Annotated in this window: 47 protein-coding genes (2 of these 47 cut by a window edge); 22 read left to right on the forward strand and 25 right to left on the reverse strand. The window is 50.9% G+C overall.

From position 1 onward, the window contains the following. Positions 1-1264 carry the 5' portion of a S46 family peptidase gene (locus JNJ77_07900; GenBank protein MBL8822493.1) on the reverse strand. It extends 815 nt beyond the left edge of the window, so 1264 of the gene's 2079 nt are visible here — the first part of the coding sequence; the start codon lies at positions 1262-1264; the stop codon falls past the left edge of the window. Between the two features lie 127 nt (positions 1265-1391). Between JNJ77_07900 and JNJ77_07905 the strand changes: the two genes are divergently transcribed. Continuing rightward, positions 1392-2582 carry a class I SAM-dependent rRNA methyltransferase gene (locus JNJ77_07905; GenBank protein ID MBL8822494.1) on the forward strand — a complete coding sequence of 397 codons (1191 nt, stop codon included), beginning with the start codon at positions 1392-1394 and terminating at the stop codon, positions 2580-2582. Position 2583: 1 nt separating this feature from the next. On the opposite strand, the gene JNJ77_07910 is transcribed toward JNJ77_07905, so the two are convergent. Further along, entirely contained in the window at positions 2584-3234 is a 651-nt protein-coding gene (locus tag JNJ77_07910; protein MBL8822495.1) for an MBL fold metallo-hydrolase, read from the reverse strand. Positions 3235-3316: 82 nt separating this feature from the next. Between JNJ77_07910 and JNJ77_07915 the strand changes: the two genes are divergently transcribed. Next, complete coding sequence (locus JNJ77_07915; protein ID MBL8822496.1) at positions 3317-4135, forward strand: DUF1571 domain-containing protein; 819 nt, start codon at positions 3317-3319, stop codon at positions 4133-4135. A 73-nt stretch (positions 4136-4208) separates the two neighbouring features. Here the strand turns inward: JNJ77_07915 and ndk are convergent, their stop codons facing one another. Then, positions 4209-4661 (reverse strand): nucleoside-diphosphate kinase, encoded by a 453-nt coding sequence (ndk, locus tag JNJ77_07920; GenBank protein MBL8822497.1) that lies wholly within the window; start codon positions 4659-4661, stop codon positions 4209-4211. Between the two features lie 159 nt (positions 4662-4820). Between ndk and JNJ77_07925 the strand changes: the two genes are divergently transcribed. The 4 genes from JNJ77_07925 (at position 4821) to JNJ77_07940 (ending at position 9784) form a co-directional block, all read left to right on the forward strand. Further along, a complete protein-coding gene (locus JNJ77_07925; protein MBL8822498.1) occupies positions 4821-5693 on the forward strand; it encodes a PDZ domain-containing protein in 873 nt (290 codons plus the stop codon). Between the two features lie 47 nt (positions 5694-5740). After that, on the forward strand, positions 5741-6541 hold the full coding sequence (locus JNJ77_07930; GenBank protein ID MBL8822499.1) for an aspartyl protease family protein: 801 nt from the start codon (positions 5741-5743) through the stop codon (positions 6539-6541). Between the two features lie 69 nt (positions 6542-6610). Continuing rightward, the gene (locus JNJ77_07935; GenBank protein ID MBL8822500.1) at positions 6611-9409 is read left to right on the forward strand and encodes a leucine--tRNA ligase; all 2799 of its coding nucleotides are present in this window, start codon (positions 6611-6613) and stop codon (positions 9407-9409) included. A 12-nt stretch (positions 9410-9421) separates the two neighbouring features. Then, positions 9422-9784 (forward strand): 4a-hydroxytetrahydrobiopterin dehydratase, encoded by a 363-nt coding sequence (locus JNJ77_07940; GenBank protein ID MBL8822501.1) that lies wholly within the window; start codon positions 9422-9424, stop codon positions 9782-9784. On the opposite strand, the gene JNJ77_07945 is transcribed toward JNJ77_07940, so the two are convergent. Further along, entirely contained in the window at positions 9785-10567 is a 783-nt protein-coding gene (locus tag JNJ77_07945; GenBank protein MBL8822502.1) for a hypothetical protein, read from the reverse strand. A 110-nt stretch (positions 10568-10677) separates the two neighbouring features. Between JNJ77_07945 and nagB the strand changes: the two genes are divergently transcribed. Continuing rightward, positions 10678-12612, forward strand: coding sequence for a glucosamine-6-phosphate deaminase (gene nagB / locus JNJ77_07950; GenBank protein ID MBL8822503.1), 1935 nt, complete (start codon positions 10678-10680; stop codon positions 12610-12612). 89 nt (positions 12613-12701) lie between these two features. Here nagB and JNJ77_07955 read toward each other — a convergent pair whose 3' ends face one another. Further along, a complete protein-coding gene (locus JNJ77_07955) occupies positions 12702-13634 on the reverse strand; it encodes an SDR family oxidoreductase (GenBank protein ID MBL8822504.1) in 933 nt (310 codons plus the stop codon). Positions 13635-13816: 182 nt separating this feature from the next. Between JNJ77_07955 and JNJ77_07960 the strand changes: the two genes are divergently transcribed. The 3 genes from JNJ77_07960 to JNJ77_07970 all read left to right on the forward strand — a co-directional run bounded on the left by JNJ77_07960 (position 13817) and on the right by JNJ77_07970 (position 15774). Beyond that, entirely contained in the window at positions 13817-14791 is a 975-nt protein-coding gene (locus JNJ77_07960) for a DUF1559 domain-containing protein (protein MBL8822505.1), read from the forward strand. A gap of 95 nt (positions 14792-14886) precedes the next feature. Further along, positions 14887-15345, forward strand: coding sequence for a hypothetical protein (locus JNJ77_07965; protein MBL8822506.1), 459 nt, complete (start codon positions 14887-14889; stop codon positions 15343-15345). A gap of 78 nt (positions 15346-15423) precedes the next feature. Beyond that, positions 15424-15774, forward strand: coding sequence for an ATP-dependent Clp protease adaptor ClpS (locus tag JNJ77_07970; GenBank protein ID MBL8822507.1), 351 nt, complete (start codon positions 15424-15426; stop codon positions 15772-15774). A 1-nt stretch (position 15775) separates the two neighbouring features. Here JNJ77_07970 and JNJ77_07975 read toward each other — a convergent pair whose 3' ends face one another. The 3 genes from JNJ77_07975 to JNJ77_07985 all read right to left on the reverse strand — a co-directional run bounded on the left by JNJ77_07975 (position 15776) and on the right by JNJ77_07985 (position 19863). Continuing rightward, positions 15776-16531 (reverse strand): methyltransferase domain-containing protein, encoded by a 756-nt coding sequence (locus tag JNJ77_07975; protein MBL8822508.1) that lies wholly within the window; start codon positions 16529-16531, stop codon positions 15776-15778. Positions 16532-16618: 87 nt separating this feature from the next. Continuing rightward, positions 16619-18739: a DPP IV N-terminal domain-containing protein gene (locus JNJ77_07980; protein ID MBL8822509.1), complete on the reverse strand. Its 2121-nt coding sequence runs from the start codon at positions 18737-18739 to the stop codon at positions 16619-16621. 53 nt (positions 18740-18792) lie between these two features. Beyond that, positions 18793-19863: a DUF5009 domain-containing protein gene (locus JNJ77_07985; GenBank protein ID MBL8822510.1), complete on the reverse strand. Its 1071-nt coding sequence runs from the start codon at positions 19861-19863 to the stop codon at positions 18793-18795. Between the two features lie 208 nt (positions 19864-20071). On the opposite strand from JNJ77_07985, the gene JNJ77_07990 reads away from it, so the two are divergent. The 3 genes from JNJ77_07990 to JNJ77_08000 are packed head-to-tail and all read left to right on the forward strand — an operon-like array spanning position 20072 to position 24065. Next, positions 20072-22537 (forward strand): beta-propeller fold lactonase family protein, encoded by a 2466-nt coding sequence (locus JNJ77_07990; protein MBL8822511.1) that lies wholly within the window; start codon positions 20072-20074, stop codon positions 22535-22537. A 20-nt stretch (positions 22538-22557) separates the two neighbouring features. Beyond that, complete coding sequence (lipA, locus tag JNJ77_07995) at positions 22558-23532, forward strand: lipoyl synthase (GenBank protein MBL8822512.1); 975 nt, start codon at positions 22558-22560, stop codon at positions 23530-23532. A 14-nt stretch (positions 23533-23546) separates the two neighbouring features. Next, positions 23547-24065, forward strand: a complete 519-nt coding sequence (locus JNJ77_08000; GenBank protein MBL8822513.1) for a hypothetical protein — start codon at positions 23547-23549, stop codon at positions 24063-24065. On the opposite strand, the gene JNJ77_08005 is transcribed toward JNJ77_08000, so the two are convergent. From JNJ77_08005 to JNJ77_08035, 7 genes are all read right to left on the reverse strand, one after another. Next, positions 24028-25899 (reverse strand): DUF1559 domain-containing protein, encoded by a 1872-nt coding sequence (locus JNJ77_08005; GenBank protein MBL8822514.1) that lies wholly within the window; start codon positions 25897-25899, stop codon positions 24028-24030. The genes JNJ77_08000 and JNJ77_08005 overlap by 38 nt on opposite strands. 115 nt (positions 25900-26014) lie before the next feature. Then, complete coding sequence (locus JNJ77_08010; GenBank protein MBL8822515.1) at positions 26015-27502, reverse strand: KamA family radical SAM protein; 1488 nt, start codon at positions 27500-27502, stop codon at positions 26015-26017. A 326-nt stretch (positions 27503-27828) separates the two neighbouring features. Next, on the reverse strand, positions 27829-28965 hold the full coding sequence (locus tag JNJ77_08015; GenBank protein MBL8822516.1) for a VWA domain-containing protein: 1137 nt from the start codon (positions 28963-28965) through the stop codon (positions 27829-27831). An 86-nt stretch (positions 28966-29051) separates the two neighbouring features. Next, the gene (gene smc / locus JNJ77_08020) at positions 29052-32627 is read right to left on the reverse strand and encodes a chromosome segregation protein SMC (protein MBL8822517.1); all 3576 of its coding nucleotides are present in this window, start codon (positions 32625-32627) and stop codon (positions 29052-29054) included. 9 nt (positions 32628-32636) lie between these two features. Beyond that, positions 32637-34313: a flagellar basal body P-ring protein FlgI gene (locus JNJ77_08025; GenBank protein MBL8822518.1), complete on the reverse strand. Its 1677-nt coding sequence runs from the start codon at positions 34311-34313 to the stop codon at positions 32637-32639. A 152-nt stretch (positions 34314-34465) separates the two neighbouring features. Continuing rightward, positions 34466-35650, reverse strand: coding sequence for an MFS transporter (locus tag JNJ77_08030; GenBank protein ID MBL8822519.1), 1185 nt, complete (start codon positions 35648-35650; stop codon positions 34466-34468). Further along, the gene (locus JNJ77_08035; protein ID MBL8822520.1) at positions 35643-36635 is read right to left on the reverse strand and encodes a D-alanine--D-alanine ligase; all 993 of its coding nucleotides are present in this window, start codon (positions 36633-36635) and stop codon (positions 35643-35645) included. The genes JNJ77_08030 and JNJ77_08035 overlap by 8 nt, the downstream gene beginning before the upstream one ends. Before the next feature lie 82 nt (positions 36636-36717). On the opposite strand from JNJ77_08035, the gene JNJ77_08040 reads away from it, so the two are divergent. Next, positions 36718-38058 (forward strand): ATP-dependent 6-phosphofructokinase, encoded by a 1341-nt coding sequence (locus JNJ77_08040; GenBank protein MBL8822521.1) that lies wholly within the window; start codon positions 36718-36720, stop codon positions 38056-38058. A 53-nt stretch (positions 38059-38111) separates the two neighbouring features. Here the strand turns inward: JNJ77_08040 and JNJ77_08045 are convergent, their stop codons facing one another. From JNJ77_08045 to JNJ77_08060, 4 genes are read right to left on the reverse strand one after another with little or no spacing between them, the layout of a single operon-like run. Continuing rightward, positions 38112-39026, reverse strand: a complete 915-nt coding sequence (locus tag JNJ77_08045) for a hypothetical protein (protein ID MBL8822522.1) — start codon at positions 39024-39026, stop codon at positions 38112-38114. Then, positions 39023-39619 carry a DUF447 family protein gene (locus JNJ77_08050; protein ID MBL8822523.1) on the reverse strand — a complete coding sequence of 199 codons (597 nt, stop codon included), beginning with the start codon at positions 39617-39619 and terminating at the stop codon, positions 39023-39025. Before JNJ77_08050 ends, JNJ77_08045 begins: the two co-directional genes overlap by 4 nt. A 4-nt stretch (positions 39620-39623) precedes the next feature. Beyond that, positions 39624-41060, reverse strand: a complete 1437-nt coding sequence (gene pabB, locus JNJ77_08055) for an aminodeoxychorismate synthase component I (protein MBL8822524.1) — start codon at positions 41058-41060, stop codon at positions 39624-39626. Continuing rightward, positions 41047-42441 (reverse strand): dihydropteroate synthase, encoded by a 1395-nt coding sequence (locus JNJ77_08060; GenBank protein MBL8822525.1) that lies wholly within the window; start codon positions 42439-42441, stop codon positions 41047-41049. Before JNJ77_08060 ends, pabB begins: the two co-directional genes overlap by 14 nt. A 73-nt stretch (positions 42442-42514) precedes the next feature. On the opposite strand from JNJ77_08060, the gene JNJ77_08065 reads away from it, so the two are divergent. The 3 genes from JNJ77_08065 to JNJ77_08075 all read left to right on the forward strand — a co-directional run bounded on the left by JNJ77_08065 (position 42515) and on the right by JNJ77_08075 (position 45283). After that, complete coding sequence (locus JNJ77_08065) at positions 42515-43468, forward strand: hypothetical protein (protein MBL8822526.1); 954 nt, start codon at positions 42515-42517, stop codon at positions 43466-43468. A gap of 79 nt (positions 43469-43547) precedes the next feature. Continuing rightward, a complete protein-coding gene (locus JNJ77_08070) occupies positions 43548-44015 on the forward strand; it encodes a GNAT family N-acetyltransferase (GenBank protein ID MBL8822527.1) in 468 nt (155 codons plus the stop codon). Between the two features lie 23 nt (positions 44016-44038). Beyond that, complete coding sequence (locus JNJ77_08075; protein MBL8822528.1) at positions 44039-45283, forward strand: anion transporter; 1245 nt, start codon at positions 44039-44041, stop codon at positions 45281-45283. On the opposite strand, the gene JNJ77_08080 is transcribed toward JNJ77_08075, so the two are convergent. The 3 genes from JNJ77_08080 to lpxK form a co-directional block, all read right to left on the reverse strand. Continuing rightward, a complete protein-coding gene (locus tag JNJ77_08080; protein MBL8822529.1) occupies positions 45280-46209 on the reverse strand; it encodes an ABC transporter ATP-binding protein in 930 nt (309 codons plus the stop codon). The genes JNJ77_08075 and JNJ77_08080 overlap by 4 nt on opposite strands. A gap of 78 nt (positions 46210-46287) precedes the next feature. Next, the gene (locus JNJ77_08085) at positions 46288-47241 is read right to left on the reverse strand and encodes a hypothetical protein (GenBank protein ID MBL8822530.1); all 954 of its coding nucleotides are present in this window, start codon (positions 47239-47241) and stop codon (positions 46288-46290) included. 1 nt (position 47242) lies between these two features. Further along, positions 47243-48409 carry a tetraacyldisaccharide 4'-kinase gene (lpxK, locus tag JNJ77_08090; GenBank protein ID MBL8822531.1) on the reverse strand — a complete coding sequence of 389 codons (1167 nt, stop codon included), beginning with the start codon at positions 48407-48409 and terminating at the stop codon, positions 47243-47245. Between the two features lie 181 nt (positions 48410-48590). Here lpxK and JNJ77_08095 point away from each other — a divergent pair, with 181 nt between their 5' ends. Then, the gene (locus JNJ77_08095; protein ID MBL8822532.1) at positions 48591-50339 is read left to right on the forward strand and encodes a hypothetical protein; all 1749 of its coding nucleotides are present in this window, start codon (positions 48591-48593) and stop codon (positions 50337-50339) included. Here the strand turns inward: JNJ77_08095 and JNJ77_08100 are convergent. Beyond that, positions 50306-50974, reverse strand: coding sequence for a Tm-1-like ATP-binding domain-containing protein (locus JNJ77_08100; GenBank protein ID MBL8822533.1), 669 nt, complete (start codon positions 50972-50974; stop codon positions 50306-50308). The two genes, JNJ77_08095 and JNJ77_08100, sit on opposite strands and share 34 nt — an antisense overlap. A 138-nt stretch (positions 50975-51112) precedes the next feature. On the opposite strand from JNJ77_08100, the gene JNJ77_08105 reads away from it, so the two are divergent. Further along, a complete protein-coding gene (locus tag JNJ77_08105; protein MBL8822534.1) occupies positions 51113-52747 on the forward strand; it encodes a terpene cyclase/mutase family protein in 1635 nt (544 codons plus the stop codon). A 59-nt stretch (positions 52748-52806) separates the two neighbouring features. Continuing rightward, positions 52807-53574 (forward strand): hypothetical protein, encoded by a 768-nt coding sequence (locus tag JNJ77_08110; GenBank protein MBL8822535.1) that lies wholly within the window; start codon positions 52807-52809, stop codon positions 53572-53574. A gap of 5 nt (positions 53575-53579) precedes the next feature. Here the strand turns inward: JNJ77_08110 and JNJ77_08115 are convergent, their stop codons facing one another. After that, positions 53580-54314 (reverse strand): hypothetical protein, encoded by a 735-nt coding sequence (locus JNJ77_08115; protein ID MBL8822536.1) that lies wholly within the window; start codon positions 54312-54314, stop codon positions 53580-53582. A gap of 168 nt (positions 54315-54482) precedes the next feature. Beyond that, entirely contained in the window at positions 54483-54980 is a 498-nt protein-coding gene (locus JNJ77_08120; protein ID MBL8822537.1) for a TIGR03000 domain-containing protein, read from the reverse strand. A gap of 162 nt (positions 54981-55142) precedes the next feature. Between JNJ77_08120 and JNJ77_08125 the strand changes: the two genes are divergently transcribed. Both JNJ77_08125 and JNJ77_08130 read left to right on the forward strand, forming a co-directional pair. After that, positions 55143-56909 (forward strand): hypothetical protein, encoded by a 1767-nt coding sequence (locus tag JNJ77_08125; protein ID MBL8822538.1) that lies wholly within the window; start codon positions 55143-55145, stop codon positions 56907-56909. A gap of 8 nt (positions 56910-56917) precedes the next feature. Further along, positions 56918-57671 carry the 5' portion of a DUF1800 domain-containing protein gene (locus tag JNJ77_08130; GenBank protein ID MBL8822539.1) on the forward strand. 665 nt of this gene lie beyond the right edge of the window, so 754 of the gene's 1419 nt are visible here — the first part of the coding sequence; it begins with the start codon at positions 56918-56920; the stop codon falls past the right edge of the window.

Below are 57671 nucleotides of genomic sequence, written 5' to 3' on the forward strand. Positions count from 1 at the left end.
ATTCCAGGGAAGAAAGTGCCGAATCGCGATACTCCCTCAGCCTCTCTCCATTAGGTTTCGCTTTTTCAGTATTCAGGCGAACCAGGTCGCGGGCGATTTTGAACAATACGGAATCAAAAGCATCGCCTGTTTCCAGCATAGACCAGCCGTGATAAAACCCTCGCAATGCTGACTGCGATTGACGAATCGTTTCAATGGCTTTCTGCACTTGCGCAACATCATGATTCTGGTTCGATGCTGAGAGTGATTTCAGCAACTCCTCTTCCTGCTTCCGCTTCGTTTCTAGAATGGTCGCGTCCAGAAGCCCCTGATACTGCCCGCTGAATGCCTTGCGTGCATTGGCCGTGCTGTAGAAGTCTTTCTGGACCCACTTCCGATGCTCCGGACTGCGTTCACCAAACTGTATCAGGTTCGCTTCACGATTTCGAAGTCGTGTCAACGTGTATGGCAACAGAACATCGCGTCGAAATCGCAGCCGCTCATACGTTTCCAGCCGTTGCGTCGTTCCCGGATGGCCGCTAACAAAAACCAGTTCATCGGGCTGTGGTCCATTGGCTGACCACTTCAAGTATTCCTTCGATTCGTAAGGCTTGCCATTCTCGTACACGCGGAAGAAACAGATATCCAGATTGAATCGCGGATATTCAAAGTTATCAACATCGCCGCCAAAGCTCGCAATGTCCTTCTCCGGCGCGAAGACCAACCGCACATCGGTAAACTTCTTGTAACGATAGAGGTGATACTGCCCGCCTTGATAAAGGGTAACCACATCGCTTCGCAAGCCTGTCTTATCAAGTGATTCCTTCTCGATTGCAGCCATAGCGGCCCGCCGTGCTGCATTCGACTGCCCGGCATTCATGTCAGGCTTCACCGCTGCGTTAACCTTGGCCGTCACGTCCTCCATTTCAATCAGAACATTCACTTCCAGGTCAGGACATTTCAGTTCTTCCTGTGGCGAACGAGCCGTGTACCCGTTGGAATAGTAATCCTGGTTAGGCGGACTCAGTTTCTGCAATGCGTCAGCCCCAACATGATGGTTGGTCAACAGCAAACCATGGGGAGATACAAAGCTGCCTGAACCACCGTTGTTCAGCCTGACAGAAGCCAGTTGAAGGTGTCGCAACCATTCGTCCGACAAAGTAACCTGGTATTTATCCTGCAGTATTTTTCGCGGAGGATGACTGAAAAGCCACATCCCTTCATCGCCGACACTGGTCATGACCATTCCCCCGCAAATCAAGAAAGCCAGCAGTATGCGAAACATGTCGGAATCCCAATGGAAGTCTGCACCTTTAGGTTGAGTTTTAGTTTACAACTTGCATGGTAAATGGAATGCAATCTCATCTGCGAGGTCATAAAACACTCTTCCCAGCTTGTGATGAGGATGCTTCATGCCTGCACGCATTGTACTCTCGCCGCGCAAGGCTAAACCCTTTTACGCCCGGCATCCATGGGTCTTTCCAGGCGCCATCGCCGAGACAGAAGGCACTCCGCAGGATGGTGAAGCAGTCGAAGTCTATTCCCACGGCGGCGCCTTTATCGCCCATGGATTGTTTAACAGTAAAAGCAGGCTCCGAGTCAGACTGTATTCGTGGAATTATGAACAGCCTATAGATGAAGCGTTTTTCCATAAACAACTCAACAAAGCGATCTCGTTCCGTCGCGACACCCTCAAACTGACTGGGCCCGGCCTGGCCGCACGGCTGGTTTTTTCAGAAAGCGATGGTCTCAGTGGCCTGACGGTTGATCAGTATGATCGCTTTCTGGTGGTGCAATTCACCAGTCTAGGACTGGTTCAGCGTAAACAGTTAATTTTTGATCAGCTCCAGCAACTGGTTCAACCTGAAGGTATCTATCTTCGCACCGAACGAGGCATGGGCGAGCAGGAAGGCATCGAACTGCAGGACGAGTTGATTTCCGGCAAGTTGCCCGATACACCACTAACCATCAGAGAAGGCGAGGTGCTGTTCGAAATCAACCTGCAGGAAGGACAGAAGACCGGCTTCTACCTTGATCAGCGTGATAACCATCAGCGTGTCGCAAAGTACACTCCAGGCCGCACGATGCTCGATGCCTTCAGCTACAGTGGTGGCTTTGGACTGCATGCCGCCCGTGCAGGTGCCACCCAGGTAACTTGCGTGGATGGTTCAGAAAATGCACTCGAACTCGGCAAGCGCAACGCAGAACTCAATCAGGTGAGCCATCTGATGCAGTTTTTCCGTTCCGATGTTTTCAAATATCTGGAACAACAGGTACAGGCTAACGCCAGATACGATGTCATCTCCCTTGACCCACCCAAGTTTGCACGATCTCAAGCTGCAGTGGAAACTGCCCTGAAGGGTTACCGCCGATTGCTGGCCTTATCTTTGCAATTGATTAACGATCAGGGTATTCTGGTTCTTTGCTGCTGCTCAGGGCTCATCAAGATGCATGAACTGGAAGAAATTTCAGCCCAGGTTGCTACGGAAGCTAAGAAGCCTCTTCAGATTCTTGAACGGCATGGCCAACCGCCTGACCATCCTGTTTCACTGGCGTGTCCCGAAACTTCGTACCTCAAATGCCTCATTTTCAAAGTTGCATGATTTAAATCAGAAATGGATTCGATACCATCTCTTCACCCGTCGTCGTTTCATCGCCATGCCCCGGATAAACGATGGTGTCCTCCGGCAAACTGAACAGCTTCTTTTTTATCCCCGTAATCAATTGCTGATGATTGCCGTTGGGAAAATCCGTTCTGCCTATGCTGCCTTGAAACAGTGTGTCACCACCAAACACGATATGTGGTTGGCGGTCAGTCAGGACAAAAACGATATGCCCTGGGGAATGGCCTGGTATTTCCCTGATATTCATATCAATGCCTGCAAGGCTAATGGAATCACCCTCATTCAACAATTGATCCGCAGGCGGGCTGATGATATCCATTCCAAAAGGCCGGCTCAGATTCAGCACCGGATCAGTCAGCATGGGTGCATCACCTTCACCAATATAAAGCGTCGCCTGCGGAAAATGCTTTTTCATGGAAGCGTTGCCTGCAATGTGATCAGCATGGCCATGCGTGTTCAGGATGGCAACCAGGTGCAGCTGGTGCTTTTTGAGCTTTGCCAGTATTAACTGAGGCTCCAGTCCAGGATCAATCACTACAGCATCATCCCGGCCTTCCAGATAAACGATGTAGCTGTTCTCGGCAAAAGGCATGGACAAAACCGGTATGACTTGTAATGCTGTTTGCTTCATGGAAGTAACATCCAGGGTAGACATCATTCACTATTCATGTTATGGCTTTAGCAGGTAACAGAAGAGGCACACGGAGGTCATCATGCGTAGCAAAATCTGGCTGATTATTCTTGCCTCTCTTCTGATCGTGGCAGTTGGCGGTCTGGGCTTCGCCTGGAGTTACGGACTGTTCGACACTTCGGTGAAGAACGCAGGCTCCCACATCGAGAATAGTTCCAACACCTCCTTTGGCGATTTGACCGAGGCGTTGGCGCTGGCACGAAAAGCCCAGGAAGTGTTGAACCAGATGCCTGGCTACAAATGTGTCTATCTTCGCGATGAACTCATTGGCCTGGAAATGCAGCAAAACTATCTGAATCTGACCATTCAGCATAAACCGTTCAGCGTGTGCATGGAGTGGATTGAACCCAAGTCCAAGAAAGGTCGCAAGGCTATCTTCGTAGAAGGCAAAAACGACAATAAAATGTTGGTGAAGCAACTCGTTCTGAAACTGACTCTTGATCCAGTCGAGTCAATCAAACGCAAGGAGAGCAGGCATACCATACGCGAAGCAGGTTTAAAGAATATGGTAGATCGATTCGTAGCAGCCTGGGAAAAGGAAATCCACCTGAGCGAAACAGCAACCAGATATTCTGATGCGGATGTCAAGGTGATGGTCAGCGGAAAGGAAGTGGTGTACCCATGCCGATGTGTGGAAACAGTACATCCCATGGAAACCAAAGGAAAATACACGTTCCAGCGAACTCTGGTTTTCTTCGATAAAACCAATCACTGGCCTGTGCGCATGGAAGGCTACGATTGGCCTACTTCCAACAGTGGCGAAGGCCGTCTGGCTGAAAAGTATATCTACATCAATGTCCAACCACTTCCGAATCCAAAGCCCGACGATTTCAGCCTGTAACTCTTTCTTTCCAAAATAGAAACAGCGATGGCATGTGCCATCGCTGTTTGAGTATGAATGTAGTGGCTGATAACTAGCCACCAATAACCCATTGGGCATCAACGGGTGTCCAGTTTACCAGTTCTTCTGCCTTAAACCAAAGCGCTATTTCTGCTGCAGCGTTTTCCGGGCTGTCGGAACCATGCACCAGATTGTTCTGAATACTGGCAGCATAGTCGCCACGAATGGTGCCGGGCATGGCTTTGGCGCCATCGGTTGGGCCAATGATATTGCGGCAGACGGTTACAGCTTCCCGGCCTTCCCAAACCATGGCAACTGTTGGCCCGCTGGTGATGAAACTCACCAGTGATTCATAGAACGGCTTCCCTTGGTGTACCGCATAATGTTTCTCAGCCAGTGCACGGCCTGCTGACACCAGCTTCAATGCCACCAGGCACAAACCCTTGCGTTCAAATCGGCCTGTCAGTTCACCCACCAGATGACGCTGCACTGCATCCGGCTTCAGCAAAATCAAAGTTCGTTGCATGTTTCGTATGGTCCCAAACAGAATGGTTATCAAACTTCCAATGACATCTTATCAACTACTCATTTGAAGCAAGACTTGGCTAAGCGCGGTCTTCTGTTTCGTTCGCTTCGGGCAGGCAACTTTGTATGTTATCCTTACCCGATAACACAGGTAATTATCATGCCGATCATGTTACTTTTTGCAGCTTTTCTGCTTTTCACCGTGCCGCCGACAAAGGTTGCACAAGATGACGAGAAGCCTGCCCCAGCTTCAAAACTCCTTGAATCGTACAACATCCCCTATCGCCTGAGCGATGTAAAACACGTGGTAGTTCGCATCAAGGTCAACGGCAAAGGGCCATTTAACTGTGTGGTCGATACCGGAGCACCGGCGGTTTACTTCGGCGATGAAATGGCCAAACAACTCGGATTGACTCCCAAAGAAGCAGGTTTCTTCCACACCTTCGAATCGATAGAAGTGGAAGGCGGACTAAAACTCAAGAATGTCAAAGCCCGTGTTGAAGAACCTTTCCAACTTATCGGAATGAACAAGATCAATGCACCAGGGATGCGTTATCACGGCATTCTGGGATACTCAGTGCTTTCCCAGTTTCAGATCGAGTATGATTTCACCAAACATCATCTGGTCTGGTCCCGCATCGACTGGACGCCACCGCCTCCCATAGCTCTGGGCAGCCTGAGCGAAGGAGCCACCAAGAACATGAAAGCTATGGTCGGCCTGAGCATGTTCGCTACCAACCTGATGCCCAAGAAAGCTGATCCCAAGTTTGTTGCCCGTGGCCAGTTCGGCTGCGAACTCAGGGAAGAAGCAAAACATGTTGTGATTACTCGTGTTCTTGAAAAATCTGCAGCCTCAACAGCAGGCCTCAAGGTAAACGACAAAATACTCAGCTTGAACGATATGGAAGTTATTTCGCTGAAAGACCTGCAGAAAATCATCTCATCGGTGGAGCCGGAAAAGGAAATCGACTTCGCTGTTCAGCGTGGACAGGACAAGGTCACCGGAAAAATTACACCCGTCCGCGGGTTCTAGTCAATCATCTTAATCGGAAGCATTACACTCAGACAACCGAGACACACATGTTCGCATTGCTGATAGCATTGACTCTTACAACTCCACAAAGCCCAGGCACTGATGCTCCTGCCGTCGTTCCCTTTGAGATCATCGGCTCCAAGCACATGGCAGTGAAGATCAAGATCAACGGCAAGGGACCTTACCGGGTCATCTTCGATACCGGTGCCCCGATTTCACTGATTTCCAACAAGGTTGCACAGGAATCAGGCCTTATCAAGCAAAAGGCAGGGTCAAAGACATTCATGGGCATGAATGGCATGATCAAGATTCCTGATCTGCAAGTCGGTGAGGTCAAAGCCAAAGACATCCAGGTCATCGTCATGGATCACCCCACGGTCAACGCTATCGGCGAAGTCGTTGGCCCAGTGGAGGGTATCATCGGCTATCCGTTTTTCGCCAAGTTTCGCACTACGGTCAATTATCAGAATAAAACGCTTACCATGCAGCCTTCCGGGTTTGATCCGGGTGATGTCATGGCATCGCTGATGACCACCATGATGGCAGGCAACAGGGAAAGAAAAATACCACTGTCACCCACCACCATCTGGGGTTTATCGGTAGGCAAGGAAACCAGCGATGAAGAAAACGGTGTTGAAGTGGTGCATGTGCTGGAGAACGGAGCCGGCCAGGAAGCAGGCATCAAAGTCGGTGACCGCATTCTGGTGGTCGATGGCATGTGGACCGACACCGTAACCGATTGCCAACGTGCTTTCAGCCAGATAAAGACAGGCCAGAAGGTTGCCTTGAAAATCCGCCGTGATGGCAAAGATGTCGATGTCAAGGTGACAGCGCGAACCGGCTTCTAAATTGAAGTATGCGAACTTATTCGCAACGTAATTCCTCTTTCCGATGTAGAATCCAGGCTTGAGTTGAATATGCCCGCATACTATCCAGCATCTATCGAACCGAAATGGCAGAGTTACTGGGAACAACACGCCACGTTCAGAACACCAGACCCTGATGAACTTAAACAGGCAAAGCCCAAGTATTTCATTCTCGACATGTTCCCCTACCCCAGCGGGGCGGGGCTGCACGTCGGACACCCGGAAGGTTATACCGCTACCGATATCCTCGCCCGCTACAAGCGCATGCGTGGCTTCAACGTACTCCATCCCATGGGTTGGGATGCCTTCGGCTTGCCCGCTGAGCAATACGCTATTGAAACGGGTACTCATCCCAGGGAAACCACACAGAAGAATATCACTACCTTTCGCAGGCAGATCAAATCGCTGGGGTTCAGTTACGATTGGGGTCGCGAAGTAGACACGACTGATCCCCATTATTTCAAATGGACACAGTGGATATTCCTGACCCTTTACAATACCTGGTTTGATGACCAGGCCAATAAAGGCAGGCCTATCGAAGAACTTCCAGTCCCTGATGATATTGTCAAGCAGGGTGAGAAGGCTATCGCACGTTTCCGCGATCAGCATCGCCTGGTGTATGAAACCAATGCACCAGTAAACTGGTGCCCTGCCCTGGGTACCGTATTAGCCAATGAAGAAGTGATCGATGGCAAATCGGAACGTGGAGGCCATCCAGTTGTCCGGTTGCCGTTGCGTCAATGGATGATGCGCATCACTGCCTATGCAGGTCGCTTGCTCGATGACCTGGAAACGCTCGACTGGTCACATGCTCTCAAGGAGATGCAGCGAAACTGGATTGGTCGCAGTGAAGGTGCAGAAATTGACTTCGCAGTAACTGCTCATGGTAAAGACTCGCCAAAAATTCAAGTGTTCACCACTCGTCCCGATACGTTGTTCGGCGCTACCTATATGGTGCTCGCACCTGAACATCCTTTGCTAAGTAGGATCACCACTCCTGAACAAACCGAAGCAGTAAAGACATACCAGCAGCAAGCATCCTTCAAAAGCGACCTGGAACGCACCGAACTCGCGAAAACCAAAACAGGCGTTTTCACTGGCGCCTACGCGATCAACCCCGCTACCAACAAGCAGATTCCCATCTGGATTGCAGACTATGTGTTAAGCTCCTATGGCACCGGAGCCATTATGGCAGTACCAGGCCAGGATGAACGAGACTGGGAATTTGCAGAAAAATACCAGTTGCCCATCATCCGCACGGTTCAGACACCTGCAGACTTTACGGGCAAGGCTTTCACCGAAGATGGGCCTGCCATCAACAGTGATTTCCTCAACGGGCTGCATGTTACTGATGCCAAGCAGAAAATGCTTGCCTGGCTCGAAGAGAAACAGATTGGCACGCGACGCATCAACTACAAACTCCGAGACTGGCTCTTCAGCAGGCAGCGCTATTGGGGCGAGCCCTTCCCCCTTCTGCACAGACTGGGTGCGGATGGCGAACCGGATGGTATTATTGAGCCACTCAACCCTGAGGATTTGCCTGTCACGCTTCCTGAAATGACAGACTACAAGCCCTCAGGCAAACCGGAACCACCACTGGGTAAAGCCACCGAGTGGCTCACCGTTCAAAAGAACGGCCACACCTATCGCCGTGAACTGAACACCATGCCGCAGTGGGCAGGTTCCTGCTGGTATTACCTTCGCTACATCGATCCACGTAACGATAAAGCCTTTGTTGATCCAGCGAAAGAACGCTACTGGATGCCTGTCGATCTTTACGTTGGCGGCGCGGAACATGCTGTTCTCCATCTGCTCTATGCCCGGTTCTGGCACAAGGTGCTGTTTGATCGTGGCTACCTCTCAACCAGCGAACCATTCCAAAAGCTGATCAACCAGGGCATGATTCTGGGAGAAATGGAGTTCCATATCACTCCAGAACTGTATACCGAAAACACGACTGTGCTTGAAGCAAAGAACCTGCTCGCAGTGCACATCAAGAATGATGAAGAAGATTTCTACGTCATCAAAAACCCGCCTATCTCAGCAGGGAGTGTGCCAAGCAACCTCAGCGAAGATCAAACGGAAAAACGCAAAGGGATGTTCTTCCTCAAAGGCACGCAACTGCCTTTGCTGGGCCGTTCGGAGAAAATGTCCAAGAGCCGAGGCAATGTCATCAATCCCGATGATATTGTCAAAGCTTACGGAGCAGATTCGCTGCGGCTTTATGAAATGTTCATGGGGCCTCTCGAAGCTACCAAACCCTGGAATACCCAGGGCGTTGAAGGAGTGTTCCGATTCCTTTCCCGATGCTGGCGGCTGATCGTTGATGAATCCAGTGAGCAAGTTTGCTTGTCCCCCACTGTCACCGATGATGCTCCAGATGAGGAAACACTTCGCAAACTCCATCAGACCATCAAGAAGGTAACCGATGATTTAGAAGGAATGCGGTTCAATACTTCCATCTCAGCCTTGATGGAATTGAGTAATCATCTCGCCAGGTTGGAGAAGAAACCACGATGGGCGATGAAAACACTGGTTCTATTGCTGGCCCCCTTTGCTCCACACCTGGCTGAAGAACTGTGGCAGGTGCTGGGCCACTCCTCCACGCTGGCATATGAAGCCTGGCCTGCTTTTGATCCAGTGTTAACAGTCTCTTCCGTCATGGAAATACCAGTCCAAATAAATGGCAAACTGCGTAGCAAAGTCACTGTTCCCACCGGCTCAACGGAAGAAATCTGCAAACAGGCAGCTTTGGATGATGATCGCATCAAGGAACTCCTGGCTGGCAAAATCATCAAAAAAGCTATTGTGGTGCCTGGGAAACTGATAAACTTTGTTATCAGCAACTAAGGAGTACTTCACATGGCATCCGACATTGCCTGCAGCCTGACTCAGAAAAAATGCAAGCCCTGCGAAGGTGGCGTACCTCCACTGGCTCCAGATGCTGTTCAGAACTATCTATCCGGGTTGCCAGGCTGGCAGTTGACCGAAAACAAAAAAGGTATCTTTCGCACATGGAAGTTCAAGGACTTCCTGTCTGCGATGGATTTTTTGAACCACATTGCCCACGTAGCTGAAGATAATGATCATCACCCCGATTTCCACCTGACGGGATATCGCAACGTTAAAATCGAAATGACAACGCACGCCATTGATGGCTTGTCAGAAAACGATTTCATTCTCGCTGCCAAAATTGATGAAGTACCAACGGCGCTGAAGAAGTAACTACTTCTTCTTACGCTCAATCCCAGACAAACTGATTTGAATTTCCTTCGTATCAGCCGCCTTCACCAGCTTGGCTGACAGCTTGTCAATGAGCTTTCTCTCAATCGATGGTTTCAACTGATTCATCGCATCCACCGACCAGTCACCTATCCATTTCGCTGCTGATCCACCAACACCAGCAACATGCTTAACTTTCAGATCGTCATATGAAGCCTTCGCTCGCTCAGTCTTCAATCGATACTTCAGGGCAGGTAATCCTTTTGTATCAGTACCGAGTTCAAGGCGTGAAGTGCATAACAACTTGATCTGCATGACCGCCTGCCCACAAACCGTTCCGTGAAACAGACGTATTCCGTGATTCCAGTTTTCCTGGGTCACTTCAAAGGTCACATCGGCATCGAGATACAACACGAACGACATCTGATTGTTGCCGGTTATTTTGACATCATCCAAGCGAAGCCGCAAATGTTCATCGTGTGGTGTCCGGAGTTGCACCTCGTACTTTCTCCAGGTACCGTGATTACGATCCTGATAACTGAATTCCGGTTCGCCTGACCATTTCAAGCCAGAGACAGTTCGTTCCTGGTTTCCCCATTTGTCTTTGCCTTGCACCATAGGGTCTGGCATGGCTAATAGCATCGTTTTTTTGAGTGCAGTCTGCAGCGCCGCCATTTTCTCGGCTGGAATCGTTTTGCCTGTATCATCGCCAGGCAGAAGCAGGCAAGTCAGCAAAAAGAGCAGTCCTGGCTGATATGCGCATGTCATTGTTGCTACAGTTGTCATGATGATACTTTCCATAACGCATCATGAGGATGCTGGCAGCCTGCGACTGTCGACAGTCAATCACCAACACTATATCCTACACTTTAGGTTTCATACCAGCCGAGTTGCACATGCTGAATAATATCACGACCGAAGAATCTTCCCGTTACCTGCGTGGAACGCGTGTTCCCACCCTCCTGTTCCGAAACAGCAGTGATGCATCCCGACATGTTGCTCTGATGATTGAAAGCCTGATCAGGCAGAACAATTCAGCAGGCCGATCAACGGTTCTGGGCCTGGCTACTGGCTCAACGCCTGTCGGCCTGTATCGCGAACTCATCAAGCGGCATCGCGAAAGCCAGCTTGATTTCAGCCGTGTGGTTACGTTCAATCTCGATGAATACTATCCGATGGAACCGGAGGACACGCACAGCTACCATGCCTGGATGCACGCCAATTTCTTTCAACATGTCAACATTCGCCCTGAGAATATTCATATCCCCGATGGCACCATCCCTCCAGACAAAGTGGATGAGTACTGTGATCGCTACGAAGGCATGATCAAGCGGGCCGGCGGAATCGACATTCAGATTCTGGGCATTGGCCGTTCAGGGCATATTGGGTTCAACGAACCAGGCTCGACCGATACCAGCCGCACTCGACTGATTTCGCTCGATACCGTAACCCGCCGTGATGCCGCCAGCGGATTCTTCGGCATCGAAAACGTTCCGCACCAGGCCATCACGATGGGGGTGGGCACCATTCTGGAAGCTCGGCAGATTGTTTTGCTGGCGTTCGGCGAACACAAAGCTCCCATCCTCAAGCCCGCTGTAGAAATGCCACCTACCCCTGCGGTCACCGCCAGCTTTCTGCAGGAACACAATGATGTCACGTTCTGCCTGGATGAGGCAGCAGCCAATGAACTCACCGCGGTTCGCACTCCCTGGGTCGTTGGCCAGGTGCAATGGTCGCCACAAAATATCCGCCGTGCTGTGGTCTGGCTGTCGCTGGAGTCAAAGAAACCCTTACTGCTTCTGACGGATGAAGACTTCCGTAATCATGAACTCTATAGTCTGCTTCGTGATCATGGACCTGGCCAGAAGCTGGCCCGCCGCGTCTTCGAAGAGATGGCTACCACCATCTGCTATGACCCCGGCACAAGCCTGAAATGCAGCACCAGCGAAATTACACCAGCCCCCAGCACCACGAAAAAGAAGGTCCTTTGCTTCAGCCCTCACCCGGATGATGATGTCATCAGTATGGGTGGCACTCTGATTCACCTGGTCGGGCATGGCCACGAAGTGCATGTTGCCTACATGACCAGTGGCAACATTGCCGTGTTTGATCATGATGCCCTGCGCTTTGCTGACTTTATCGCAGAGTTCAACAAGCATGCCGGTATCGATCCAGGCAAGTCCAAGCAGGTGACCGATCGCATCAGCGAACTTCTAACTACCAAGAAACCAGGCCAACGCGACAGTGCAGAAGTGCTCTTCATCAAAGGCCTGATCCGTTCGACCGAGGCTCGTGCAGCAGCCTTGACTGTAGGTATTCCACCTGAACGGCTCCATTTCATGGACATGCCTTTCTATCGCACCGGCACTATTGCCAAGATGCCCATCGGCCCGGAAGACGTCAAAGTCACCGCCGATTTGATTCGATCCATCAATCCGGGGCAAATCTATATGGCAGGTGATTTGTCCGATCCACATGGCACGCACCGATTGTGTGCTGACGCCATTCTGGCTGCTGTGGCGGAACTGCAGAAGGAAGGATTAAACCCCGAAGTCTGGCTCTATCGTGGCGCCTGGCAGGAGTGGGAGCCACACGAAGTAGATCGCGTGGTACCCATTAACCCCGAAGACATGGAACTCAAGAAGCAGTCGATCTTCAAGCATCAATCGCAGAAAGACCGCGCCATGTTCCCCGGCGGCACTGATGAACGCGAATTCTGGCAACGAGCTGAACAACGCAATCGACACACCGCAGCGCTGTACGATCAACTCGGCTTGCCCCAGTTCTATGCACTGGAAGGCCTGGTCATGTGGCGAGGTGAAGGACTTTAAACAAATGAAGTTATACTGGTCGGGTGCATGCTTTGCGTAGACTTACGCTAGCCGTGCCAATTCACCGAACAGTTACTTTTACCGGTTTCTTACTTCACCAGGCTCCTGAAATAATTCAGCGTTTGCGACAGGCCTGTTGCACGGTCTACCTTCGGCTCCCAGCCCAGCAGCTTGCGGGCCAAGCTGATATCCGGCTGGCGTACCTTGGGATCATCGACCGGCAACGGCCGATAAATGATCTCGCACTTTTCGCCAACGAGTTTCATGATCTCCTGGGCAAACTGCAGAATGGTGATCTCCGCTGGATTCCCCAGATTCACCGGTTCGTGATAATCGACGTTGAGCAGCCTGACAATTCCTTCGACCAGGTCATCCACGTAACAGAAGCTTCGAGTTTGCCCACCATCACCATAGACCGTTAATGGCTCGCCTCGCAGCGCCTGGCCCATGAAGTTGGGCAGCACACGGCCATCATCCAGCCGCATGCGCGGTCCGTAAGTATTGAAAATACGAATGATGCGCGTGTCAACACGATGTGCCCGGTGGTAAGCCATCGTCATCGCTTCGGCAAAGCGTTTGGCCTCATCATAAACGCCACGAATACCAATGGGGTTGACGTGGCCCCAGTAATCTTCGGTTTGCGGATGCACCTGCGGGTCGCCATATACTTCACTCGTGCTAGCGATGAGAAATCGGGCATTCTTGGCTTTCGCCAACCCCAGGGTATTGTGAGTGCCCAATGAACCCACCTTCAAAGTCTGAATCGGATATTTCAAGTAATCAATCGGGCTGGCTGGCGAGGCGAAATGCAGCACGATATCTACCGGGCCATCAATATTGATCTCTTTGGAAACATCGTGATGGACAAAACTGAACTTGGGATTCTTCCGTAAAGGAGCTATATTCCCCTCGGCACCCGTGATCAGATTATCGATTGCGATAACTTCATGCCCCTCTCCCAGAAAACGCTCGCTCAAATGAGAACCAATAAAGCCCGCTCCACCTGTAATAACTACTCTCACGTTGACCTCATCTCGATACGGTTAAACCCATAACAACTCTGTTTTAGGAAACATAGCATATCAACCAAGAGTTATTTACCTCATGTGAAAATGTTGTGTGGATTTAGTGTAGTTGCTATCGGATTGATATTCGCCAATGTAGAACACTCCTCGTCGATCATCATGTCACAGGAGGCTGCACAATGTGTCGTCATACAAGGCGAACTGCGTTTACACTGATTGAACTGCTGGTGGTCATTGCCATCATTGCCCTACACATGGCGTTATTGCTGCCAGCCATTCAGAAAGTGCGTGCTGCAGCAGATAAAATGCTGTGTGCCAGCAATTTGCGGCAACTGGCAACCGCTGCCCACAATTACCATAACGATTATAACAAATTACCCCCTGGTTTGAACTTGCCCATTTCAACACAGTCAGGCGCCATTTTCCCAACCAATCCATTGGTCACCTCCGGCAAGGTTCAGCAACCTCCCTTCCCTGGCATGTTTGCTTCGTTCTTTGAACTGCTACTGCCCTATGTGGAACAAGATAACCTTCAAAAGAACCTGAACCTGACTCAGCGGGAATATGCCAATACGCTTGGACCAACTTCTACTGGTGCCCAGGTAGTGAAAATCTTCCTCTGCCCTTCCTCTGCCATGAAAGATCGTGTGGTTACCTACACCACCGGCGGCAACACCTATTACTTTGGAATGAACAGCTACGGCGCCAATGGAGGCACGCGTTCCTGGTTTATCACCAACATGACAACGGACGGCGTCTTCTGGATCAACAGCAAAGTCAGCCTTTCACAATTGACCACGATGGATGGAACGAGCAACACGTTCATGTTTGGTGAACGCCATCACTGGGATCCTGTCTACACTGCCATGGACGGCCTGGGTGGCTGGGCCTGGGCAAATTACCTTGCTCCACAGGATTATATCCTCAGCACTCCGGTACCAGTCAATTACACCATCCCACCAGGTACACCATTAACCTTTGCTGTGCAGGATAATCGTATTTCGGCGTTTGGAAGTGCCCATCCCGGTGGAGCCAATTTCGTCTTCTGCGATGGTTCCACCCGTTTCATCTCGCTGACCAACAATGCAGACTTGCCTGTTCTACAAGCCCTCTCCACTCGCCGTGGTGGTGAAATCATCAGTATTGATCAGTAGCAGGCTCTGGCTTTCTCTCTTCTTCCCTGGTGGGAGAGGGGTTGGGGGTGAGGGCGTTCTTTGTGCTTCGAGCACTACTCAGGAAATGTCTCTTCATGATACATAACTCTCGTTTCTGTCTGGTATCTGGATTTCTCGTGTTGCTGCTCGGTTGCTCAGGCAAGCCCATTCCACAATTCGTAGTTACCGAAGGCACATTGATGCTGGATGGCAAACCGTTGCCGCTGGCGCTAGTTGAGTTCATGCCCGATGTCAAGAACTTCGGTGCAGAAGTCAATTCAACTGCCGTTACCGATGCCAATGGCAAATTCGTTATGATTTGCGGTAATACACTGGGCGCCATGGTGGCAACGCATCGTGTTGTGATTAACGAAGGCCCGCCACCGGCTGGTACGCGTGGGCAGGATGCTGAAAGTCAGACCAAGCTGGCTGAGTACACCAGCAAGCTGACCAATCGTCCTATCCCGGCTAATTACGGCAACTTTTCTTCCACGCCTTTGAGAGTGGAAATCACGGCTGAAAAACGCGATCACATTCTGAATATGAAAAAGTAAGAATCCTGTGAACCGCGATTCATTTTCTGATATCCTTCAGGTTACCGGTATATCAAATACCGTTAGTCTGGAGCTATCATGGCTACGTTAACACACGACGTTGAAGAAACACAGGTAGTCACGAAACGGCGTACCACGACGAAGCCCACCTCGCAACCGCTGCCTGTTTACAAACTGATACTCCATAACGACGATTACAACACCTTCGGTTTTGTCATTCGCATTCTGGTTCAGGTAGTCCCCTGTTCGAGCATGAAGGCAACCTGGCTCGCGCTCAAGGCACATTGTTCAGGATGCTGCATCATATGGAGTGGCTGCCTGGAACTGGCTGAATTGAAAGCAGACCAGATCAAGACATTCGGTGCAGACCCGGAAGCTAGTAATCAGGAAAAGGTTCAACCGCTGCGAGTTACTATCGAGCCAGCATGAATTACACTGTTACCTTGAAAGCCCAGTCCCACGATTGCGGAAACTTCTTCAACGTTCTACCCTCTGCAAACTGATCCCAGGGCAACCCTGCTTTCCGAACCTGGATTTGGCGATACCCCGCCTTCTGCAGCCGATGTTCCACTTCCTCACGAAGCCACAGATGCTGGTGAATCTTGTCAAACGTAAAGGTTGCAGTGTTCAGATCGTAGCCATGCAGTTCCGCTTTGTTGGCTGCAAACTTCTGGGCATCCGGTAGGCTCATGCCTCGATCGAGCGCCAGATCGGTCAAGTGCATGATGTGATAGAACAGTCCTTCCAGCGAAGGTACGATGCCATACAAGTGCCCCTGCTTCCTCACTGCTTTCCGCATTGAAGCCAGAGCATTATCCAGTATCGAAACATCGGAACTGACCAGGCTGTTCATGCTCACAGCCAGGTCAACCTTCTGAGACAACTCATCCAGATGATCGAAGGGCAATTGATAAAAACTGATGTTCTTGAGTCCCTTGCACCGTCGCCTGGCTTCCTTGATCATCTCTTCCGAAAAATCAACGGCAATGACATGCTTGAACTGTGATGCAAGCCGTGGCAGGAATGGCCCGGTGCCACAGCCGAAATCGCCTACTACCAGAGATGATTTGCCCTGCATCCCTGAAATGGCGCGTAAAACAGGGTTATGTCCATCTTCCTGATAGGGATCGACAAACAGCTCATCATACTTCCGAGCTACCAGCCCCCAGGCACGCGACTGATCCATGATTGAAATCTAATTGAAGTTTATGGTGGCCATAAAAAAGCGAAGCCAGAAATCGGCTTCGCTTAAGTTAGTTTTACTAATCATAGCTTATTTCTTCATGACCAGGTTCTCAATGAAGAATTCCATCATGCGCTGCTGATTCACTGCTGTATGACCCAGATCAGGCCCGACCTGCACATCAAAGCTCTTGCCTGCTCGTTGAAGCGCCCTGATCAACTGCATGCTGTTATTGGGATGCACGTTGTCGTCCGCAGTGCCGTAGTAAATCATCAATCGGCCTTTCAGATTATTGACATAGGTCATGGCAGAACCTTCATCGTAACCCTTCTTGTTTTCCTGTGGCGTGTACAGGTACCGTTCCGTGTAGATTGTATCGTAGTGACGATAATCGGTCACTGGCGATGATGCACAGGCTGCCTGAAACACATCAGGATGGCGTAGTATACAGAGAATGGAGGCATAGCCACCATACGACGTGCCATGAATGCCAACGCGCTCCTTGTCAAGATACGGACGAGAATAAAGTGATTTCACTCCTGCAGCCTGATCATCGATTTCCGTTACACCCAGTTTCAGGTAAATGGAATCGAGGATTTTCTTGCCACGGTTGGCAGCACTGCGGGAATCCAGCGTTGCCACCAGGAAACCATACTCGGTGTAAGGGTGAGGTGTAATGAACCGTTCACCAGCACCATTGGTTTCCGGACCTGCATATACACTCACCAGCAATGGATACTTTTTGTTCGGATCAAAGTTGGATGGGAAATGGAGCAAACCATAGAGATCGGTTTCACCATCTGCTGCCTTGTATTTGATCAGCTCAACCGTTTTGAAACCTTTGGCAATGAAGGCGCTCATGTCATACTTGGTCAGTTCGGCCAAAACCTTGCCTTCATCATTGACCAGACGAGCCGATTCAGGCTGGTTGTGTGTCTGAATGGTATCAATGAAATGCTTGCCATCAGGTGCAATATCTACCGAATGGTTGAATGCTGGATCGGTCAGGCGAATATCACCTTTGCCATGCAGTCCCACACGATGCAATTGGAGCTTGTAAGGATTATCACCATCATGCGCCATGTAATAAAGTAATCCCTGCTTTTCATCTACTCGCACAATGTTATCCACATCATGCTGCAGGTTGGTCAGGGTGGCATGCAGCTTGCCACTCAAATCGTACAGATAAAAATTCTTGAAACCGGTACGGGATGATGTCCAGATAAACCGGTTGTTATCGCTCAGGTATCGCTTCTTGGGCAGATTCTCTGTCCAGCTAGGCAACCATTCTTCGCGTACTATCACTCGACAGGAACCCGTTTCGCTAGCAGCACAGAATTCCATGATGTTCTGTCGGCGGTTGGTGCGATTGAACAGCAGTTCCTTGCCACCGTTGGGCGACCAGGCGATGTTGTAGACGTAGTAACCAATGGCACTGTCCTCAAACGGCTGTCCGCTGCGTACATCAACCTTGGTTGATTGCTTGGTTGCTACATCGTAGATGAAAAGATCGACCACAGGATTATCCGTACCAGCCTTGGGATATGGCTCGGTATCCATGGTACCCTGAACTTTGGTTTGGTTCATCTGAAGATAGTAATCTTTGACTTTGCTTTCATCGAAACGGTAGTACGCCAGTTTGCTGCCATCAGGCGACCACCACATGGCAGTATTCTGATAGAGTTCCTCACCATATACCCAACTGGCAGTACCGTATTTGATGCGATCTTTTTCGCTGCCATCCGTTGTTACCGGCGTTTCATTGCCTCCGTCTGCGTCAGCAATGTACAGATTCCGGTTCTTGTAAACGGCTTTAACCTTGCCACCAGGCGCTATCATTTCTGTTGCCTGACGACCACGTGCTACTCCAATTTGTGGTGCGGCAGCATCGTTGTTGCGACGACGCCCTTTAACTGGTGCGGCTTCGGTTACTTTTTCTGATTTAGTACCAGGTTTAACCTCCTCTGCTTTCTGCGTTGCAATATCGAAACGGTATCGTTTGCCATCCTTGCTGTACTCAAAGGCTTTGCCTTCGTCTTTCCATGACACAATCAGAGCGCCACGTTTGACCGTGCCAGCCGCCTGGCCCTGCATCTTTTGATAATTTTCGTAGCCAGGCATCGTTTTGAGACGATCTTGAGCCGCCATGGGCGAACCAATCAAAATTCCCATCACCAAAGCTGTTGCGTTCAACACCCTACGAAATCGCATGGTCTTCTCCTATCTACTTGCTACTGGCTACTAACTACTCGCTACTTAAAGCATCATATCTTGAGGAACAGCTTTCGCCGATACATCCAATACAGGATTAACCAAAGTATCAGCAGGATAGCGAATCCCATGAAAAGTTCTTCATAACGTTCGCCGAAGATGCGGAAGAAGCCTTTCCCGAAGTGGGTATACAGAGAGGTTCGAATGAACCCATCAATCAAGTGCGACAGACAATAAATCGCAATCGAATTCACACCAAATACCATCAATGGAAAAAAGAGCTTCTTCAGTGGCAAAACGTCCACCAGCAGCATGAATATCGGCAGCATGACATAGCACCAGCCTCCGCTGTAGAAAACCCAGGTAGGCGTCCAGATGCGTTTGACATTGGGGCAGATATCGAATTCATGCAGAAAGTAGCCAATGGCAATTCCCGCTACCCCCATAACCAGGCACAAACCGATCTGTTTCCATTTCTCCCATGGCTGCTGCAACAAGTGGCCTGCCATCAAACCCAGAATCATGGTTGCCAGTGTCGGTATAAAACTGAGCGTCAGATACCCGCCACTATTGGCTGTAAAGGGAGCTTTGCGTGGAAAGAGATTCAGAAACCAGGTGTCGAATGCCCATCCCAGATTGGCATTCTTCTGCCAGTGCGAAATGAAATCCGGCCCAGCGGCAGGGTATAGAGTCCACGCCCCCCAATAGCCAATAACGATTGCAAAAAAGGCCAGCACCGCAACCCAGGTCTTCTGCCAGCCTAGCAGATAAAGGAAAAAGTAGCCCAGACCAATCTGCGTCAAAGTGTCTTCAAACGTCCAGTTGGTCATGGAGGAGTGCGTTGATCGCAGAAAAACTCCAAGAAGAATCAGAATCAGCGACCGCCACATTGCATGCAGCGTCATTTTGAGAAACGAATCGCCTCGTGATAACCGATTAGCCAACGAAAACGGTAATGCCACGCCTACCAGAAAGCTGAAGCTGGGCTGAATCATGTCATGCAGTGAACAACCCACCCATTCGACATGGGTGGTATGAAACTTAATCGCCTGCCATACGGGATTATCAGGAAACTTCGAGGCCAGCTTCGCGAGTTCCAGCACTTCTGCGACCATGAGGAACATGACGAAGCCGCGATAGACATCAACCGATGCCAAACGCACGATTGATGGCTGAAGCACAGGTACTTCTTGGTTCTGCAGCATCATGTCACCGATCCTTCTCGCAGTTGCGATCCACCGATCTGGTCATCTTCATCATATCTTTTTGCTGACAAGCCCTCAGAAGTCGCTACAGTGTCACTGAACGATCTCTTTGAACAAGGATTCCACAATGTTCAGCCGTACCCTGCTGACACTTACATGGTCTACCCTCTCTCTGCTGACATTGCAAGCAATTCAACCCCCGAAAGACGGAGAACCTGTGCAATGGCCAGGCGCCAAGATGGGCGGCGGGGTGCTGCTCCCCAACGGCTGGTCGCTCAAACCGGTCGGGAGACAGACCGCCCTGGGCGACTTTCCAGTCAACATCGCCCTGCATCCGTCCGGCAAGTACCTGGCTATTCTGCATGCGGGCTATGGAGATCATGAGATCATCATCGTTGATGCCAAATCGGCCAAGAAACTCTGCCGAGTCATCATCGATCAGACGTTCTATGGCCTCGTGTTTTCTCCGGATGGCAAACGATTGTACGCATCTGGAGGTGAGTTTGAAGTTGTCAATGCCTACGAGTTCGATGACGGCCTGTTGAGCAAGCATCAGCAGATACCAATTGCCAAGATAACCGATAAGTTCATGCCCAGCGGCCTGGCGGTCAATCATGCGGGTGATCGGCTCTACGTGGCCGGCCTCCTTGGCAATCAACTCGTCACGGTTTCATTGAGCAACCATGATGAAAAAAAGGTTATTAAATTGGGAGACGCCAGCTTCCCTTACGGCGTGTTGCTCAGCCCCGATCAAAAAACTCTCTTCGTCAGTAAGTGGGGCAAGAGCGAAGTGGCTGTCATTGATGTCGCCGATTACAAAGTAGTAGAAACGCTTAAGACCGTGGATCACCCTACCGAAATGGCCATCACCCCTGATGGCAAACGCCTGTTTGTCGCCTGTGCCAATTCGACACAAGTCACCGTTCATGATCTGGTCGCGAAGAAGACTCTGGAAACCATCTCAGCAACACTCTACCCCATGCCCAAAGTGGGCAATACGCCCAACAGTGTGTCGATGACGCCTGACGGACAGTTGCTCTTTGTCGCCAATGCCGATGCCAACAACATTGCTGTGTTCAACATCGCGGAAGCCAGAGAGACCAAACCGCTCGGCTTCATCCCAGTGGGCTGGTATCCTACTTCGGTGCGGTACAATCCAGCTGATAAGAAAGTCTATGTTGCCAACGGTAAAGGCGGTTCATCGTTCGCAAATCCTCAGGGCCCCATGCCATTGCCAGGAAAGGATACTCGCAGCCCCACGACACAGTACATTGGCGGATTGATGCGGGGTACACTATCGACGTTCGACCTGCCCACACCTGTAAAGATGGGTGACTACACCAAGAGCGCGTTCGCTTGCAGCCCGTTTAAGGGAGAAGTAGTTAATCAACCCATCGAGAATAATCCGATCCCTGCGAAAGTCGGCGACCCCAGCCCGATCAAGTACTGCATCTATGTCATCAAAGAGAATCGCACCTACGATCAGATCTTTGGCGATATGGCTCCACGCAAGGGCAACGGCGAACCCAGCCTGTGCCTGTTCCCGGAGAAGGTGACTCCCAATCATCACAAGCTGGCTGACACGTTTGTACTTCTCGACAATTTCTATGTCGAAAGTGAAGTCTCAGCTGATGGGCATGAATGGTCGATGGCAGCCTACGCTACCGATTATGTCGAGAAGCTCTGGCCGCTGAACTATCGTGGCAGCCCCCAAAAGAAGATTGGCTACCCGGCTGAAGGAGAGAATATTCAAATAGCGCCTTCTGCCGGCGGGTATATCTGGGACCGGTGCAAAGAAGCAGGCGTCAGTTACCGCAGCTATGGTGAATTCGTGGACAACGGTGCAACGCCCAACGATCCATGCACCACCAAGTTCAAAAACCTCGAAGGCCACTTCGATCCCTGGTTTCGCAGCTACGATCTCGAGTACACGGATCAGAAGCGGGCGGATCGCTTCATCAGTGAGTTGCAGCGATTCGAGAAGGAAGGCGAGATGCCACGCTTTCAGATCCTGCGATTGCCCAACGATCACACCTCAGGCACACGAGTGGGCAAGCCAACCCCGACAGCCATGGTGGCGGACAATGACCTGGCCCTGGGGCGCTGTGTGGAAGCCATCAGCAAGAGCAAGTTCTGGAAGGAAACTGCGATCTTCGTCGTGGAAGATGATGCCCAGAACGGTTCCGACCATGTCGATGCCCACCGTTGTGTGGCGTTAGTCATCAGCCCCTACACCAAACGCAGCCATGTCGATTCTACGCTCTATAGCACCGCCAGCATGCTACGAACGATGGAACTGATCCTGGGCCTGAAACCCATGTCACAGTTTGATGCGGCTGCCCGACCGATGTATCACTCCTTCACTATGAAGGCCGACTTTTCTCCTTACATTCACTTGCCCAGCAACGTCGATCTGAACGAAAAGAACCGCCCCGATGCCTTCGGCGTCGCCCTTTCGGAGAAGCTGAACCTGGCTCGGGAAGACCAGGCAGATGATCTGCTCTTCAACGAGATCATCTGGAAAGCAGTCAAGGGCAAGGAGTCGCTAATGCCACCACCAGTTAGGGCAGCGTTTGTGATACCGAAGGAGTAAGCTGATCGTATAATGCAAGTATGGCCAACAAAACCATCGAACTTCTCGACAAACGCACCAGCCGCACGATTTCTCTCAAAGTCGTCGATAACGGCGTAGCCACCACGCGAAGTGAACCCGTTGATCGAGGCAAACCCAGCTGGTTGCGTGCTACCCTGCCCACTGGTCCCAATTACGAACGGCTCAAGGCCATGAGCAAAGAGTTGGGACTTTACACCGTTTGCCAGGAAGCTCACTGCCCCAATATCGGCGAATGCTGGAGCCACGGCACCATGACCATCATGGTACTGGGCGGGGTCTGCACACGCTCCTGCAAGTTCTGTGCAGTCGATACTGGCAACCCACAAGGCTGGCTCGATATTGATGAACCGAAACATGTCGGCGTTGCTATCTCGCAAATGGGTTTGAACTACGTCGTCATGACATCCGTTGACCGCGATGATCTGCCCGATGGCGGTGCTACCCATTTCGCTCAGTGCGTACGCGAGATCAAAGAGCGCGATGCACGGGTGAAGGTAGAAACCCTGACACCCGACTTTCAGGGCGATCTGGGTGCCGTTGAAACGGTACTCGCTTCAGGTGTTGACGTTTTCGCACACAACATCGAAACCGTTCGTCGTTTAACTCCGACGGTACGCGATCATCGTGCCACTTATGATCAAACGCTCAGAGTGCTGGATCACGCAAAAAAACATCGACCTAACGTGTTGACCAAAAGCTCCATTATGCTCGGCCTGGGCGAAACGGAAGACGAACTCAGACAAACAATGCGTGACCTGCGAGCCGTTAAGGTTGATATCTTCACACTTGGACAGTACCTGCGACCGACGCAGCATCACCTGCCTGTTGATCGCTATGTACCCCCTGCTGATTTCGATAAGTACCGTGACTGGGGAATCGAAGAAGGCTTCCTCGAAGTCTTCTCCGGCCCGATGGTACGCAGCTCCTACCGTGCGGAAAAGGTGTTTATGGAAGGCAATTCTAAACGATCCTGACTGGTATCGGTTGTATGTCTGACCAAATGCAGTTCAACTTGATCAACTTCGGGTTGCAACTGCCCATCGGCTTCATCACGTTGATGCTGGCTATTCTGGCAGCCCACTTCTGGACTGCCAGCGGCAGCTTTCCTTTTGTACGAACCTTACTGGTAACGGTTATGATCACCGTGGTCTTTGCGTTGCCCAGCCTATGGTCCTGGCCAACCTTCTTCTCCTCTCCTCTCAGCCTTGCTGCCGCTTTTTATCTGCCTTTCTGGCTTTCTGCCATCTGGTTTGGTTATCGTCTGGATGTCAAAGAAGCCTGGACAATCATCACCATCCACTGGCCTATAGCTATCGGCGTGATGTTCTTTATTTATCTGCCCATCTGCTGGTCAATCGAACGAGAATATGAAGAGAAACAACGTCAACGAAGGCGTGATGAAATCAGGCTGGTCATAAGTAACCGGGACAACTGCACGGCTTCCACAAATCATCGCTATTTGCAGACATTTATTTCCGGTTCTCGAACCGTGGCTCCGCCGGTTTGAAAGTTCCAATCCCCTCCGCCCGGCTTGGTTCAACCATGATGGGATCGGTATCTTCATACATCCCATCGCGTCGGCCGATGAGTTGCCGCATCAGCTTTTCATACTCCTTCGCATTGGGAAGTGAACGCTTGATTGCACGCACGCTGGCATCGCCGAACGCCACCAACAGATCGTCCTCATCGGGAACACTGCCCAGCTTGGGAAGCGGTTGATCATCGCCCAGTATCTCCATGTCATCGGGCTTGGTCCAGATGACCGGCTTGGCGGCTTCAGCAATCATGATGGTGTTGCTGGTGCCATCCTGCACAGTGAGTTGGCCGAGGGTGAGAGGCCTGCCAGGCGTGAACATGGGAGCGAACCGTTGCTTTTGCGGATCAGCAGGTTTCTCCGGGGCAACGAAGACCTGGTAATAGGTCAGGCCGACGCCGGCATCCACGCCGGGCATGGAGTAAATCTTGGGCATCATCGGGATCAGCTTCTTGTTGTGCTCGCTGTCCCAAGGTTCATTCGTACGGAATTGCTTGAAGAGATTGTCCTGTTCGAGGTAAGGCAAAATGGCAACGCGCCAGGACAGGCCCAGTTTGCTATTGGAATTCTGGACATCCTTCTGTGGCCTCATCCCACCGCCTCCAACGTAGTAACCCGCCGAGGGCAGACGATTGTAATCGTTGTGGTAGTTGTGCATAGCTATGGCCATCTGGCGGAGGTTGCTTTGTCGAAGGCTGCGGTTCTGCATCAGGCTCATACGGGAGATAATGCTGGCCATAGCAAGTGAAATCTCCTTGCCGCCTCCCGGCGAATGAAGTGTCATCAAAACTTTGGTACCATCTCGTTTGATGGTGCTCTGGGCACAGGCTTCTGACAGTGAGCCGAAGAATTTGCGGAACTCGCGAATTTCGACATTACTTTCGTTCGCTGCCAGCCGCTGAAGATGCTGCAGGCCAAATTCGCCAGTGAGAGCGAGTGAGCCGAAGAGTCGCTCCATCCGAACTGCTGCCTGTTCCGAATTGGCATCGACACGTACATCGAATGCGAAATCCTGCAGAAGTCTGGCGTTGATGTTCAACTGTTTGATATCAATCACTGCTTTGATAATACTCAGCCCCAACCCGAAAGTAGCTTCGTCGGCAGGGTTCATGTTTCGGCCAGCCTGCCCCATTAGCATCAGAGCATTCAGCTGGTTGTGCAGGTTCTCGCTTATCTGCAGGCCGATGCCCAGTTCAGCATTCCCAGAGGTACTGGCAAAGGCTGTCAAGGCAACGTTGTTCTTGCGTTTGATGATCTTGCTTAGCGTCTCGTCATCGCCGATAGCTGGCGTCTTGGGATCAATCAGGCAGGCATACAAATTCTTGCCTTGGATATTGGCAACCTGCTCCATGACTACGCCATCTGCATTACGGGTATTGCCTGCGACAGTGGCGAACGGAAACTTGAGTGCTATGTACTTCTTCACACTGTTAATGAAGCGATTGCTGTCCACCGGCACACTCGATTGCATGAGCATAGCGAAGCCGGGTACTTGTGGCACATCCCAGCTATCAACCATGATGGTGGCTGATTCAAAGTTGCGACGGGGTATGGTGGTGATCTGTTCGCTGATTTCAAAAACTTCTTTCTCCAGCTTCTTCCACTTCTCCGCCGGCATCCGCTTCTTGACTTCATCGAAGGCAGGATTGTTCCAGAAGGCGTTACCCTTGAGGTGTACATAGAGAATCGAGTCATCTGGAATGAGCCGTAGTGGCGATTCCCCAGCAGCAGGCTGTTGGCCGGAGGATGGCCAGGAACACAGGCCAATAACACCCAGAGTCAGCAATATGAAAGCAATCCGAAGCATGATGACTACTCCCCAAGTTTGCTTCAAAGCATAACATGAGTTCGTTGAAGTTGCCAACAGAATGCAACGAGCTTCAGCAATTGCTGAAGCTCGTTTACGATTGTCGATTTGGTTGTTAATACACTTTGACCTTCATCGGCCCATCAACGACTGGCTCCAGGTCACTGCTGTCAAAGTCAGAACCCTCATCGTGAGATGAAATCGGCAAAGCCGGAATGGAACCCATCATTGCATCCGACGGCTCAAGATCAGAATCGCTGCAGCTCATCTGCTCTGCGACCTGCTCGAGTGCAATCTTGCGACGGCGGGCCATGCGCTCGCTGCCTTCGGGAATCAGGAAGGTCTGATCGCCTTGCAGTAGCTTGCTCACGCCGCGGGTTCGGGTTTTGACATTCTCCTCAGCCGGCTTGTCTTCTGCCTGGTAACGAACCAGCATGCCTTCGTAATTGCGAAGAATGACGGAATCGTTGCTGGCCGAGACGAGGTAGTTCGGCATAAGAGGAATCTTGCCACCACCGTGTGGGCTGTCCACGACGTAGGTTGGCACACCCAAACCTGACATATGGCCTCGCAGGCCTTCCATGATCTCCAGGCCCTTCCAGACCGAAGTACGGAAGTGCCCTGCCCCGATAACCGGGTCGCAATGGAAGATGTAATAGGGGCGAAGTTTGATACGGAGCACTGCCCGCATCAAGGCACGCATCACCTCGACGGAGTCATTGACCCCCTTCATCAAGACGCTGTGATTATTTACCGGGCAGCCAGCCTTGAGAAGTGACAGGCAAGCACGGGCCGATTCGGGTGTGACTTCGCGTGGATGGTTGAAATGTGTCTGAATCCAGACTTTGCCATTGCTGCCGAGCAGGTCGATCAGTTTCTGATCGAACAGTCGCTGGGGCAGCGTTACTGGCACACGGGTTCCAATGCGAATCACATCGACGTGCCGAATATCCCGGAGCGAATCCAGGAAGAACTGCAGCTTGCCGGTGTTGAGAGTCAGCGGATCGCCACCAGAAACGATGACATCCCGGATTTCAGTATGCTGGGCAATATAATCGATCATACGCTGATCATCAGCGGTGACCGATTCCCAGCCGCCCCTTGTCAACGTCTTGCGTTTACGGGTGCAGAACCGGCAATACATCGTGCAGACACCTGTGATGGCGATCAGGCAACGATCAGGGTACCGGTGGGTCAGCCCAGGAACGGGCATATCCTTGTCTTCTTCGAGGGGATCTTCCAGCTCGAAGCCTGAAGGATTCTCCAGTTCCATGGCAGAGGGGCAAGATTGCAGCCGGATCGGATCATACGGATCACCCGGATCAATCAGCGAGAAATAGTAGGGTGGGATGGCGGTCTTGAACTCGGATTCGAGTTTGAGCAGAGAGGTGAGTTCATCGGCCGAGAAAGTCAGTAACTCGGTTAGCTGTTTGGTGGTCTTGATGGCATTTTGAGATTGCCAGCGCCAGTCATTCCACTTTTCGTCGGGGATGTTGTTCCAGTAAGGGTGTCGTCGCGGACGACTTGGAGGTTCCTCTTCATCAAATGCGACCAACGCGGCAGGTCGCGAGGGCAAGCCTCGACGCGCTTCGATCTCGTTCATACTCATCTCCTGAAGACCACGATATCCCATACACACAGGACGCACGAGGACGTCCCGCGGCTGCGGCAGAATACTGAAGTCGCTTTTCTACACAACCCCGATTTGAAGTTTTGCATGCTTTTCTGTCCCTCAATGACGACGACCCCACCTTGTTGGAAAGTGGGGTCGAGTGTCAGTTGTGTTGTAGACATCCAAGTCACGAGTGCATCATGCTCCGGGTTACGCTTCTTCGCGATCAGTCCCACTGACCGTTGAACCAATAGTAGACCTTCTCGAAAACAAGGCAAGATGAACTTGAGATTTTCTTGAAGGATTTTTTGTTTTTCTTATTTCGGTATCTCGATGCCTTGGCGAGCAGACTGCTCTCGAATCACACTTCTCAGCGCCTCATCCAGAGTGTTCCCACTCTGCCTGCTCTGCTTTTGCTCTTCCAATTTCAGGAACTCGGCACGCGCTTTACTCAGTTGATTGATTTCACGTTTGATCTCTTCCCGCATCTTCATCTGCCTTTCAACGTGAGCTTTTCGTTCAGCAGGATTAAGCTTCTTGAATTCGTCAGACAACTCATTCTCCGGCAGCTTGCTGAAATCCAGTTTGGGATCAGCCTGATATCGATCGACGAGGTCTGCTTCGGTCATGCGATAGTTGGCGCCTGCCTTGGCAATCGCACGCTCCGCCGATGCACTCGCGCCACCAGCTCCACCCAAGGACAGTACATTGGTATCCTGCGCAGATTGATTAGCCATTCTGGCAGGTGCAGAACTGCCATAGAATACATAAGTAGTATTCAGCTTGGAACTCAGTTCAGCAAGCTTCTTATCCTGCGGAGCAGCAATAACCATACTGGCGCTGTCCTGCTCTATAGCTGAAAACTTACCTTCAGCACGTTCAGCCAGATATTTCCAGCCTTGTGCCTCGGAATGGTTTCTTGGGCCGCAGTAAATCGTATTGATGATCACATTCTGCCTGACTGCTGATTCAGCGAGGCCTGCCAACTTCACTTCAGGATCCTGATCAGCAGGCTCATTGCCGCATACAAACATGATTTTGAGCGAACCAGGTTCTTTGGACCATTCAAGCTGGTTCAACGCAGCCTGGCTGACCCTTCCGACATATTCCGTGCCGCCTTGCGTGCGCAAGCCGAATAGCTTTTCCGATACTTTATCAAGATCGGTAGTTAAACCTGTTTCCTGCCTGACCCACCCAGTTGAGCGTGAGTAGGTATCGTTGCCGTAACTGTAGAGTGCCACGCGCAGTTTCGGTAGAGGCTTGGCTTTGCCAAAGTTATTGACAATATCCCAGAGTTTCCGCTTGGCTGAATCAATCAAGCCATCCATGCTGTTGGAAGTGTCCAGACAGAGAACCAGATCTACATGCTTCTGCACAGGTTCGTGTGCCCCTGCAGTTCCCTGTGGTTGAAATACCATGACACAATATGTCAACAGTGCAAATACTCGCAACATGACTTTCTCCATTCCAATAGACGTGATATTAGAATGACGAAACGGTCGAGCAGTTGGTTTGATGATCCGTGAAAGAACATGATTTTTCAAGCAGCGAGCCGCTGTGCTGGTTCTTCGTATTCTTCCAGACGCATGGCAACTCGTTTGGAGACACCCGCTTCCTGCATGGTAACACCATACAGAACATCTGCGGAGGCCATCGTTTTCTTCGAATGAGTAATCAGAATGAATTGACTCAGATGCAGAAATTCTCGCAGGACAGAGGCGAACCGACCGACATTGGCTTCATCAAGGGCTGCATCGACTTCGTCCATGATGCAGAACGGGCTGGGCTTGTTCTTGAAAATGGCTAACAGCAATGCAACAGCGGTCAGCGTTTTTTCGCCGCCACTGAGCAGCGACATGTTCCGCATCTCCTTGCCAGGCGGCCTGGCAGCAATCTCCACACCGGTTTCCAGCAGATCATCCGGATTTTCCAGCGTAATATCTGCCATGCCTCCGCCAAAGAGTTTGCGGAACAACTCCTGAAAGTGAACTCTTACTGCTTCATAGGTTTCCTTAAACATCTTTCTGCTGTCAGCATTGATTTTTTGAATGATCTCATCCAGCGATGCTTTGGCCTGGGTCAGATCGTCGAGTTGAACCTGGAGGTCCTTCGCCCGCACTTCCAGGCTTTGCAGTTCATGCAGCGAATCCATACTGACGTTGCCCAATCGGCTGATCTTACGCCTCAGTTCATTGATCTGCGTTTGCACTTCCTGCGAGTCTAACAGCGTTTCAGGAGGCTGATACTCCTGATAGGCTTCTTGCAGGTTGACTTCATGCTCCTCTAGCAATCGGGAAGATAACCCGTCAAGCTTCAGTTTCAATTCACCACAGCGCATCTCTCGTGAATGGATATTATCCACTAGTTGCTGCCACGCCTGACGAATCTGGTGAGTCTGTTCACGAATGCTGGCCGTTTTCTGACGATATTGCTGACCCGCTTCCACTGCTTCTGCTAATTCATGTTCCAACCGCTGCTTCTCAAACTGGCCGGTTTCCAGTTGCGTCTTAGTTTCTGTAATCAGCTTTTCGCTGGCAGCCTTCCTGTTCAGTAGTTCCTCGTGATGATTCCGCAGTTCAACGAGTTCATTCTGACGACGTAGTGATTCCTGCTCGTGCAGTTGAATCTTCTCCATGAGAGCTTCAAGCCCCTGCTGCAGCCTGGCTGCCTGCAGCGACACCGTCATCAGGTGTTCCTGATCTTTCTGCCGCTGCACTTCCATTTCCGATGCCTGCTCTTCCGCCTGCTGCAATTCCTGCTGCAATAGTTGGGCAGCCTGCTCCGCCTGTTGCGCCAAGTCTTGTGCCTGTTTCTCACTGTGCGTCAAGCGGGACAGTTCTTCTTCCAGAGTGTGCAGCTCATGCTGACTGATTCTTACCTCTTCCTGCAGTTCTTTGCCTTGCAGTTCCTTCTGTTGGAGTCGGGCACGTAGCGACGCCGCTTCTTCCGATTGCACCTGCAGTGCCTGCTCCGTCTGCTCTTCCTGAGTGCTGTATCGCACCAGGTTGGCACGCAGCGAAGCAATTTCCATTTCAGCTTCCTGGATAGAACTGTCCAGTTCGATCACCTGCTGATGCAGTTCACGCAACTCCGATTTTCGTGACAGAAATCCTGTTTCTTCCCGGTCAGGCCCCAGGCTGACAATGCCTTGTTCATCCAGATATTCTGCTTGCGGAGTGATCCAGGAATATCCCGGGTAATGCTGCGACCATTGCCTGGCCTGCTCGAGCGAATCGACAACACAGGTTGATGAAAGCAGATGCTCTACCAGCCCTGCTGCATCGGGCTGTGATGATCCGGCAAAAGAAGAAAGCGTCTCGACGCCGTGAAGGGGCGATGCCGTTCGCTGTTGTTGCAAGCGATTCAGTGCAATGTATTGCCAGCGGCCAGGCAACGGCTCTGATAACTCGCTGAGTGCCTGCAGCAAACTTGCTTCCTCCCTGACGACGATTGCCTGAATGCGGTCTTTCAGAATGGCATCCACCAGCCGGGCATGTTCTCGATCTACCAGGATGATGTCTGCAACAATTCCCAGAACATTCGACCAGAGACCTGGATTCTCCTGAGAAGCCAGGTCCAGAATCTGCTTGACGGATGAACCAATGCCCTCCCGGCTTTGCTCCAGGTGTTCCAGTACCTGAATGCGGCTTACTAGTGCACTGCGGCGTTCACGCATGCTGGTCCATTGCGCCGTCTGCGATTCCAGAAGCAGCCCGGCCTGTTCCTTGTTTTGCCTCTGTAAAGTCAACTGATTCCGCAGCGCATCAATCCGGCTGTTTCCGTCTTTCTCCGCAGCCAGAAGGGCCTGAAGATCAACATCGAGAGCAGACAGACTTTCTTTGGTCTGCGAGTGCTTCTGATTGACTCGCCTTCGATGCTGCTGCAAGCTTTCCAGTTGAGACTTCAGGCTGACCTGTTCGTTGTGGGCACGGGCTGCTGTCTGCAACTTCTCGTAAAGTATCGTCTTGCCTTCCTGCATCTTTTGCTTCAGCGAAGCCAGCAACTTCACCAGGCTATCTAGATCTTTTTCATGCTTGGCAACATCATCTCCTAATTCCGTTTGCCGGGCTGCATCTTTTTCATACAGCGCACTTAGAGTTTCTCTCTGCTGCTGAAGCCGTTCCAACTGGCGAAGCAGATTGCCTTCCTTCTCGTGAAACTGTGACAGTGACTGTTCACACGTCTCCAGTGTCGATGCTTCGTGCTTCACTGTCAAATCACATGCGGTCAGCTTTTCCCGCCATTCACTGAGGGACGCTTCGCGACGACGGATGGTTTCCTCCGTCTGTGTCAGCAGCGCTTCCAGTTCTGCCAATTGCTGTTCCTGCAGGCTGGATTGCCTTGATTGCTCTTCGAGTTGCTGCTTCAGTCCAGTCAATTCCTGTGAAGCAGTATTCCAGAGTTGTGAATCCTGATGCCAATCCTGCAGTGCCAGGTCAACCCGTAATCGCTTCAGTTCATTGCTGTAATCACGAAACTTTTCAGCCTTGGAGGCCTGCAACCGTACCGATTGAAGCTGCTTGGTGAGTTCATCCTGAATATCCTTCACTCGCAGAATATTCAATTCAACCTGTTCCAGCTTCTTGAGTGTTTCAAGTTTCTTGACTCGAAACCGACTGATCCCCGCTGCCTCTTCCAGGATGAATCGCCGTTCCTGTGAGGATGCCTGCAACAATGCATCAACTCGTCCTTGGGCAATGATGCAATACGCATCGTTCCCTGCCCCGCTGCCAAGGAACATTTCCTTGATGTCTTTCAGCCGGGTCATCTGCTTGTTGATCAGATACTCGCCAGTGCCGTCGCGATAAACCCGGCGGGTAATCTGCACTTCGTCTGCATCAACATTGAAAAATCGTTTGCTGTTATCCAGAGTCAGCGACACCTCAGCCAGACCTAACGATTTACGCGTGGCAGAACCATTGAAGATGACATCGGTCATACCACCGCCACGCAGGCTCTTGGCTGACTGTTCTCCCATGATCCAGCGAACAGCATCAACGACGTTACTCTTGCCACTACCATTAGGGCCAACTACCGCAGTAATGCCCGCACCAAATTCAAAGATGGTGCGTTCGGCAAAACTCTTGAAGCCGATCAATTCCAGTTGCTTGAGCATGCTTTCCCACTATTGAACAGGCAACTCGGCGCGGGCCAATTCAGTCCACGGAATGAGCCTTGGCATGCCATCCACCACCAGGTTGCATTCGAGGTTGTGTCCAACCGATGCCTGCTTGAGGAAGTCGACAACATCAGCATACGATGCCCCCAACTGCATGCACTGCGTCAGCACGGCTGGCACTGTGGCCTGGCAACGCCGTTTCACCACTTTGCCGCCCACTTCCGTCAGGCTCACGGTACATTCCGTTTCGCCTTCTCGCATGGTCACTACCAGCTCCGGCCCTGCCGTCAGGCTGCAGGGAGCCATCAGACTATGTCCTTTGCCAAAGAAAACGATCTCAGGTTTTCCGGTCGTTGATACATGCAGCATGGGCTTGGACTGTGGAGCCACCTCGAAGATGGCGTAACCCGATTCGCGTGAATTTACCACCTTCAGACCAAGATCAGTTGGATGTGCTGTTCGCAAAGCTACAAACGCACCGTAACGGGTTTCCACACTGTCCTGAGCCATCAACTCCCGCAGGCGTGTTGCACAGGCCGTATCCTGTACTGCTGAAAGTGCTGTCAGAGCATAGGGACGCATTTCAGGAGATTTCCGGGCCACTTCTGCCAGAGTATCAGCAGCTTCCGCTGAGATGCCCAGATAAGCTAATGCTTCTGCAGAAGCAAATCTCACCTTCAGATTCTGATGCTTACAACCCCTCATCAAGTAGGGCTGCACCTCTCCACCAAGCGATTCCATTCGCAAGGCAGCTTCAAAACATTTATCCGGATTGAGAAGGTCTTCCGAGCACTGTTTCTGCCACATCAGTTTCTCTGCTGAACCAGCCTCGTACGGAATGCGTGTCAGCACTTCCAGATATCGCGGAATGTTGTACCGATATTGATCCGGAACACGCAGGGTGATGTATTTGCTGTCCTTCGGGTCTGCAATCTTGGCAAAGCTGCCCGAAGCCTGAACACGGAAGCGATCATCAATGGCAGCGCCAATCAACATGGCCTGGTCTGCCTTCTTGGAATATTCACTGCGAATGAGCAGTGCAAGCGGCCTTTCCTTTTTGAGCCTGGCCCCTGCAACAACCCGCCCTTTTCTGCTATCACTTTCCTGCCCGGTTGCCAGCATCACAGGACCATTGGCAAATGCCCATTCGAAACCGGTTCGATACTCTGGATTACCACCCTTTTCAGAGAGTTCACGAACGTCAGCTACATCTTTCAACGAACTCAGGAGCAGAAACCCACCACGAAGGCTGGTTGTCTGCCGGTCTTCATCGAGACATTTGACTTCAACATCGAACAAATCACCCACCTTGGCGCCTGGCGCAACTTTGCCACGTACCAATACCACTGCTGCTTCTTTCGATGCAAGGAACTCGGTAGGTTTCTCCATTTTCTGTTGTGTCAGCATGCCCAGAGCAGCAGAACGTGCTGGCCCCTGCGGAATATTACCGCCTGTTCCAGGCAAGCCGACCACCACCCCATAACCCATCACTTCCATAGGCTCAAGGCCATATGGCGCTGCGGTTGAACCTATCATGCGTGGAAGTTTCTCTTCCCGTGATGGTAACTGCAGAATCTCTTTATTGCATCCGAGGTTGGAGACAAATACCGGTGCCAGGAGCAGGCAGCCAGATATGATGGGATACAATCTGGTAAATACCGATTTTTTCGGTTTGAAATCCATGTCTTCCCCCTCGACAGTCTGCACGCCAGGAAATGGCTGCAATCCCCCAGGAAGGCAGGACGATAGCGTCCTCTCTATCTGTGTCAAGTTCAGGAATTTGTCATCATTTCTTTTGCTAGAACTAAAGGGCTAGGTCTGGCGCTTTAGGCAACTTACATATTCTGCTGATCCACCTGCTTATCTGTCTGCAAGCCACACATCATTACTGCTGCAATCACAGCAATTGCTGCGGTCACCAGAAATGGCACTTTGGCGCCAAAGTGATCGTAGAGCCAGCCAAATAACACACTGGCTGGCAGCACAATGACCCCTGTTATGAAGTGATACCAGCCAAAGGCCTGTCCGCGTATCTTCGCAGGAACCATCTGCGCTACCAGTGCCCTTTCTGGCGGTTCGGTCATGGCATAATAGAAGGCGTAGACCATGAACAATCCAATGGCCACGTATTCAGAAGTTATCAAACCAAACAAACCATAAATCACTGCATACAACAACCAGCCAAGAATAATCAACCATTTCGGTGTCACTACATCAGTCAGCTTACCAAAAACAAGGTTGCCTCCGCTTTTCAGCAGATGAAACACGCACCAGATGATAAGCAAGTATTTTTCATCAATGATCCCTAACTCTTTCAGCCTGACAAGAATAAACATGTCGCTGGACGCGCCTAAAGAAAATACTGCAATCACCAGCATGAACCACCAGAAATTCCTGCCCAGTTCTTTGACCTGAAACCGGAACGGAGTCTTCTCCTCGCTCGATTGGCGAGGCTGTTCCTGCAGGCCAAACATCACCAGAAGGGTTACAATCATTCCGGGGATGATCGCCAGCAGCATCAGGAAACGCACTTCACCGGGCATCCAGAGCAGAAAGAGAAAGGCTATCACCGGCCCTAACGCAGCCCCCAGATGATCCATCGCTCGATGAAAGCCAAACGCATACCCCCGTTGGTCTGCTGGTGTGGAATCGGCAATCAAGGCATCCCTGGCTGAAGTGCGTATGCCCTTGCCAAACCGGTCGCCTGAACGAATCAGAAAGACATGCCACCATGAAGTCGCCAAGCCTATGAGTGGACGCAAGAGTGCTGGCATGGCGTAGCCGGTAATAATCAGCCACTTCCGCTTGGAAAGTCGATCTGACCATGCCCCGGCAAACAACTTCAACATGCTCGAAATGAAATCGGCAACTCCTTCTATCCATCCAATTACTTGCTTGCCCGCGCCTAACCCCAGGAGAAACACCGGCAGCAATGGCACAAACATCTCACTGGCCACATCGTTAAAGAAACTGGCCCAGGCTAACAGTAATACATTGCGATGAAGCGGTTTCTTATTCATATCCAAGATGGTTTCTGACTAACTGGACAATCAGCTTTTCGTAAGTTGTTCCAGAAGCTCTGATCATGCGTGCCAACCCTGCTGATTCACCAAGATCGGGATTGGGGTTCACTTCCATGATGTAGGGCTGCTGATTATCATCCAATCTCAAATCAACCCGTGCATAATCTCTGCATCCGACTAATTGAAAGGCCTGAAGCGCCAAGGATTGCAACTGTTCTGCCAATGCACTCGGTATCTGTGCCGGACATCGAGGTTGCATGGCCAGGTCATCTGCTGAACCGATATCCCATTTGCTTTCATAACTGACAATAGGCCAATCAACCCCCGGCTGTGGTGTGTACACCATTTCTGCAACAGGCAAGGCCATCAAGCCCTGGTTATCTATCACTCCAACATTAAACTCCGTACCAGGTAAATACTTCTCCACAAGAACCGGCGCCCCATAATCCTTCAGTATCTGCTCTACCTTGTTGCGTAGCGCCTGAATCGTACTCACCACGCTATCCTGATGAATGCCAATGCTCGCATCAGTTCCAGCAGGTTTTACGATTAAGGGCCAACTTGCCGGGACATGCAATACATCAACCGACGAAACTACCTGAAATTCCGCTGTCGGCAAACCAGCGCCTTTCAATAGATATTTCGTCCTGACCTTATCTCGCCCCAGCACCATCGCTTCCAGAGGACAGCCGGTATAGGGAACCTTAAGCCATTCCAGTAGCCCGGCAATGTAATATTCGCTGGCAGGCCTGTCGCCAAATCCTTCAAACAGATTGAAGACCAGATCAGGCTTGTTCTCAGCAATTGACTTGAGCAGCTCCTCAGGCGACTTTTTCAACCCAGTCAGCGCAACCTGGTACTGGGCTTGTTGCAAGACACGAGAGATCGTTTCGACTGTATGCAGCAGGTCGCGTTCTGATTCAGCATCGGGATGATTCGCTGGCAATACCGGCTCGTTATAAAGTATTACGATCCTCGCCATGCGTTTCTTTCAAAAGTGCGTAGACAAAATCGACTGTTGCAAGCTATGCTCTAGCCTCATCCTATGAAAGTTGAAATCCTTCATGAACCATCAATCACCTACAGGCTTCCCGGATTTTTCCATCGAACGGCTAGGACCTGCTATCGTCGAATCCCCCCTGCTGAAGCAGTTTGATGATGCATCAGGATTTTTTGTCGGTGACGATGTGCGAACACTTTACGATACCGTGGGAGTAGCCTGGTCACATGGCTCCATGCCCAGCGAAATCGATGCCGTCAACATGGAAATGGCTGGCCCGCGCCGTTTCATCTATTTCGAACCAGACCAGGTGAAGGCGGGCATTGTGACCTGTGGCGGTTTGTGTCCCGGATTAAACAATGTCATTCGCAGCCTGGTGCTGAGCCTGTCGAATCAGTACGGAGTTCGAGAGATTCTCGGTTTCCGCTACGGATATTCAGGATTGGTAGAAAGTGGCACACCACCGATGGAGTTGTCGCCTGAAGTGGTTGATCCCATCCATCTGAATGGTGGAACCTTTCTGGGCTCATCACGCGGCCCTCAGGAAATTGGGGAGATGTTGAACTTCCTGCGATTGCGCAAGGTCAACATCCTCTTCACCATTGGTGGCGACGGCACTCAGAAGGGCGCTATGCTCCTGGCACAGGAAGCAATCAAGCAGCGCTATCCTCTTTCTGTCATCGGCTTGCCTAAGACCATCGATAACGACATCAACTTTGTGGATAGAACCTTTGGATTTGAAACTGCCTTCTCCCTGGCTGATCAAGCATTGCGAGCCGCTTATGCTGAAGCACGGGGCGTCATCAACGGCATCGGCATGGTCAAGTTGATGGGAAGACATTCGGGTTACATCACTGCTTTATCAAGTCTTGCACATGGCCAGGTGAACTGCGTTCTGATTCCCGAAGTGAAATTCGACATTGAAGGTCCAAGTGGTTTCCTGAGGGTCCTTCAGAGTATTCTCGATCGACAGCGTTTTGCCTTAATCGCAATCGCTGAGGGTGCCGGTCAGGATTTGCTCGAAGACGAAGTCAAAAAGGCAGGCACCGATGCATCAGGCAACCAGAAACTGGCAGATATCGGTATCGCCCTGCGAAAGGCGATTGAAGCCTACGCCAAATCCAGACGAATGACTGTCAATGTCCGCTATATCGACCCCAGCTACATGATCCGCTCTGCAGTTGCTACCCCCAACGACAGCGTCTTCTGTCTGCAACTGGCTCAACATGCAGTGCATGCCGCCATGTCTGGCCGAACCAGCATGATCGTTGGCATCTGGAAAAATACCTTTACCCATATTCCAATGTGTACTGCCATTGATCAAAAGCGAAAAATCGATCCCTGCAGTTCGATCTGGCAATGCGTACTGCAATCCACCAATCAACCAGCATCGATGAAGAATTGATTTTCACTTTCTCCCCTCTCCCTTTTGCGGGAGAAGGGTTGGTGGTGAGGGGGTTAAGCACCCTTCACTTTCGCCATCCGAAGAGTGCATCCGGGCAACTTAACTGAATCGATGAATGTCTTTGCAGCAGCCTCATCCGGGAAAACTGCAAACAACCCCGGCCCCCAGGATGATTGTCCCAGTCCAATAGCGCCTGCAAGCTTCATCATCTCCAGGCGGGTGGCATTCAGTTCAGAACTGTAATCGCCTTGCTGTACTTTATGATAATGCGTGCCTGCTAGTCGGTTGTATTCAGTCAATGCTCTGGCAAAGATCTCAAACTGCCGGTTCTGAACCGCGTGCAGAATTTGATCGCGGATGATGTTTTGCATCTGCCTTACTACTTCAACCTTTGCTTGCTGCAGTTGCGAAAACGCGCTTCGCTCCGATTCAGCAAATAATCCTTGCTCCTGTCCCGGCTCAACCAGCACGAAGGTCCATGATTCTGGAAATGGAATGGAAATCACTGGCGACTGCACCTTTCCATCAGCCGACTTACCTTGATCGAACAGAAAACCACCCTGTTCATAGCCAACTATTCCAATGCCAGAACGCGAACCTCTACCCGTCACGCAAGCCATCTCTATAGCATTCCAGGGTTTGCTGGCAGCAAGACAACAGGCCTGGGCCACCGCCAAAGCTAACTGCGTACCCGTTCCCCAGCCCTGATGTGCAGGGGCATGACGTAATACCTCCAGCTTCAATGGCAATAGATCAGTGAACCGGCTTTTGAGATGATGGACTATTCGCGATACTGTCGATGGATCATCATCCTGGATGTGCCATTCTCCTGCATGCTCAGCTGTTACTTCAATGCCTGGTGTATCGACCATCACACCCAGACCGCCATACACCAGGTCGAGTTCGGAAACCGGTACTGGCGCAAGCAGGCCAAAGTGCAATCGTCGATTGGTCCGAATACGAATCAAGTTTCCGGCACCTCTGGCGGAGTATACTCAGCGACATATTTTCTCAAAAAATCGAACGCGGCATGCTCCCGCTTGCCACCCGTTTTTTCAACCAGTGGCTGCAATCGATCCATTTCGCTCAGAATCTGCTCTTTCGGCAGCAGATGCAGCCTGGTTGCCAGGATGCTTGCTTCAATGACCGCAAACATGGCCCGATTAAATCCGACATGATCTCGTATTTTGCCAGACCAGACGATATCCACATCAATTGTTGCCCGTTCACTGGCATCATCAATGCGATCTACGCGAAACGCAAAATATCTACAGGAATCAGGCAGATAGTAACCGTTGACGTGGTTTGATACGAGGAGCATGGGCCACGGCTCGATTTTCCCAACCGCAGCTTGTGCCAACAGGTAAACATCATCGACAATATGGAACACACCTTCGGGATTCTGCACCAGGTTCTGGTATGTTTGTGAATTCTTGAACGGACGCAGTGTCAGATATTTGAAATGCCTGTCAACTCGTGGCCCCATGGGTGCAATATTGATCTGGCCAACGGCATTCACGGTGGTGACGAGCCCTTCAATAACCAGCGAATCACGCGACATAGTGTTAACTTACCGAACGCAGCAGAGGGGTACAAGCTAACGCAGACAGCATTCCCTGAGCCTTATCGAGAGTCTCCAGGTACTCCATTTCAGCATTGGAATCAGCAACGATGCCACCACCTACCGGAAACTGTGCCCAGCCATCTCCCAGCGTAATGGTTCTAATCAAAATATTGGTATCCATGCAACCGCTGAATGAAATAAAGCCCAGGCAGCCACAATAGGCGCCGCGTGCAGTTGGTTCTAGCTCGGCAATGATCTCCATCGCACGTACCTTGGGAGCACCGGTAACCGAACCACCCGGAAGGGTCGCTTCCAGCACATCAAATGGGGTTAATTCACGTCGCATACATGATCGCACCGAAGAAACCAGATGATGCACACTCGCATTGCTTTCCAGCTTGCAGAGTTCAGGTACGCTGATCGAACCAAATTCTGAGACTCGGCCCAGATCATTCCGGAGAAGATCAACAATCATCACATTCTCAGCACGGTCTTTGGAGCTGTGTACCAGTTCCTGTGCCATTGCTTGGTCGAGTTGCGGATCAGTTCGTCTCGGCCTGGTTCCCTTGATGGGTCGCGTTTCAATTTCGCCAAAATGATTAATCTGGATAAACCGTTCGGGCGATGAACTGGCCAGGATGTACTGCCCCATGTCAAAGTACCCCGCGCATTGTGCCGGGCTTTGGTACCTCAGATTCTGGTACAATTCAACGGGATTACCTTCAAAGGGCATCATCAGCCGCTGTGCCAGATTGACCTGAAAACAATCACCGGCATGGGTGTACTCGATTCCCTTCTGAATGACCTCGCGAAATCCCTCCAGAGTAAAATTGCTGAAGACCCCCTCGTACTTAGGTAATGAATAACAGGGCGATTTCGGACATATTCGTTCAACCACACGTTCCGGCATAATGGGAAGAACTTTGCTTTCCAGCCAACTCAAAACCTGTTCCGCCCGCTCTTCCGCTCTATTCTGCTGCAGCACCCGTTCCTGTTCAGGTAAACCGGTGGAAATGAGAAAACTCTGATGCTCTAGATGGTCAATTGCAATCACCCAGTCGTACCAGCCCAGGCACAAGTCAGGCACAGCAAAATCATTCCAGCGCGGCGAAGGGATATTCTCCAGTGCCTGATTCACCCCATATCCCCATAAGCCAGCCAGGCCACCCTGGAACGGAGGCAAATAATCGAAATGAGCTGTTTGCCATTGTCTCCCTTGCGATTTGACCTGCTGCAATCCTCTTCGAATCTGTGCAGGCCCATTCACTTTCACCACCTCGAATGGATCAGCAGCTAGGTATGAATACCTTCCCAATACCGAATGATGGGTAGCACTGTCCAGGAAAAGTACATAAGGCAGATGGGCTATACGTATAAAGCAATCCCACGATGAAAGGCTGCCAGGCAGATGAATGACCAAAGGCTCAGGGGGTTGCATTGGTATCCCCCTCTTGACCCTTGCGTGCTCGATGACTGATTTCCTCCTCAGTCAGGTAACCCCAGCGCAATGCCTGGTCCTGCACATAATTCTTGCCTAGCTGCAGAGCAAGTTTTGCCTTGCACAGTTCGTATCCCAGGTAAAAAGCATGGGATGCTTCAATTGATGGATCGCTTTTCAGCATTTCATCAAAAAGTTGAAATGGGTCAGAAGAAGCAAAATGTGATTCACCATTCAACGCGTGAAGCGTACCTGTTTCTGCAAACAGACGATAATGGCGGTCTCTGATTTCCGAAGCCAACTGTTCGAAATAACTGTTTCCAAAAGCACGCAGCTTGCGATCCCGCAATGTCAGCAATCGATCATCCACTTTTTTGGGTATGCGTTGATACACAACAGAATGATAGGCCAGGCGTCTGGCAATATCACATTCAATTACCGAACTCCGGGCATGATTGGCAACCGCCGTCGTCAGCACGCTGGATATCTGCCATTCCTGGCATAATGCCATCAGGATGAGATTGACACCGGCTGAATCAACTTCCGTTAACTCAGTCAGGTTACCAATACCCATCATCATCGCGAATGCAGGATATTTCTTTCGAATCTCCGCATATCTCAGCAACGATGCCCCGAAACCCATTCCAATCGGTTCCAGCACCGGATCAATGCGATAGGGCACTTGTCGAGAAGCAAGGAATTCAATGGTCTCATCCAGCGATTTCAGATCATGTGGCTGATCAGGGATGGCTACTACTTCACAGCCCCAGTCAACACAGGCTTCCCGATTGACCGAACTTACACTTAGCACCAGTTCCGCACCGGCTTCGCAACCCCAGGCTACCTCCTGCACATTGAACGTATCCAGACTTACCCGGAAGCCTTCGTCCTTGAGGCATCTAACAGCATCACCGATTTCAAGCCAGGTGTTGCCCGGAATACATCCGAGGTCGATAACATCAGCGCCCTGTTGTTTGAACCTTCTGGCTTGTTCCAGCAGTTGTTCACGGGTCAGTGCAGGTGCATGGTTGATTTCTGCAATGATCTCGATGGAGTATTTGCCATAGTCCAGTGTTGATTTCTTGCCAAACAGTTCCGGCAGGTCTCGCACATCCTGTGGGCCGGGAGTCACAGAAACTCCAGTCGCCTTCTCCAACACCGACCAATCACCCTGGCAAGCGCCCGGCACATAAATATGGTCAACTTTGTCAGGAATCTTTTCCAACCGCCGCATCACCCATTCGGGAGTCATCAACGCTGCAACGGTGATATTGAGCACCAGCAGTTCATACTCGAAGCCAACACTGCTGGAAAGCGTTTTCAGAACATCACGCACTACCGGCTCTGCCAGCTTACCAGTGATGAATAGATACCTGGGCATGCCTGATGTTCTGGGTTGACTGGTTTTCTTGGAATAGTGCCCACATATACTAATTTCAACTTATCGAGCACTCATGACAATGGCGAATCACTCCCCCTGCCGGTTAACCTCACTCAGCAACCTGAACTGGCCTGTCCGCATCATGCTGGCTACTTTCATGGCCGCTGCTGGCATAGGATACATGACAGGCCTGCTGCAACTCGTGGTACAGCATTCCTCCACAGGCGACTCGCTCCCCACCCGCGAAGATGTAGTCAAAATATTTCACGGCCACACCGGTGAAAAGAAGACTCAGATTGAACGACTGATCGAAGCACCTGAAACCTTGCCCTTCAACGGTACAGGCAGCATGCGCAAGGCTTTCTTCGATAAGTCTGATGACTGGAAGGATGCCATCAAACAGAAACCGGAAGCTGAAGTTCGGAAGGAACGTGAGGGCGAAGCTTTGGCATTACTGGCCTGGTTGCGAAATGGTGCCAAAAAGGAACACTACGAGAAGGACGCTTTCCCTTTGCCTGAAACTCTGGCACAACAGCCTATTACCATCGATTTCCTGAAAGTAGATGACCAGGGCAAGCCGTCTACTCCCCGCACAGTATCCATTAAATCGCTCATCACCACCCGTTGTGCAGGTTGCCATGGATCTGGTGGCGAAGTTGCCAAGTTCTCGCTGGAATCCCATGAAGGAGTTGTCAAATACAACAAAGAGGCAACATCTGGGGCCATTCCCCTGCAGAGGCTCGCATCCATCACCCATACTCACATGATGGCGTTCGCTGTGTTGTTTGGCTGCACCGGTCTGCTGTTTACGTTGACACGTTACCCCGCCTGGATTCGCGCCATCTTTGGCCCCTGGGTTCTATTCTTCCAGGTTCTGGAACTGGGCATGTGGTGGCTGGCCCGGCTGGATCCCTTCTTCGCAGAGTGCATCCGCATCTGCGGCGGCCTGGTCGGGGTTGGCCTTGCCATTCAACTGCTGGGCGGCTTGTACGATGTACTCGGACCAAAAGTAAAATCAGACGTCTAACAGGATTACTGCCCTCTCCTCTTTGGGAATGGGATTGGGGGTGAGTGGTTGTTGATAACACCCGTCGAAAAGGAGTTCGATGAACTATCAGATTCGTTCTGTCACACTCAATGATGTATCCGTACTGTGTGTGCATCGTCGCCGCATGTTTGAAGACATGGGGTATAACGACACACAGTTGCTTTCAACAATGATGGATCGTTTTGCCGAATGGGTAACAGTGCGCCTGCAGACGGAGCACTACTTCGCCTGGCTGGCTGAGTCGTCGGAACAGGATGTGATAGCCAGTGCAGGATTATGGCTGATGGACTGGCCTCCACATGTTCTCGATCCCATCGGCCCGCGAGGCTATATTCTGAATGTCTTTACAGAACCTCAACATCGAAGACACGGTCTGGCACGTATGCTGACGGAACACTGCATACAGTTTTGCCGTAAACGTCATATCAAAGTGGTCACTCTACACGCCAGTCAGCACGGTCGGATGCTCTATGAATCGATGAAATTTGTCGAATCCAATGAAATGAAGCTGCTGTTGGAAACATAATGCACTTGAGGACACAGTAAAGAATGGACGCTCGCCAATGGTTTTGCATCATTATTTTCGTCATTACTTACATTGGTATGGCGCGAGGCAGTTTCCCCGGCCTCATACTCGATCGCGTCGCGATTGCCTGGCTCGGCGCGGTGGCGCTCTTAACAGCAGGTGTGATTCACTTCCAGCAAGCTACCCAGTTCATCAACTTTGAAACTCTGGGCCTGCTGCTCGGCATGATGGTGATAGTTGCAGTACTGCGTCGAGCACGGTTCTTTGTCCGCGTCGCAGATTGGGCAGCTTCCAGAGTAGCCACTCAACATGGCTTTCTCTTCCTGGTGATAGTCTTATCCAGCACATTTTCTGCGATACTTGTGAATGATGTCATCTGCCTGGCCCTGCCGCCTTTGGTCATTCGAGTCTGCCGGGATCGTGGCTGGTCTGTCAAGCCCCATCTTATCGCTCTGGCACTTGCTTCCAACCTGGGTTCTGCCTGCACACCCATCGGCAATCCACAGAACATGCTGATTGCAGAATGGTCGCACATCAGCTTTCTGACGTTCCTTTCCCGACTTAGTGTACCCACACTCATCAGCCTGCTGGGTTGCTTTGGTATCATGTGCCTGATGTTTCAGAAGTCGCTGAGTTCCACCATTCCAATCGAGCGAACTCTCCACGATGTCATTTATCTCAAACCCTCCCGACGGCACGACCGCTTGATGGTAAAGTCTATCCTCATCCTGGTTATCACAGTTGCAGGCTTCCTGGCTGGATTTCATTTGGCCACCGTGGCCCTGACAGCAGCAGCAGTGCTGATTCTCGACCGGTTCTCGCCACGATTCATCTGGCGAGAGATTGATTGGAGCCTGCTGCTGATGTTCACCGGCCTGTTCATCGTGGTTGGTGCCATGGATGCCATTATCATCCAGCCCGGGAATTGGACGCAATGGCCACTGCTGGAAAGAGATCCTGTGGGATTGCTCAGTCTTCTTTCCGCAACGCTGTCGAATCTGGTCAGCAACGTACCCGCCGTTCTGCTCTTCAAACCCATTCTCTTATCGCTGCCCGTTGCCCAACAGGAAACAGGCTGGCTTGCATTAGCCATGAGCAGCACTTTTGCAGGCAACCTGACCATCCTCGGTTCGGTGGCCAACCTCATCGTCGTGGAATATGCACGGCGAGACGGCATCAACATCAGTTTCTGGGATTACAGCAAGGTGGGCATCCCGGTTACCATCGGCTCGATCCTGATTGGTGTATTCTGGCTCTGGATGTCTTAATCCCGAAGAGCGCGGCCCGTCAAGTGCAGGAACACTCGCTCCAGCGTCGGTATTTGCGGCTCCATGTGTATCACATTCAAACTGAACTGCCTGATACTCTCTACCGTTTTCACAAGCAGGCTGGACGAATCTTTCATTTCAAGCTGAACAGTATTGCCTTCAAGTTCCAGAACAGACATGCCTTCGATTTTGGATAGATGCTGAACAAATTCCGGTGACAGTCTTTCCAAAGTCAATGATACCCGGCTTGGAATCAAATTGATCAATGAAGGAAGGGTATCAACCACTATGAGTTTTCCATGATCGAGAATTGCCACTCTGCTGCAAAGCGCCTCTACTTCTTCCATGTAATGCGTGGTGTAGATGATGGTAGTACCTTGTCTGTTGACTCGTCTGATTTCTTCGAAAAGATGATGGCGCGATTGCGGATCAACTCCCGCCGTCGGTTCATCCAGCAAGAGAAGTGGTGGCTTGTGAACAAGTGCTGCAGCCAGGTTCATCCTGCGTTTCATGCCGCCGGAAAAGGTTTCGACACGGTGATGGGCTTTGCTCTGCAGCCCAACGGCCTCCAGCAGATTGTCCACTCGCTCGTGAAGTTCCGTCTTGGCAACACCATACAGTCTGCCGAAAAAGAGCAGGTTTTCCCTCGCAGTCAGTGCTCCGTAAACTGCTATTTCCTGGGGAGCCAGCCCAATGGATTGGCGACAAGCCTGATTGTGGCTGGATATCTTCTCGCTTTGAAGCTGAACCCAACCGGACTGTGCATCTCGATAACATGAAAGAATCGATAGTAAAGTGGATTTGCCAGCACCGTTAGGCCCCAGCAGACCAAAACATTCCCCCGCCTCAACAGAAAAGCTCACACCATCCAGCGCACGCTGTGCCCCATACTGATACACGATGTTGTGAAGCTCAAGAAATGCCATGCAAATCATCTTATGAAAACAAAAACAGCACCCATAACTATCGTGGTTACGAGTGCTGTCTACCATTGAACAATGGCACTACGCTGCCTGTGAATAGGTTGCTAATTCCTGTTCAGGCTTGTGCATCGCCATCTTGCTGGCCACTGCAGCATGCAACAAGGGGATCAAAATCTCGTGCTGTCCAATCAGTTCATATCCCTTCTCTGCTGGCCGCTCCGTGACATTCACTTTGCTTCGATACTGACTGTTTTTATCCAGGTTGACCGCAACCATCCCGTCCAGGCTATGCGCGAAATTCCGCACCACGCTGACAGCTTTGAGGAACACTTCAGGCATGATGACAGCGCTGCCCAGGTTCATCCATACGCCTCCAGCCATCTGGCTGAGCACCGTGCAGAGAAGCCTGAAATCGATCATGGTAGCCTCGCCTAGAGAGGATCCACTCACATGCGGATGCATGTGAACAATATCAGTACCCATGGCGACATGAACCGTACAGGGAATGCCAGCCTGGTATGCCGCCAGCACCACACTGACTTCCGGATGCCGCAATGGCAATTCACTCATGTACCGCCCCAGGCCATGTCCTAAACCATAACCTTCTGCCCCCATGCGGGTAGCAACTGCAAAAGCATCCGCTGTTTCCTGGGCCATTCCAAACTTGCCCTGTGGCAACTGCCTGGCGACATCCTCACTGGTCTTTCCCACCAGTGCCAGTTCAAAATCATGGATCGAAGCAGAGCCATTCATGGAAACCGACTGGATGATGCCTCGCTTGATCCAGTCAATGAGGTAAGTGCCACATCCTGTCTTAATGACATGCCCACCCAAAGCAACTGCCACCCGTTTATCCGTTGCAACAGCCCGGCAGATATGATCACGCACTTCGCGCAGGTCTTTCGCTCCCAACTGACTGGGCAGACTGTCCAGCCAGTCGCCCACCGTGGTATCCGGACCTACAGGCTTACCCAGATCCTCTGCAAAAACCTTACTGGGGCGACTTTGCAATTCGTAAGTCACCAAACCATGCAGATCAAACGGGCTGAGTGTTGGCGGAATCATAAGCATCCTTGCGAAAAGAAAGGAACGGATTGATGGAACGAAAACTGGAAGACGGGCAATCCTTGTCCGCCTTGCCAATGGCTTGTTGTATACTGCTCTCCAGCAGTTCCTGATTTCGGGTGACTTCAATGCCGATTCGCAGGAACCAGAGTGGCTTATTGCCTAGTTCATTGCATTGCAGTTTCACCCAGTCTTTCTGTGTGGTGATAATCCAGGTGCCTTCTGGCTGTTGCCTGCTCCAAGCTGCGAGCGACTCAACATCGGTTCGAGTATAGTTATGATGATCGGGAAAAGTCTTCGTCGCAATCATGTCAGCGTTAAGCGACCGCAGCATTTGAAAAAAGCTCTCGGCATTGCCAATGCCACAGAATGCAGCGACACGCTTTCCGTCCAACTCGCCTGCTGTTCGTTCTTGTTCACTGTTTTGCAGATGTAACGGCGCGTGTCTGCACCAAACGACAGGACAGTTGGGGACAATCGTTTTGATCCTCTTTTCGATTACATTGGCTTGCTGAATGTCGATTTGATCCGTTCTTGTCAGCAGCACCAGCCCTGCTCTTCTGAGCGATGATATAGGTTCACGCAGCATCCCGCGAGGCAGACAGTAGCCATATCCAAAGGGACGTGTCACATCTATGAGTACGATGTCGAGATTTCGCGCCAGCCTGCGATGCTGAAACCCATCATCGAGCAGCAGCAGTTCGCTTTCCAGTTCGTCGATAGCTGTCCGTGCTAATGCAACCCTATCTCGTCCCTGCAAATGAGGTACATCCACCAGATTCGCTTCCAGCAGCATGGCTTCGTCATTTTGCCCAACTGATGATTGATAGCCTCGACTCAACAAGGTCACCCGGCAATCCAGTTGACGATAATATCGGGCGATCCATTCAACAACTGGTGTTTTGCCTGTGCCGCCTACCGTAAGGTTGCCTACCACTACCACCGGCACATCGACACGATGCTGACGCAGCATACCAGCATTGTACATCCAGTTCCTGATGATCATGACCAGGCCGTAACCGAAACTCAGAACCAGAAGTATGCTCCTCAGCCCACCTGCAGCCAGTCCTTGTTTCTTTCCGGATATCAGTTGCTGCCACGATTCAACATCAAACTTCACAATTGCACCTGCAGGCACGAGCTTTTCAACTTCCACTCTTGAGGAACTTATAGCTTAAATGTGCAAACTGGTTCAATTCCATTCTTCCCCAGCAATGCAATCCGGCGTGCAATTGCTATTGACCTGATTCCTCTATTTCTTCTGACCTGCAATAAGCTATGGTTGGGTATTCTGGAAGAACTGGTACACCGAGATGCATATGATTCGCTGGATCGCCCTGGCTGCTGGCCTGGCCATGATGACGGCCAGCGCTCTGTCTCGTGAATTTGAACGAGTGCAGTTAACCATTCCACTTTCGATGGCCATCGGCTTCATTGTGGCTCGCTGGCTGACACAACAGCCTGCCAGGCAACTCCAATTGTTCTGGGAAGAGGTTGGCACCAAACGCATACATTGGGTGATCCCATCCATCTTCACATTATTCCTCGCCTTGCTGCCCAGCCTCATTCGTGGACACTTCCCTTACCCGGGCAATCATGATGAACTTTCCTATCACCTGGCAGCAGACACTTATGTACATGGAAGATTTAGTAACCCGACACCTGCCGGTTGGGAGCATTTCGAGAGCTTTCACATCAATGTCGTTCCAGGCTATCACTCCAAGTATCAACCCGGCATGGGCATCGCACTCGCTGTCGGCCAACTTTTGGGGCATACCTACTTTGGTGTGTTGCTAGCCTTACTGCTGGCAACCAGTGTCCTCTCTTGGACGTTTCAACAATGGCTACCAGCACGCTGGGCCTGGCTGGCTTCAATCCTGGCCGGCCTGCTGATGTCTAGCAACTGGAGCGATTGCTATTTCGTGGGCGGCCCACTCGCTGCCACAGGTAGTGCACTACTGCTGGGTACATATCGGCAACTTTGGCATCGTCCAGCACGTTCAATCGACGGACTATTCCTGGCGATGGGATTAGTGCTGCTGGCATGGACTCGACCGTTTGAAGGCGTCATTGTTTCAACGTTGATCGGCATACCCACTCTTTATCTTCTCCTTAGCAAGACGAACCGAATGAACTTTCTGTGTAAGGTCATGCCTGCTGCATTACTGGCTTTAGTTCCAGCAGGTTATCTCCAACTGCAATTGAATAAAGCATGTACAGGCAACAAGTTCCTGATGCCTTATCTGGAACATGAACGGCAATATGGCAGAACTCCGCTGTTTCTGATCAGTTCTCCACGTCACGAAATACCGGCTTATCAGCATGAACAGATTCGCTTGTTCAATCAACAAATGTTTGAATGGTATGAAATGCAGCGTAACCCTGCTCAGTGGTTTACCATTGCCCGTTTCAAATTCGGTGTGGCGTGGACCTGTTTTTTCGGTTTGCTCTGGCTAATACCCCTAGCAACACTGCCAGAGTTGCTTGAGCGAAAAGATACAGCCTTTCTGCTGCTGATCTGGGTAGCCACTCTGACCATACTGACGAGTGTCTCCTGGTTTCTGCATCATTATGCTGCACCGGCCTTCCCAGCCTGGACGATGGTGATTGTCTTCGGCATACGTTTTCTCTGCTTCTGGAAATATCGCAACTTTCGACTTGGGGTTTTTATTGCAATCATGCTACTCACTGGCTACGTCAGCCAGGTCGTCTTTGAACGCGCCATGGCGGGTGTTCAGTCAGGCAGCGCATGGACTGAACAGCGTGAAAAGATCAAACGCGAATTGTTATCACAAGGAGAGAAGCATCTCGTGTTGTTGACATATGGCAAAGGGCACAACACCGGCCAGGAATGGGTATACAACAACGCCGACTTGGCCAACCAGCCAATCATTTGGGCACGTTCTATTACAGATGCAAAAAACGACACCTTGATTGGCCAGTACCCCGACCGCATCGTCTGGCATCTGCATGCTGACAGTAACAATCAAGACAAGCCGATTTGTCTTGAGCGGTATGGCAACTCACGTCAATTTCAACGACGAACCACTAACAATTTCAGTAATTGATCGACTACAATCTGAATGAACAATGAATCGTTGATGTGTCGATGTGACTCTATCAATTCAATCGCGGGTGATTTCCAGAGTAACAGGCTATCCAGCAAGGCCTGATTCATCTGGCTGTCATAGTCAGGCTGTTCTGCAACATCCCACGACGACAATCCGCCTCGCGGGAACACTATTTTCACAATGCCATGGCTGGCGCTCGCTTTGAAGGCTAACTCTTTTCCGAGGGCATCACAATCTTCTGCTGAGGTGCGAATCAGCGTGGTAACCTGATCCAGCGCCATCTGTTCCCTGTCGATGGGAACAGGATCATTGCTTGAGACAATGACGTGATCCAGGCACCCAGGCACAATTACCTGTGGGATGCCTAGCATGGCGGCTGATGTTAATCTTTCGGGCACGACTTTAGGTCGAACCCCCAACTGCATAGCAGTCAGATCACTCAGACTGAGTTCAAGTACTGCGGCGATGGATGGGTTATGTAGTAACGTGTTTTCGAATGATGATTGCTGTTCACCTGTCATGGTAAACAACTGCGATCGCCAGCCACTGCGGCGAAGCATCTCGACTGCATGAAATGCACCCACTTCGACTGCAGGATCTACACTGATGGCCACAAAACGGTTAAGACTCATTCAATCTTCCCAGCCACCCTGCTTCGCAATACCCCAATTCAATGTATGAAAGAAATGGAGAAGGTGTTGGCAACGTCGTACCTGTAAAGTAAGCTAGTGAGTAGAATTGGTTGAGTACCGCTACTCATCGAGAGCCCCATGCGAACTGCACTGGTTTTGTCAACAGCCCTGATTGTACTGGCGACTCTGGCATGTCCCACATCACTCACATCGCAGGATGAAACGCTGAAGGAATTGGTAAAGCCTGCTATTGAGCGGGGCGTTCAGTTTCTTCGCAACTCCCAGACCAAGTTAGGCACTTGGGAATTCGGCGGAAGTGCCGATCCTACGAACAAGAATGTCATTGGAGCTACCGCACTTTGTGCCATTGCACTGATGGAGTCTGGCGTGCCCTCGAACGATCGGCAGATCCAGGCAGCCGCCAGCGTCGTACGCAAGGCCGTCAGCAATCCGAATTTCAATTACAACTACACGATTTGCCTTTGCGTGCTGTTCCTGGATCGCATCAACAGGGACCGCAATATGACTCAAAGTGACAAAAACTCTATTCTCCGATTAGCCAATCTGATAGCCAAGGGACAACATTCCGATGGCGGATGGGGCTATGATTTACCTTTTACTTATACTGACAATTCCAACACGCAGTTTGCCGTCGTGGCATTGTGGGTAGCAAGAAAGCATGGAAAACCGGGTGGTGCAATTGATGCAGCACTGAGTCTATGTGAAAAGAAATTCCGTAAATCGCAGCGTGCAGATGGTGGCTGGGGATACGACACTACTTATGCCGTCAGCATACCCAATCCGCCTACTGGATCCATGACCTGTGCTGGCATTCTCGGCATCGCTCTGCATGCTGGTGCTGCCACGCAGAGCCAGTCGGCAGATTTCCGCGGTGCGGGAAGCAGCGGATCTACCGATGTTGTCAAACGGCTTGACACCGATGAGCAGATTGTCAAAGCCAGAGCATACATTATGCAATCGTTGTTCAACTTCATCAACGGCAACCCCAAAGAAGGACATATCTCGTATTTCTTCTGGTCGCTCGAACGTGTTGCAACCCTTTATCGCTGGCGAAAGATTGACGGCGTGGACTGGTTTGAAGTAGGCTCGAAATTCCTCATGTCCAAACAAACGAACAATGGCGGATGGAGTATGGATGCCCACCAGGGGCCTTTTGTCGATACTGCCTTTTGCCTGTTATTCCTGTCTAAATCCAATCTGCTGGGCAGCTTGCAGGAAGCAGATTTCACCGCAGGTTCAATTGGTTCAGGTCCAACTCTCAACATGAAAAAAGCCGAACCAAAGAAGACAGACAGCAAGTCAATTGCCAAGGATTTGATGGATGAATTGCTCAAGGCGCCACCACCCCGACAAGCTGAAATCCTGCAGCAATTATCTGACACTCCTGGCACAGACTATGGCATTGCACTGCTGGATGCCATCGGCAAATTAAACACGAACACTTCCAAGGAACTGGCTCGTGAAGCACTGGCTCAACGATTCAAACGCATGAAGACGGAAACACTTGCACAAAACACACAAAGTGATGATCGCGAAGTACGTCTTGCTGCCGCGATCGCCATTCGTCTGAAAGATGACAGGGAGAATATGGATGGTGCTCGCAGCCTGATTCCTCTGCTGGCAGATCAGGATGTTGGCGTATCTGCCGCAGCACTCGAATCACTTAAAGTCATTTCCGGACAGGATTTTGGAAAATCGGTTGATCGCTGGAATCGCTGGCTGGAAAGTGCGAAAACCAGAAAACCTGAATAATTTCATAAAACTACTGCATTACCCAGGAACAGCTTCGTGCATCCTGGGTATTATTCATAATGATCATTATTCTATTATCACTGCTGGTACAAGAACCCATCAGCCCCGTGGCGGTGCAATGGTCCTTTAAAACGGGTCAGGAATTTTTTGTCGTCGAATATCAACGGCAATACATTCAGGTTCTCGAACCCGTTCAGACCAATAGCTATTTCGATACGACACGTCTCTGGAGATATTCTGTAGTGAATCGCACTGGCGACCGTGTCACGCTGAAAGTGACGCTGGAAAAAATCATCGTCAATAATCCAAACGAATCAGGAGCGAGAGCTGAGGTGATGCTGAAAAATATGGAAGGCACTCAGTCCGAGTGGGTTCTGCTTGCAGATCAGCAGACATGGAAATGTCTCGTCAATGAGTCCAAGCCAGGTAAACACTCGCCTCCCTGGTTCCTGACAGTGGGTACCCGTGACTGGGATAAAACACCCGTTGGCTGGAAGCAAGACTGGGAAATGCCGATCCCTTCCATGGGACAGGCACAAATTCAACTCTCCTGTACACTGAAGCAGCAGACTCAGAGTACTGTCAACATCACTACTTCTGCCAAACCCATTTGGAAAAGCACTCAGGATGCAAAAGTCGAATTAGTCTCCAGTTCCAGTTTGCCGCTGGGCATGGGTGAATATGATATTAATCGAAAATGCTGGCAGTATTTTGACTATCGTTTTTCAGGGACCTGGCGGGTGCAACAGCACGAAAAAACCGCCAAAGTTAAACTCGATTTCTTTGGCGGCTATCGTTGGTATGAGCGTCAACCGCTGATGCGTTGATATTCTTATTTACCCCCCAGTACCGGTATGGCTGGTGCCGGAGGAAGCGGTGGTGGCACCGTTCCGGGATTCATTCCCGCTGGTGTTGCAGCGCTGCCAGACTTGGGAGCGGACTGAATCACCGGCGCATTGATTTGTGGCGATCCCACAGCAGGCATCTCAATCACGGGTGGAGGCAACTGTAATGTAGCTGCCGCACCGGGAGATGGTGATGTAACCGGCACCAGCAACATGGGCGTTGCTGGTGATGGAGCTTGTGACATGGAACCAGGCAAATTCAGATCAATGGACTTCGTACTCACTGCCGGTGCTGAGATCGCAGGTGGAGCCAGGACAGGATTAGTGTTACCCGTGCTGGTTAATTCAGCAGTGGGCAATTGATTGAAAGTCCCCTGGTTCCGCATGGCTCCCGGCGAGGAGAGTTCGCTTGGCATGGAAGGAGGTGTCAACAATGGACTCGATCCAGACGCTGGGACTGATGGCGGGGCTGCCTGCGCGGGACTGGAAATGATCACCGGTGGAGTATTGGTCCCATTTCCGAAAGCTGGAGGAGTCACCGTACTCGCTCCCGGCTTGACGTAAGTGCCTGCAATGGGGCCTGTCTGCACTGGTGTCGGCTTTTTTCCCATGTTGGTCGATCCATCGGTGTTGCGGCCAAACCAGTTACAGCAATCCATAGATGCACAACCTGAGATCACAGGTAACAATAATAGCCACATACTGATGGTTCGACGCTTCATTTTCACCACTCCCCTTCACCATGCTTGAGTAGCAAAGCTCGCCACTTTGCAGTTATTTCAAACAGCCTATAGTCTGTCACGATATTCAGGTCAATCTGACTTTCTGGCTCAAGAAATGAAACATGCCAGCTGCTGAGCTGGCATATTATGCCTGGAATGAATCGAGCATTATTTTGTTTTGTTGTTGCGGGCCGGAACTGGTGTGGCATGTGCAGCCTGTCGAATCAGGTCTTTCGTGGAGGTCGGCTTCACTTCCTTCGTATGGGTAACCAGCGGCGTGAAATCCACACTAGTTGTTTCACCAGCTTTGACTGCAATCTCCTGCTCCGTCACGAAATCCTTGGCCATCGTTCCTGTTCCGGTAGGCCAGCTTACTTTAACCTTGTAAAAATAGGTCTTTTTCATTTCCAATGCAGGCGACTGAAAGATACGTTGATCGCCACTTTGATTCATCTTTTGATTTTCAAACCAGATCACAGCGTTATCGGGAACCTTAATCTTGATAAGGGCTGGCACAGCCTTGCTTTTTTCCGCTGTGGATTGGTCCAGCACCGTCGTTGCCGGTGTTTCAGGCAATTGCCGGGGTGCATTTTTGGGAGGCTGCATGGCACAAATCGATACCCCTGTCAACCAGCACACTATCGTCATGCATTTGCCAATCATCATAATACATCTCCCATGCGTTATCTGGATATAACTGCTCTGGTAATCTGGTCAAGATGAACTTGCAACATGGTTCTGAGGTAATAACCTGTTGGCGATTGTGAAACAACCTTCAGCAGCAATGAGTATGTTCTGTGACTCAAACCCCATGAAGGTGCTTTTCTCATGGTTGCCTTGCAGTTTCTTGCCTTGCATCTTGCGTTATTGTTGCCTGCCTCACTGCCCTGGCACCATCAACATCTGGCTGATCCGCTCAAGTGCCTACCGGAAAATGCCATTGCGGTTCTGCAGATACCCTCACCCACCCGTTTGATTAACCAATGGCAAGGCTATTTCAATCACCTTCAGCTCAACCGATTTGAAGAAGTCAGCGAGTTGCTCCAATCTACTCCCGCTGTTCGTTTCAAACAGTACCTGAACTACCTCGAAACAGAATATAAGCAGCCCTGGCATCAACTGCTCGATGGCCTGGCAGCTAAGGGACTCACTTTAGCCCTGGTGCCTCAAGAAGGATCCAAACAACCTCAGATTATGGCTTTGGCAGTTGCGAATGATTCAGTTCAGTTGAAAAAGATATCTTCTGGAATTCTCGACCTGATCAAGGAAAACCTTGGGCAGGAAAATGTCTTTCTCTCGTTCCAGAAACAACAGCATCGCGGAGCAACTATCCATTCGTTGGGCAACCAGTTCTACCTGGCAGTGTTCGAGAACTACTTCATGGCAGGCAATGGTTCTACTTTGATCAAGACTACCATTGACCGCATTATTGATGGCAAGGGCAAATCGCTACTCGATCATCCTCGTTTCATTGTCAAAGAAAAGCCATCGTCAGAAGATGTTACTCTCTGGGGCTGGTTCGATGCACAATATTACAAGGATCAGGCAAAATCGGAGTTGGAAAACATCAAGCTGCCCGCCAACGACATTATCCCCCAACTCTTGCTGGGAGGCCTGCTGGATACCTGGGTACGCTCCGATCATTTCTGGCTGAGCCTCTCACAAGGTACGCACGGCCCATGTCTTGAAGTTACCAGCCCCGCTGGGCGGAAACTGAGCCAAGAGGGTGCCAGGATTCTGCATATGCACGATCCGGAACGCGAATCGTTGCTTTCGCTCCTCAACCCACCAGGCACGGTCTTCAGCACCAGTTTTTACTTCAACTTCGCTGAAATGTGGAAGCATCGAACCAAGCTGTTCAAGGAAGGTGCTCTCAAGGATGTTGAAGAAGGGGAAAAGACGATCAAACCCTTCCTGGCTGGCAATACACCCGGCAAGATCATCAGCACGCTGGGCGCCAGGCATCGGCTGGTCATTGCACAACAGAGAAAACGGGAATACACGACCAAACCCAAGATCATTTACCCTGCTGCAGCCCTGGTGTTCGAATGCACTGATCCAGATCAGTTCAACAAGATGATTGCCGTGCCACTGCATACTGCCGGGTTCCTCTACTCCACGCAAGTCAGCATGAAGCTGAACGAAGAAACATTCATGGATACTAAAATCATCTCCTACCAGTTCACCGAGAATGAGAAGAACCAGCAGTATGAACAGGGAGTATTGTTTAACGTAACACCCTCGTTTGCCCGTGCTGGTAATTACTTCGTACTCAGTTCCAGCAGAGAACTGTGCAGGAACCTGGTCAAGGAACTACGGTCAAACCAGACAGATGGTCATGCTGATAAAGACCATGCTGATATCAGGCACCGTTTCTCCTGGACTGCACTGGGACAGGTTCTTTCATCCGAGCAGCCTCGCATTGCAACCGAACTGACGCTGAGACACGGCGGCGATGCTGAAACTGTTGAAACCCAAATATCGAGCTTGTTATCCCTGTTGAATGAACTAGGCACCATCGAGTTATCCATCAGCCACAGCCCCGTTTTCCGTTTGCAATTGCAGGCGAATTATCTCAACCCTAAAGCACGGTAGAGCATGTCATGAAACTGCATTATCACAAGGATATTGACCCACAGTGGGCCTGGGCAGAATACAAGCCAACCGCGCAAACGCCTTGGACCATGAAGCAGGTGGCACATCTGTATCGCCGTGCCGGCTGGGGAGCCAACTGGACCGAATTGCAAGCCGCTTTGAAGAATGGCCCCACCCAGACCATCGATCTGTTGATGACCGGCAAGCCGGGCCTCAAAGCTTTCCAAACGCGTGTAGCCAAACTGGCTGCTCCGCTGGAAGAAACTGCCGATGAGCACCGTCTGCGTGCCTGGTGGCTCTATGTCATGATGAACTCGCCTCATCCATTGCTGGAACGGATGACATTATTCTGGCACAATCACTTCGCAACCAGCAATGCCAAGGTGCAGCATGTTGGCCGAATGTATCGGCAGAATCAACTCATTCGCACACATGCTCTGAAACGATTCGGCCCCATGTTGCATGCCATCTCTGAAGACCCCGCCATGATGGTCTGGCTGGATACTGTCAGCAATCGAAAGAAAACTCCCAACGAGAATTACGCCCGCGAATTAATGGAATTATTCAGCTTGGGAATTGACCAGTACACCGAACAAGATATTCGTGAGGCTGCCCGCGCGTTTGCCGGCTGGGGCATCAAGAATGATGCATTTCATGTCTATCAGGAAGACATCGACTCGGATTCCAAAAAAGTGTTCGGCAAAGCTGGCTCATTCGACGGCCATCAGATTGTTGACATGTGCCTGGACAAGAAGACATGTG

Source organism: Planctomycetia bacterium (assembly GCA_016795155.1).
Taxonomy (GTDB): domain Bacteria; phylum Planctomycetota; class Planctomycetia; order Gemmatales; family HRBIN36; genus JAEUIE01.

What these genes read in the sequence shown, in the direction of transcription:
- JNJ77_07980 (MBL8822509.1), bottom strand. Translation starts at nt 18,739, where the DNA reads ATGCGATTTCGTAGGGTGTTGAACGCAACAGCTTTGGTGATGGGAATT.
- JNJ77_08110 (MBL8822535.1), top strand. Translation starts at nt 52,807, where the DNA reads ATGATCATTATTCTATTATCACTGCTGGTACAAGAACCCATCAGCCCC.
- JNJ77_08040 (MBL8822521.1), top strand. Translation starts at nt 36,718, where the DNA reads ATGAACCATCAATCACCTACAGGCTTCCCGGATTTTTCCATCGAACGG.
- JNJ77_07970 (MBL8822507.1), top strand. Translation starts at nt 15,424, where the DNA reads ATGGCTACGTTAACACACGACGTTGAAGAAACACAGGTAGTCACGAAA.
- JNJ77_07965 (MBL8822506.1), top strand. Translation starts at nt 14,887, where the DNA reads ATGATACATAACTCTCGTTTCTGTCTGGTATCTGGATTTCTCGTGTTG.
- JNJ77_08025 (MBL8822518.1), bottom strand. Translation starts at nt 34,313, where the DNA reads ATGGATTTCAAACCGAAAAAATCGGTATTTACCAGATTGTATCCCATC.
- JNJ77_08105 (MBL8822534.1), top strand. Translation starts at nt 51,113, where the DNA reads ATGCGAACTGCACTGGTTTTGTCAACAGCCCTGATTGTACTGGCGACT.
- JNJ77_07960 (MBL8822505.1), top strand. Translation starts at nt 13,817, where the DNA reads ATGTGTCGTCATACAAGGCGAACTGCGTTTACACTGATTGAACTGCTG.
- JNJ77_07985 (MBL8822510.1), bottom strand. Translation starts at nt 19,863, where the DNA reads ATGTTCCTCATGGTCGCAGAAGTGCTGGAACTCGCGAAGCTGGCCTCG.
- JNJ77_08010 (MBL8822515.1), bottom strand. Translation starts at nt 27,502, where the DNA reads ATGAACGAGATCGAAGCGCGTCGAGGCTTGCCCTCGCGACCTGCCGCG.
- JNJ77_07945 (MBL8822502.1), bottom strand. Translation starts at nt 10,567, where the DNA reads ATGACAACTGTAGCAACAATGACATGCGCATATCAGCCAGGACTGCTC.
- JNJ77_08125 (MBL8822538.1), top strand. Translation starts at nt 55,143, where the DNA reads ATGGTTGCCTTGCAGTTTCTTGCCTTGCATCTTGCGTTATTGTTGCCT.
- JNJ77_08060 (MBL8822525.1), bottom strand. Translation starts at nt 42,441, where the DNA reads ATGCCCAGGTATCTATTCATCACTGGTAAGCTGGCAGAGCCGGTAGTG.
- JNJ77_08075 (MBL8822528.1), top strand. Translation starts at nt 44,039, where the DNA reads ATGGACGCTCGCCAATGGTTTTGCATCATTATTTTCGTCATTACTTAC.
- JNJ77_07910 (MBL8822495.1), bottom strand. Translation starts at nt 3,234, where the DNA reads ATGAAGCAAACAGCATTACAAGTCATACCGGTTTTGTCCATGCCTTTT.
- JNJ77_07975 (MBL8822508.1), bottom strand. Translation starts at nt 16,531, where the DNA reads ATGGATCAGTCGCGTGCCTGGGGGCTGGTAGCTCGGAAGTATGATGAG.
- JNJ77_08080 (MBL8822529.1), bottom strand. Translation starts at nt 46,209, where the DNA reads ATGGCATTTCTTGAGCTTCACAACATCGTGTATCAGTATGGGGCACAG.
- JNJ77_08000 (MBL8822513.1), top strand. Translation starts at nt 23,547, where the DNA reads ATGTCTGACCAAATGCAGTTCAACTTGATCAACTTCGGGTTGCAACTG.
- lipA (MBL8822512.1), top strand. Translation starts at nt 22,558, where the DNA reads ATGGCCAACAAAACCATCGAACTTCTCGACAAACGCACCAGCCGCACG.
- JNJ77_08015 (MBL8822516.1), bottom strand. Translation starts at nt 28,965, where the DNA reads ATGTTGCGAGTATTTGCACTGTTGACATATTGTGTCATGGTATTTCAA.
- ndk (MBL8822497.1), bottom strand. Translation starts at nt 4,661, where the DNA reads ATGCAACGAACTTTGATTTTGCTGAAGCCGGATGCAGTGCAGCGTCAT.
- JNJ77_08065 (MBL8822526.1), top strand. Translation starts at nt 42,515, where the DNA reads ATGACAATGGCGAATCACTCCCCCTGCCGGTTAACCTCACTCAGCAAC.
- smc (MBL8822517.1), bottom strand. Translation starts at nt 32,627, where the DNA reads ATGCTCAAGCAACTGGAATTGATCGGCTTCAAGAGTTTTGCCGAACGC.
- JNJ77_08005 (MBL8822514.1), bottom strand. Translation starts at nt 25,899, where the DNA reads ATGCTTCGGATTGCTTTCATATTGCTGACTCTGGGTGTTATTGGCCTG.
- JNJ77_08120 (MBL8822537.1), bottom strand. Translation starts at nt 54,980, where the DNA reads ATGATGATTGGCAAATGCATGACGATAGTGTGCTGGTTGACAGGGGTA.
- JNJ77_08035 (MBL8822520.1), bottom strand. Translation starts at nt 36,635, where the DNA reads ATGGCGAGGATCGTAATACTTTATAACGAGCCGGTATTGCCAGCGAAT.
- JNJ77_08030 (MBL8822519.1), bottom strand. Translation starts at nt 35,650, where the DNA reads ATGAATAAGAAACCGCTTCATCGCAATGTATTACTGTTAGCCTGGGCC.
- JNJ77_07930 (MBL8822499.1), top strand. Translation starts at nt 5,741, where the DNA reads ATGTTCGCATTGCTGATAGCATTGACTCTTACAACTCCACAAAGCCCA.
- nagB (MBL8822503.1), top strand. Translation starts at nt 10,678, where the DNA reads ATGCTGAATAATATCACGACCGAAGAATCTTCCCGTTACCTGCGTGGA.
- JNJ77_08070 (MBL8822527.1), top strand. Translation starts at nt 43,548, where the DNA reads ATGAACTATCAGATTCGTTCTGTCACACTCAATGATGTATCCGTACTG.
- pabB (MBL8822524.1), bottom strand. Translation starts at nt 41,060, where the DNA reads ATGCAACCCCCTGAGCCTTTGGTCATTCATCTGCCTGGCAGCCTTTCA.
- JNJ77_08115 (MBL8822536.1), bottom strand. Translation starts at nt 54,314, where the DNA reads ATGAAGCGTCGAACCATCAGTATGTGGCTATTATTGTTACCTGTGATC.
- JNJ77_08050 (MBL8822523.1), bottom strand. Translation starts at nt 39,619, where the DNA reads ATGTCGCGTGATTCGCTGGTTATTGAAGGGCTCGTCACCACCGTGAAT.
- JNJ77_07935 (MBL8822500.1), top strand. Translation starts at nt 6,611, where the DNA reads ATGCCCGCATACTATCCAGCATCTATCGAACCGAAATGGCAGAGTTAC.
- JNJ77_07915 (MBL8822496.1), top strand. Translation starts at nt 3,317, where the DNA reads ATGCGTAGCAAAATCTGGCTGATTATTCTTGCCTCTCTTCTGATCGTG.
- JNJ77_08095 (MBL8822532.1), top strand. Translation starts at nt 48,591, where the DNA reads ATGATTCGCTGGATCGCCCTGGCTGCTGGCCTGGCCATGATGACGGCC.
- JNJ77_07990 (MBL8822511.1), top strand. Translation starts at nt 20,072, where the DNA reads ATGTTCAGCCGTACCCTGCTGACACTTACATGGTCTACCCTCTCTCTG.
- JNJ77_08100 (MBL8822533.1), bottom strand. Translation starts at nt 50,974, where the DNA reads ATGAGTCTTAACCGTTTTGTGGCCATCAGTGTAGATCCTGCAGTCGAA.
- JNJ77_07940 (MBL8822501.1), top strand. Translation starts at nt 9,422, where the DNA reads ATGGCATCCGACATTGCCTGCAGCCTGACTCAGAAAAAATGCAAGCCC.
- JNJ77_07905 (MBL8822494.1), top strand. Translation starts at nt 1,392, where the DNA reads ATGCCTGCACGCATTGTACTCTCGCCGCGCAAGGCTAAACCCTTTTAC.
- JNJ77_07925 (MBL8822498.1), top strand. Translation starts at nt 4,821, where the DNA reads ATGCCGATCATGTTACTTTTTGCAGCTTTTCTGCTTTTCACCGTGCCG.